General features: G+C 70.0%; 48 protein-coding genes, 3 pseudogenes and 1 riboswitch (2 of these 52 running past the window's edge). Of the genes and pseudogenes, 19 read left to right on the forward strand and 32 right to left on the reverse strand.

Annotated elements, in window-relative coordinates:
* Positions 1-196, forward strand: the end of a protein-coding gene (locus ABZZ20_RS15835; protein ID WP_356869976.1) for a globin domain-containing protein. It extends 1,010 nt beyond the left edge of the window; only the last 196 of its 1,206 coding nucleotides appear in the window; its start codon lies beyond the left edge, outside the window; its stop codon occupies positions 194-196.
* Positions 197-222: 26 nt separating this feature from the next.
* Here the strand turns inward: ABZZ20_RS15835 and ABZZ20_RS15840 are convergent, their stop codons facing one another.
* The 5 genes and pseudogenes from ABZZ20_RS15840 to ABZZ20_RS15860 form a co-directional block, all read right to left on the reverse strand.
* Positions 223-702: an NUDIX hydrolase gene (locus ABZZ20_RS15840; RefSeq protein WP_356869977.1), complete on the reverse strand. Its 480-nt coding sequence runs from the start codon at positions 700-702 to the stop codon at positions 223-225.
* Between the two features lie 73 nt (positions 703-775).
* The gene (locus tag ABZZ20_RS15845) at positions 776-1,681 is read right to left on the reverse strand and encodes a LysR family transcriptional regulator (RefSeq protein ID WP_356869978.1); all 906 of its coding nucleotides are present in this window, start codon (positions 1,679-1,681) and stop codon (positions 776-778) included.
* 207 nt (positions 1,682-1,888) lie between these two features.
* Positions 1,889-3,013: a cystathionine gamma-lyase gene (locus tag ABZZ20_RS15850; protein ID WP_356870140.1), complete on the reverse strand. Its 1,125-nt coding sequence runs from the start codon at positions 3,011-3,013 to the stop codon at positions 1,889-1,891.
* Positions 3,014-3,090: 77 nt separating this feature from the next.
* A pseudogene (locus tag ABZZ20_RS15855) lies at positions 3,091-3,365 on the reverse strand (hypothetical protein).
* A 59-nt stretch (positions 3,366-3,424) separates the two neighbouring features.
* Complete coding sequence (locus tag ABZZ20_RS15860) at positions 3,425-3,805, reverse strand: phage holin family protein (protein WP_356869979.1); 381 nt, start codon at positions 3,803-3,805, stop codon at positions 3,425-3,427.
* A gap of 89 nt (positions 3,806-3,894) precedes the next feature.
* Here ABZZ20_RS15860 and ABZZ20_RS15865 point away from each other — a divergent pair, with 89 nt between their 5' ends.
* From ABZZ20_RS15865 to ABZZ20_RS15880, 4 genes are all read left to right on the forward strand, one after another.
* Complete coding sequence (locus tag ABZZ20_RS15865) at positions 3,895-4,212, forward strand: cupin domain-containing protein (protein WP_356869980.1); 318 nt, start codon at positions 3,895-3,897, stop codon at positions 4,210-4,212.
* A 146-nt stretch (positions 4,213-4,358) separates the two neighbouring features.
* The gene (locus ABZZ20_RS15870; protein WP_356869981.1) at positions 4,359-4,586 is read left to right on the forward strand and encodes a DUF5326 family protein; all 228 of its coding nucleotides are present in this window, start codon (positions 4,359-4,361) and stop codon (positions 4,584-4,586) included.
* A gap of 290 nt (positions 4,587-4,876) precedes the next feature.
* Positions 4,877-5,623: a helix-turn-helix domain-containing protein gene (locus ABZZ20_RS15875; RefSeq protein WP_356869982.1), complete on the forward strand. Its 747-nt coding sequence runs from the start codon at positions 4,877-4,879 to the stop codon at positions 5,621-5,623.
* Between the two features lie 97 nt (positions 5,624-5,720).
* Positions 5,721-6,170: an SsgA family sporulation/cell division regulator gene (locus tag ABZZ20_RS15880; protein ID WP_356869983.1), complete on the forward strand. Its 450-nt coding sequence runs from the start codon at positions 5,721-5,723 to the stop codon at positions 6,168-6,170.
* Between the two features lie 156 nt (positions 6,171-6,326).
* On the opposite strand, the gene ABZZ20_RS15885 is transcribed toward ABZZ20_RS15880, so the two are convergent.
* The gene (locus ABZZ20_RS15885; RefSeq protein ID WP_356869984.1) at positions 6,327-7,772 is read right to left on the reverse strand and encodes a YibE/F family protein; all 1,446 of its coding nucleotides are present in this window, start codon (positions 7,770-7,772) and stop codon (positions 6,327-6,329) included.
* Positions 7,773-7,811: 39 nt separating this feature from the next.
* Positions 7,812-7,957: riboswitch (TPP riboswitch) on the forward strand.
* Between ABZZ20_RS15885 and thiC the strand changes: the two genes are divergently transcribed.
* Positions 7,952-9,739 (forward strand): phosphomethylpyrimidine synthase ThiC, encoded by a 1,788-nt coding sequence (gene thiC, locus ABZZ20_RS15890; protein ID WP_356869985.1) that lies wholly within the window; start codon positions 7,952-7,954, stop codon positions 9,737-9,739. It overlaps the preceding riboswitch by 6 nt.
* Before the next feature lie 99 nt (positions 9,740-9,838).
* On the opposite strand, the gene ABZZ20_RS15895 is transcribed toward thiC, so the two are convergent.
* The gene (locus tag ABZZ20_RS15895; RefSeq protein WP_356869986.1) at positions 9,839-11,017 is read right to left on the reverse strand and encodes a glycosyltransferase; all 1,179 of its coding nucleotides are present in this window, start codon (positions 11,015-11,017) and stop codon (positions 9,839-9,841) included.
* Positions 11,018-11,248: 231 nt separating this feature from the next.
* Between ABZZ20_RS15895 and ABZZ20_RS15900 the strand changes: the two genes are divergently transcribed.
* Positions 11,249-12,067, forward strand: a complete 819-nt coding sequence (locus ABZZ20_RS15900) for a hypothetical protein (protein WP_356869987.1) — start codon at positions 11,249-11,251, stop codon at positions 12,065-12,067.
* 28 nt (positions 12,068-12,095) lie between these two features.
* Here ABZZ20_RS15900 and ABZZ20_RS15905 read toward each other — a convergent pair whose 3' ends face one another.
* The 3 genes from ABZZ20_RS15905 to ABZZ20_RS15915 all read right to left on the reverse strand — a co-directional run bounded on the left by ABZZ20_RS15905 (position 12,096) and on the right by ABZZ20_RS15915 (position 15,638).
* A complete protein-coding gene (locus ABZZ20_RS15905; protein WP_356869988.1) occupies positions 12,096-12,920 on the reverse strand; it encodes a hypothetical protein in 825 nt (274 codons plus the stop codon).
* Positions 12,921-13,070: 150 nt separating this feature from the next.
* Positions 13,071-14,291 carry a metallophosphoesterase gene (locus ABZZ20_RS15910; protein WP_356869989.1) on the reverse strand — a complete coding sequence of 407 codons (1,221 nt, stop codon included), beginning with the start codon at positions 14,289-14,291 and terminating at the stop codon, positions 13,071-13,073.
* A 231-nt stretch (positions 14,292-14,522) separates the two neighbouring features.
* Positions 14,523-15,638 (reverse strand): LacI family DNA-binding transcriptional regulator, encoded by a 1,116-nt coding sequence (locus tag ABZZ20_RS15915; protein WP_356869990.1) that lies wholly within the window; start codon positions 15,636-15,638, stop codon positions 14,523-14,525.
* 361 nt (positions 15,639-15,999) lie between these two features.
* Here ABZZ20_RS15915 and hisC point away from each other — a divergent pair, with 361 nt between their 5' ends.
* Positions 16,000-17,082: a histidinol-phosphate transaminase gene (gene hisC, locus ABZZ20_RS15920; RefSeq protein WP_356869991.1), complete on the forward strand. Its 1,083-nt coding sequence runs from the start codon at positions 16,000-16,002 to the stop codon at positions 17,080-17,082.
* A 10-nt stretch (positions 17,083-17,092) separates the two neighbouring features.
* Here hisC and ABZZ20_RS15925 read toward each other — a convergent pair.
* Positions 17,093-17,456: pseudogene (locus ABZZ20_RS15925) on the reverse strand (cyclophilin-like family protein).
* 189 nt (positions 17,457-17,645) lie between these two features.
* On the opposite strand from ABZZ20_RS15925, the gene ABZZ20_RS15930 reads away from it, so the two are divergent.
* The 4 genes from ABZZ20_RS15930 to ABZZ20_RS15945 all read left to right on the forward strand — a co-directional run bounded on the left by ABZZ20_RS15930 (position 17,646) and on the right by ABZZ20_RS15945 (position 25,603).
* A complete protein-coding gene (locus tag ABZZ20_RS15930) occupies positions 17,646-19,151 on the forward strand; it encodes a cytochrome ubiquinol oxidase subunit I (protein WP_356869992.1) in 1,506 nt (501 codons plus the stop codon).
* 18 nt (positions 19,152-19,169) lie between these two features.
* Entirely contained in the window at positions 19,170-20,171 is a 1,002-nt protein-coding gene (gene cydB, locus ABZZ20_RS15935) for a cytochrome d ubiquinol oxidase subunit II (RefSeq protein ID WP_356869993.1), read from the forward strand.
* A 74-nt stretch (positions 20,172-20,245) separates the two neighbouring features.
* Positions 20,246-23,842 (forward strand): thiol reductant ABC exporter subunit CydD, encoded by a 3,597-nt coding sequence (gene cydD / locus ABZZ20_RS15940; protein WP_356869994.1) that lies wholly within the window; start codon positions 20,246-20,248, stop codon positions 23,840-23,842.
* A 24-nt stretch (positions 23,843-23,866) separates the two neighbouring features.
* On the forward strand, positions 23,867-25,603 hold the full coding sequence (locus ABZZ20_RS15945) for a GAF domain-containing protein (protein WP_356869995.1): 1,737 nt from the start codon (positions 23,867-23,869) through the stop codon (positions 25,601-25,603).
* Positions 25,604-25,642: 39 nt separating this feature from the next.
* Here ABZZ20_RS15945 and ABZZ20_RS15950 read toward each other — a convergent pair whose 3' ends face one another.
* The 4 genes from ABZZ20_RS15950 to ABZZ20_RS15965 all read right to left on the reverse strand — a co-directional run bounded on the left by ABZZ20_RS15950 (position 25,643) and on the right by ABZZ20_RS15965 (position 28,942).
* Positions 25,643-26,527, reverse strand: coding sequence for a Cof-type HAD-IIB family hydrolase (locus ABZZ20_RS15950; RefSeq protein ID WP_356869996.1), 885 nt, complete (start codon positions 26,525-26,527; stop codon positions 25,643-25,645).
* Positions 26,528-26,982: 455 nt separating this feature from the next.
* Complete coding sequence (locus ABZZ20_RS15955; protein WP_356870141.1) at positions 26,983-27,387, reverse strand: hypothetical protein; 405 nt, start codon at positions 27,385-27,387, stop codon at positions 26,983-26,985.
* A 134-nt stretch (positions 27,388-27,521) separates the two neighbouring features.
* Positions 27,522-27,920, reverse strand: a complete 399-nt coding sequence (locus tag ABZZ20_RS15960; RefSeq protein ID WP_356869997.1) for a roadblock/LC7 domain-containing protein — start codon at positions 27,918-27,920, stop codon at positions 27,522-27,524.
* Between the two features lie 95 nt (positions 27,921-28,015).
* A complete protein-coding gene (locus ABZZ20_RS15965) occupies positions 28,016-28,942 on the reverse strand; it encodes a MarR family transcriptional regulator (protein ID WP_356869998.1) in 927 nt (308 codons plus the stop codon).
* Positions 28,943-29,343: 401 nt separating this feature from the next.
* Between ABZZ20_RS15965 and ABZZ20_RS15970 the strand changes: the two genes are divergently transcribed.
* Positions 29,344-30,249, forward strand: a complete 906-nt coding sequence (locus ABZZ20_RS15970; protein ID WP_356869999.1) for an LLM class flavin-dependent oxidoreductase — start codon at positions 29,344-29,346, stop codon at positions 30,247-30,249.
* 88 nt (positions 30,250-30,337) lie between these two features.
* Here ABZZ20_RS15970 and ABZZ20_RS15975 read toward each other — a convergent pair whose 3' ends face one another.
* From ABZZ20_RS15975 to ABZZ20_RS16005, 7 genes and pseudogenes are all read right to left on the reverse strand, one after another.
* Positions 30,338-33,373, reverse strand: coding sequence for a tetratricopeptide repeat protein (locus ABZZ20_RS15975; protein WP_356870000.1), 3,036 nt, complete (start codon positions 33,371-33,373; stop codon positions 30,338-30,340).
* Entirely contained in the window at positions 33,370-35,250 is a 1,881-nt protein-coding gene (locus tag ABZZ20_RS15980; protein WP_356870001.1) for an HSP90 family protein, read from the reverse strand. The genes ABZZ20_RS15975 and ABZZ20_RS15980 overlap by 4 nt, the downstream gene beginning before the upstream one ends.
* Before the next feature lie 163 nt (positions 35,251-35,413).
* A complete protein-coding gene (locus ABZZ20_RS15985) occupies positions 35,414-35,953 on the reverse strand; it encodes an RNA 2'-phosphotransferase (RefSeq protein WP_356870002.1) in 540 nt (179 codons plus the stop codon).
* Positions 35,954-36,323: 370 nt separating this feature from the next.
* Positions 36,324-37,238, reverse strand: a complete 915-nt coding sequence (locus ABZZ20_RS15990) for a MerR family transcriptional regulator (RefSeq protein ID WP_356870003.1) — start codon at positions 37,236-37,238, stop codon at positions 36,324-36,326.
* Positions 37,239-37,248: 10 nt separating this feature from the next.
* Positions 37,249-37,410 (reverse strand): annotated as a pseudogene (locus ABZZ20_RS15995) (metal-dependent hydrolase); the annotation flags it as partial.
* A 170-nt stretch (positions 37,411-37,580) separates the two neighbouring features.
* Positions 37,581-39,407 (reverse strand): SDR family oxidoreductase, encoded by a 1,827-nt coding sequence (locus ABZZ20_RS16000; RefSeq protein WP_356870004.1) that lies wholly within the window; start codon positions 39,405-39,407, stop codon positions 37,581-37,583.
* Positions 39,404-40,261, reverse strand: coding sequence for a M24 family metallopeptidase (locus ABZZ20_RS16005; RefSeq protein ID WP_356870005.1), 858 nt, complete (start codon positions 40,259-40,261; stop codon positions 39,404-39,406). Before ABZZ20_RS16005 ends, ABZZ20_RS16000 begins: the two co-directional genes overlap by 4 nt.
* A 180-nt stretch (positions 40,262-40,441) precedes the next feature.
* Here ABZZ20_RS16005 and ABZZ20_RS16010 point away from each other — a divergent pair, with 180 nt between their 5' ends.
* The 5 genes from ABZZ20_RS16010 to ABZZ20_RS16030 all read left to right on the forward strand — a co-directional run bounded on the left by ABZZ20_RS16010 (position 40,442) and on the right by ABZZ20_RS16030 (position 44,774).
* Positions 40,442-41,461, forward strand: a complete 1,020-nt coding sequence (locus ABZZ20_RS16010) for an ABC transporter ATP-binding protein (RefSeq protein WP_356870006.1) — start codon at positions 40,442-40,444, stop codon at positions 41,459-41,461.
* Positions 41,451-42,338, forward strand: coding sequence for an ABC transporter permease subunit (locus tag ABZZ20_RS16015; protein ID WP_356870007.1), 888 nt, complete (start codon positions 41,451-41,453; stop codon positions 42,336-42,338). Before ABZZ20_RS16010 ends, ABZZ20_RS16015 begins: the two co-directional genes overlap by 11 nt.
* A 49-nt stretch (positions 42,339-42,387) precedes the next feature.
* Positions 42,388-43,299, forward strand: a complete 912-nt coding sequence (locus ABZZ20_RS16020; protein WP_356870008.1) for an ABC transporter ATP-binding protein — start codon at positions 42,388-42,390, stop codon at positions 43,297-43,299.
* Positions 43,300-43,313: 14 nt separating this feature from the next.
* A complete protein-coding gene (locus ABZZ20_RS16025) occupies positions 43,314-44,033 on the forward strand; it encodes an ABC transporter permease subunit (RefSeq protein ID WP_356870009.1) in 720 nt (239 codons plus the stop codon).
* A gap of 84 nt (positions 44,034-44,117) precedes the next feature.
* Entirely contained in the window at positions 44,118-44,774 is a 657-nt protein-coding gene (locus tag ABZZ20_RS16030) for a rhomboid-like protein (protein WP_356870010.1), read from the forward strand.
* 163 nt (positions 44,775-44,937) lie between these two features.
* Here ABZZ20_RS16030 and ABZZ20_RS16035 read toward each other — a convergent pair whose 3' ends face one another.
* From ABZZ20_RS16035 to ABZZ20_RS16075, 9 genes are all read right to left on the reverse strand, one after another.
* Positions 44,938-45,750, reverse strand: a complete 813-nt coding sequence (locus tag ABZZ20_RS16035; RefSeq protein ID WP_356870011.1) for an HAD family hydrolase — start codon at positions 45,748-45,750, stop codon at positions 44,938-44,940.
* Complete coding sequence (serS, locus tag ABZZ20_RS16040; RefSeq protein ID WP_356870012.1) at positions 45,747-47,024, reverse strand: serine--tRNA ligase; 1,278 nt, start codon at positions 47,022-47,024, stop codon at positions 45,747-45,749. Before serS ends, ABZZ20_RS16035 begins: the two co-directional genes overlap by 4 nt.
* Positions 47,025-47,551: 527 nt before the next feature.
* On the reverse strand, positions 47,552-48,487 hold the full coding sequence (pheA, locus tag ABZZ20_RS16045; RefSeq protein ID WP_356870013.1) for a prephenate dehydratase: 936 nt from the start codon (positions 48,485-48,487) through the stop codon (positions 47,552-47,554).
* A 42-nt stretch (positions 48,488-48,529) separates the two neighbouring features.
* Positions 48,530-49,804 (reverse strand): iron uptake transporter deferrochelatase/peroxidase subunit, encoded by a 1,275-nt coding sequence (gene efeB / locus ABZZ20_RS16050; protein WP_356870014.1) that lies wholly within the window; start codon positions 49,802-49,804, stop codon positions 48,530-48,532.
* A gap of 5 nt (positions 49,805-49,809) precedes the next feature.
* Positions 49,810-51,768: a copper resistance protein CopC gene (locus tag ABZZ20_RS16055; RefSeq protein ID WP_356870015.1), complete on the reverse strand. Its 1,959-nt coding sequence runs from the start codon at positions 51,766-51,768 to the stop codon at positions 49,810-49,812.
* 22 nt (positions 51,769-51,790) lie between these two features.
* On the reverse strand, positions 51,791-52,282 hold the full coding sequence (locus tag ABZZ20_RS16060; RefSeq protein ID WP_356870016.1) for a copper chaperone PCu(A)C: 492 nt from the start codon (positions 52,280-52,282) through the stop codon (positions 51,791-51,793).
* Complete coding sequence (locus ABZZ20_RS16065) at positions 52,279-52,929, reverse strand: SCO family protein (RefSeq protein WP_356870017.1); 651 nt, start codon at positions 52,927-52,929, stop codon at positions 52,279-52,281. Before ABZZ20_RS16065 ends, ABZZ20_RS16060 begins: the two co-directional genes overlap by 4 nt.
* Before the next feature lie 109 nt (positions 52,930-53,038).
* Positions 53,039-53,764: a YcnI family protein gene (locus ABZZ20_RS16070; protein WP_356870018.1), complete on the reverse strand. Its 726-nt coding sequence runs from the start codon at positions 53,762-53,764 to the stop codon at positions 53,039-53,041.
* 109 nt (positions 53,765-53,873) lie between these two features.
* Positions 53,874-54,686 (reverse strand): hypothetical protein, encoded by an 813-nt coding sequence (locus ABZZ20_RS16075; RefSeq protein WP_356870019.1) that lies wholly within the window; start codon positions 54,684-54,686, stop codon positions 53,874-53,876.
* A 270-nt stretch (positions 54,687-54,956) separates the two neighbouring features.
* Between ABZZ20_RS16075 and ABZZ20_RS16080 the strand changes: the two genes are divergently transcribed.
* Positions 54,957-55,448 (forward strand): ATP-binding protein, encoded by a 492-nt coding sequence (locus tag ABZZ20_RS16080; RefSeq protein ID WP_356870020.1) that lies wholly within the window; start codon positions 54,957-54,959, stop codon positions 55,446-55,448.
* A gap of 163 nt (positions 55,449-55,611) precedes the next feature.
* On the opposite strand, the gene ABZZ20_RS16085 is transcribed toward ABZZ20_RS16080, so the two are convergent.
* Positions 55,612-56,680 carry the 3' portion of an aminopeptidase P family protein gene (locus tag ABZZ20_RS16085; RefSeq protein ID WP_356870021.1) on the reverse strand. The gene runs 398 nt beyond the window's last position, so the window shows 1,069 of its 1,467 coding nt (coding positions 399-1,467); its start codon lies beyond the right edge, outside the window; its stop codon occupies positions 55,612-55,614.

Here is a 56,680-nt window from a genome sequence, read left to right on the forward strand (position 1 = left end):
GGTGGTGGGCGAGGGCCTGGCCGGTCAGCTGCCGCAGGCGGTCGGTGAGTACGGACCGTGGAGCTCCTACGACGCGTTCATATCGGGGCCGCCCGGGATGATCCGCAGTGGTGTGGACGAGCTCAAGCGGATCGGGATTCCCAGAGAGCGGATCCGTTTCGACGCGTGGGAGGAACTGGCGGGCGCGGCCGGCTGAGACCGGGGGGCGCCCGCCGCTGTGGATCAGCCCAGGTCAGGTGCGTGCATCGCGCGCAAGCCCTCGATATTGCCGTCGAGGTAGTGGCGCAGGGACAGCGGTACGAGATGGACCGTGGCGATACCGACCCGACTGAAGGGCACGCGCACGATCTCGTACTCGCCCTCGGGGTGATCGACTTCGGGGCCGTGCCGTTGACTGGGGTCCATGGATTCGAGGTGGCAGACGAAGAAGTGCTGCACCTTCACTCCGGTCACACCCCCGTCGGCGATGTGCTCGACGGTGTCGACGAAGCAGGGCACCACATCGGTGATCTTCGCGCCAAGTTCCTCGTGGATCTCTCGGTGGAGGGCGTCGACGACGGTGGCGTCCGAGGGCTCCACTCCCCCGCCGGGGGTGAGCCAGTACGGATCGAGGCCGGGCTTGGTGCGTTTGATGAGGATCAGGTCGTCACCGTCGAGCAGGATCGCGCGGGCGGTGCGTTTGACCACGGGACGTTCGGTCATGGGAGAAGAGTGGCCCAGACTTCCGCTTCTGAAACGCGCGCCTGCGAAACGCGCCGCACACGGAAGCGGAGGCTCACCAGTGGGTGGCGGCGCGCAGCAGCCGCTCGTGAGCCCGGGCGACGTGAGCGAGGGCGAGGCTGCCGGTCCGCACCACGAGGAACCAGGTGCGCAGGGGCGGTACGGGTGGTTCGAGGAGGGCAACGACCTGCCCGCGGTCGAGGGCGTCCTGGCAGAGGTACCGAGGCAGGACGGCCAGTCCTGCACCGGCCCGGACGCATTCCAGTACCGCCCTGAGGTCGGGAGCGACGACGGTGGCCGCGTCGGGCCGGGTGCCGGGCCGGGTCTCGAAGACGGCGGCCCAGTACCGGGTGACGAGCGGCAGGGTCTCGTGGACCTCGACGAGCGGAATGCCGTCGAGGGCGGTGGGGCCGGTCTCGCGCAGTCGGGCCGGGTCCACGAGGGCCGCCCAGTACGGCGCGGCGACCAGGACGTGCTCCTCGTCGCACAGCGCCGTGGTGCTGAACAGTCCGCCCCGAGGGCGGGCGGTCGTAACGACGAGGTCGTGGTGGCCGGCGGCGAGCCCGTCGAGGGTCTCCTCGGTACCCGTCTGCAAGACGGAGCGCAGGGTGTGGCCCTGGCCGACGAGGGGCGCGAGCGCGGGCAGGACGCGCAGGCACAGGAATTCCGGGGGGCCGGCGAGGTGCAGGGTGCGTAACCCGCCGGCGGCTTCGCGTTCCGCCTCGGTGATCCGTAGCAGGGCGTCGAGGTGCGGAGCGGCCTTGTGGGCGAGTTCGTCGCCGACGGTGGTGGGGGTGACCCCACGGGCCCTGCGATGGAACAGCGGGCGACCGAGCTGCCGTTCGAGGGTGCGGATCTGCGAGGTGACGGCGGGCTGGGACAGCCCGAGGAGCGCGGCGGCCCGGGTGAACGAGCCGGCCCGGTGCACGGCGACGAAGGTGCGCAGCAGGGCCAGGTCCATGAAGGCCCCTCTCCGTGGGGGCCTTCAACTATAAATATGCCGATAGGCACCTGTCTTTACCGTGATTGGACTCTGACGCTAGGTCAACTAGCCTTGTCAGCGTGGTTCTTCGCACGCGGAACCCGGGGCGGTCCGAGCCACTAGGGGGGAGGCTCGGACCGCTCGTGCTACTCGGCTACTCGGCTACTCGTGGCGACGCCTGGTCGCTCAGGCGCCGGTGCCCGCGACGTCGAGGGCGCGCAGCACGTCCGTGACCAGGTCCGTGGTGTCCTCGACCCCGGCGGAGAAACGGATGAAGCCTTCCGGGACGGGGTCGCCGCCCCACCGGCCGCGCCGCTCCGCGGTGGACCGTACGCCGCCGAAGCTGGTGGCGTCCTCGACCAGGTGCAGGGTGGCCATGAAGCGTTCGGCGTGCGCGCGGTCCGGCAGCGTGAAGGAGACCACGGAGCCGAAGCCGCGCATCTGCCGGGAGGCAGTTTTGTGCGAAGGGTCCGCGGGCAGTCCCGGGTAGCGCAGCCCGGTCACCTCGGTCCGGTCGGCCAGCGCCTCGGCCACGGCCAGCGCGTTGGCCCACTGGCGCTGCGCGCGCAGCTGGATCGTGGCCAGGGAGCGGTGCGCGAGCCAGGCCTCCATGGGACCCGGGATCGCGCCGATGATCTTGCGCCAACGCCGGACTGCGGCGGCGAGCTCCGGGTCACGGCAGACGACGTAGCCGAGCAGGAGGTCGCCGTGGCCGGTGAGTCCCTTGGTGCCGCTGGCGACGGAGAAGTCCGCTCCGAGTTCCAGGGGCCGCTGACCGAGAGGGGTGGCGAGGGTGTTGTCGACGGCGACCAGCGTGCCGCCCGCGTGAGCGGCCTCGACCAGGCGCCGTACGTCACACACGTCGAGCCCGGGGTTGGACGGGGTCTCGATCCACAGCAGCCGTGCCCCGTCGAGGACGGAGAGCTGGGTGTCGTCCCGGGTGGGGGCGGTGCGGACGTCGACCCCGTAGGCCTCCAGCTGATCACGGACCAGCGGCAGCGCCTGGTATCCGTCGTCGGGCAGGACGACGGTGTCCCCGGTGCGGGCCTGGGAGAGGATCACGGCGGAGACCGCGGCCATGCCGGAGGCGAAGACGATGGTGTCCACGCCGTCCTGGCCGGGGGCTTCGAGTTCCCCGATGGCCCGCTCCAGCAGGGTCCACGTGGGGTTGGTGTCCCGGCCGTAGGTGTACGGGCCCTCGACGTCACCCGGGAGGTGGAAGTGGGCGGCGAAGACGGGTCCGGGCAGGGGCGGCTCGTTCTTGACGGGCTCGGGCAGGCCGGCGCGGACGGCCCGGGTGCCGTCGCCCAGTCGTTCCGCCCCCTTCCCGGTGAGTGCCTTCCCGGCGGAGGCCGCCGCCCCCGCCGGTGCCTCGTCTGCGTGGTTGTTCACGTGCTGGTCTCCTTCACTGCCGCGTGTACGGCGTCCAACAGACCCGTGCTCGCCGCCTCGACGAGCTCCAGGCACTCCTCGAACCCGTCGAGGGAGCTGTAGTAGGGATCCGGTACGTCGGCCTCCGCAGCAGTGGCCGCCGAGCCGAACGACCGCAGCAGCCGCTCGGCGCCGTCCCCCTCGTGCCAGCCTCCGGTACCGGCGCTGTCCACCTCGACCAGCCCGTCAACCCGGCCTCGGCGACGCGCGCGCGGAAGACGGACTCGGCCATGGGCGAGCGGCAGATGTTGCCCGTGCAGACGAAACACACGCGGTACGTGGACCGTCCGTTCAGTCGTTGTCGGGCAGGGCCAAGTTCACGGCCCAGGAGACGACGGAGATGATCAGGGCGCCGACGAGCGCCGTCCAGAAGTCGTCGACGTGGAAGCTGAGGTCGAGCTGCTCCGCCAGCCAGGAGGTCAGCATCAGCATCAGGGCGTTCACGACGAGGGTGAACAGCCCGAGGGTGAGGATGAACAGGGGCAACGAGAGCAGCTTCACCACGGGCTTGACGATCAAGTTGACCAGGCCGAAAACCAGCGCGACGAGGATCAGCGTGATGGTCCGACGGCCCAGAGGACTGCCGTCGTCGAGGGTGATGCCGGCGAGCAGCCAGATGGCGACGGCCAGAGCCGCCGCGTTCGCGAGCGTCTTGACTACGAAATTTGTCATGTGTCTGATCGTGGCAGAGAAGATCCCGGTGGGACATCAGCAGATCAGCGGATGCCAGGGAACGTGAGAACACAAGGGGCACAACGACGATGAAGGCCTTCCGGCTGGATGAGCTCGAGGCGGAGCGGCTCGCGAACGACGGCGCCTATCTGCAGTTCCTGCGCGAGCGGAACATGTCGGTCGGGCTGTACGCGCTCGACGCAGGCCAGAGCGACCCGCAGCAACCGCACCGCCAGGACGAGGTGTATTTCGTGGTGAGCGGGCGCGCCTCGATCACGGTCGGGGAGGAGACGACGACGGTGGCGCGCGGCAGCGTCGTCTACGTCCCGGCCGGGGTGGTGCACAAGTTCCACCACATCACCGAGGACCTGCGGGTACTGGTGGTGTTTTCTCCGCCGGAGTCGTAGCCGGCGGACACCTCTCTGAGGGTCGGACTCCCCGGTCCCCCTAGGGGGCGGATCAGGGGAGTCCGGGGGCTTGCGGGCCCCCGCCGGGATGCGCTGCCTCCTAGCATCGGGAGCAGGCAGCAACGGATCAGGAAGAGGTTGAGGACATGGACGGCATCCGAGAGACATTCGCAGGCATGCCCTGGTGGGTTAAGTGGGTCGCCATCCCGCTTCTGGTGCTCTTCGTCTTCGGCGGTGTCATCACCAGCATCCTCGGCATCCTGATCGGCTTCGCGTTCAAGCTCCTGGTGTTCGTCGCCCTCGTCGGCGGACTGGTCTTCCTCGTGAAGAAGTTCAGCCGCGGCGGTACGAAGTCCTCGTCCGGCGAGTGGTAGGCCGAGCAGCAGGAAGGCCCGGGCACGGTGGGCCGGGGATTAACCCAGGCGGGGGAACGTGAGCCGCTCGACCGCTCACGCCGCAGGAATCGGCGGATAGAGTGGCAATCTGTGTGATCCCTGGGCACCGAACGCCGGTAGAGCCGCCCTGACCAGCGGTTATCTGAGTGCCAGCTGAACAAGATCCCCAGGAACCACGGCAGGTGCGGGGGCGGCCCCCGCAGGGCGGGCCCCCCGAAGCCCGCCGCCACGGCTGGGGGTGAGCTTTGTCTTCGGTTCACAATGCCGGTGTGCCGACACTGATCGGTTCGGTGCAGAGGGCATTGAGGCTGCTCGAAGCAGTGGGCTCCCACAGCGAGGGAGCCCCGGCGAAGCAACTGGCGCGCGAGGCGGGGCTCCCACTTCCCACCGCGTACCACCTGTTGCGCACCCTCACGCACGAGGGCTATCTGCGCCGCGAGGGCGGGGTGTTCGTTCTCGGCGATGCCGCCGGGCGGCTGGCGGGTGGTGGACTGCAGCAGAAACGTCGCAGCATGATCCTTGACTCGCTTGCGCACTTCCGCGACGTGGTCGGGGCCCCCGTCTACTTCGCGGTGTTCCGTGAGGGTGAGATCGAGGTCGTCGGCGTCTCGGACACGCCGGCCAGTCCGGCCGTGGATGAATGGGCCGAATTCCGTGCGACCGGCCATGCGCACGCGATTGGGCAGTGCTTGCTGGCCCAACTCGACGAGAAGACGCGCAAGGACTACTTCGACCGCCACCCGGTGGTGGCCGTCACCCCCTACACCGTGCGCGATCAGCGCACGTTCGAGGGCCGAATCAGATCCTTGGGGCGGATGCAGCCGGTTACGGAGCGTCAGGAATATGCTTTGGGCACGGTGTGCGCGGCCATCCCCATCACTGTCGGCGATGTTGCGGCAACTATGGCGATTTCCCTCCCTTTGTGCCAGCAGGAACGATTGCTGTATGTGGTCGATCGACTACGGAGTGAAGTAGGCGCGCTGTTGAGCACCCTCTCGTTCTCTATCAGTATCTGAAAACTCACTCCTTGTGATCTGCGTGGGCTTCCACCACCCTTGTCAAGAGGGCCCTGGGGGATCATTCCTGGCCACTTCCACTACAGCGGGGTTGTCAATGCGCGAGTCGGTACAGGCAGAGGTCATGATGAGCTTCCTCGTTTCCGAGGAGCTCTCGTTCCGGATCCCGGTGGAACTCCGGTACGACAGCCGTGATCCCTACGCAGTGCGACTGACCTTCCACCTTCCCGGAGATGCGCCCGTGACCTGGGCGTTCGGCCGGGAACTGCTCCTCGACGGCATCAACAAGCCGTGTGGTGACGGCGATGTGCACATCGCCCCCACCCGTCCCGAGGAACTGTCCGATGTCCACATCCGGCTTCAGGTCGGCTGTGACCGGGCCCTGTTCCGGGCCGGCGCGGCGCCGCTCGTCGCGTTCCTCGACCGCACCGACCGGCTTGTTCCGCTCGGTCAGGAGCGCAGCCTCGGTGACTTCGAGGGCGACCTCGAAGAGGCGCTCAACAAGATCCTGGCGGATTCCCGACAGAACGAGCAGAACGCGGGCTGAGCCGGCCGCAGAAGCCGAGCCGGCCGGAGAGGTCGAGCCGCCCCGGGCCCCCGAGCCACCCGGGTCAGCCAGCCGCTCCGGCCCCGCGCGGACGCCGCACCGCGTACGAACCGATCAGCCGTTCCCGCCGGCCGCACCGTCGGAGCCGCCGCTCCGTCACCGCTTGCGCCGCCGCCCCCGGCCCCCGCGGACCGGCCCCGAGGCCGCTGCGCCGGCCGGGGTTCCCGGCCGGTCGGCGGAAACGACCAGCGCAGCCAGTGCCGTCGTCACCGGGACCGAGGCCACCAGACCGATCGACCCGACGAGGGTCCGTACGATCTCCTCCGCGACCAGTTCACTGTTGGCCACTGAACCCATGCTGCTGTTGGCGATCGAGAACAGCAGCAGGAGCGGCAGCGCCGCACCCGCGTAGGCCAGCACGAGGGTGTTGACCACCGATGCGATGTGGTCGCGGCCGATCCGGATGGCCGCACGGTAAAGGGCGCGCGAGCCCATTGAAGGGTCGGCCTGGTGGAGTTCCCAGACCGCCGAGGTCTGCGTGACCGTCACGTCGTCGAGCACCCCCAGCGATCCGATGATCACGCCGGCGAGCAGCAAACCGCTCATGTCGATGTTCGGGTAGAGCCCGTGGATCAGCCCGGTGTTGTCATCGGTGTTGCCGCTGAGGAACGCCCAGTCGATGAACAGCGAGCCCAGCAGGCCGATCAGCAGCAGTGAGACCAGCGTCCCGAGGACGGCGACGGAGGTACGGGCGGTCAGGCCGTGGCACATGTAGAGCGCGATGAGCATGATGGCGCTGGCGCCGACGACCGCGACGACCAGCGGGTTCGATCCCTGCAGGATGGCCGGGAGGATGAAGAGCGTCAGTACGCCGAAGCTGACGACCAGCGCGATCAGCGCGAACACACCGCGCATGCGGCCGACGACGACCACCGCCACCGCGAAGACGGCTGCGAGGAGCGCCAGGGGCAGTTTGCGGTTCACGTCGATCACGGAGTACTGGAGGTCCCGGGGCGCGTCCGGTGCGTACGCGACGACCACCTCCTGGCCGTCGGCCAACTGCCGAGGTGCGCCCGGCTGGACGATCTCGAAGAAGGTGCGGCCCTTGTCTGACCCGGTGCTGACCTCGATGGTGGCCTTCTTGCACTCACCGGTCTGCGCAGCCTGGGCCTCGCGGCCCTCCGGGGTCGACGTGTTGCCGGTGGGCGGCACCTGCGAGGCGTTCACGGATTTGCAGTCGACCCGTTCGACCGCGACGACGCGGCCCTGCTGCGTCTGGCGGTCGAAGCCCACTCCGGAGCGCTCGTGGGCGGGCGCGCCGCCCGGCCAGAGCAGCGCCATGCCGACGAAGACGGCGACGGCGAAGGGGATCAGCACGGCCGCGATGACCTTGCGCAGGTGCTTCGAGACGGGTGCCGCCGGCCCGTGGCCGTGGCCGTGGCCGTGCGAATGACCGCCGTGGGAGTGGCCGTGGGATGGGCCGTGGTCGTGCCCGGGGTCCGTCTGCGCGTGGTCAGAGCGACCCGTGGGCTCGATGGGCTCGGTGGTGGGCTGCGGCGAAGACGTCACCGGCAGATCATCGCAAGAGATGAGGGGGCCCACTGTTCAGCACGCCACAGATGACGCTAGCGTGGGGTCACCTTTGCACAACGCGGGAGCTCGGAGCACCGGGCTGAGAGGGCGCTGATCACCGTACGCGCGGCACGCATGCGTACGGGACGAGGCTGCGTCGACCGCCGAACCTGTTACCGGGTAATGCCGGCGTAGGGAGATCAGGTCTCATGACCATTCAGGACGCACGCACGCCTGCCGTCAGCCAGGACGCCGACGGCCAGACCGAGCGCCAGCCGGGCTGGCACAAGGGCTACGTGGCGGGCTCGCGCCCCGACATCCGGGTGCCGGTCCGCCAGGTCCACCTCACCAACGGCAAGGACGTGACGCTGTACGACACGTCCGGCCCGTACACCGACCCACAGATCGAGACCGACGTGCGCCGCGGCCTGCCGCCGCTGCGCGAGAACTGGATCATCGGCCGAGGTGACACCGAGGAGTACGCGGGCCGTCCCGTGCGCCCCGAGGACGACGGCATCAAGCACACCTCGCCGCGCGGTGGCCTCAAGAACCTCGACGCGGTCTTCCCGGGCCGTCCCCGCCAGCCCCGCCGCGGGCGTGGCGGTGCCGCCGTCACGCAGCTCGCGTACGCCCGCCGTGGGGAGATCACCCCGGAGATGGAGTACGTCGCGATCCGCGAGAACGTCTCCCCCGAGGTCGTACGCGAAGAGATCGCCGCAGGTCGTGCGGTGCTCCCGGCGAACGTGAACCACCCGGAGATCGAGCCGATGATCATCGGCAAGCGGTTCCTGGTGAAGGTCAACGCCAACATCGGCAACTCTGCCGTCACCTCCTCCATCGAGGAGGAGGTCGAGAAGATGACGTGGGCGACCAAGTGGGGCGCCGACACGGTCATGGACCTCTCGACCGGCCGCAACATCCACACCACCCGCGAATGGGTGCTGCGCAACTCCCCGGTGCCGATCGGCACCGTGCCGCTGTACCAGGCACTCGAGAAGGTCGACGGCCGCGCCGAGGACCTGACGTGGGAGATCTACAAGGACACGGTCATCGAGCAGGCCGAGCAGGGCGTCGACTACATGACGGTCCACGCCGGCGTGCTGCTGCCGTACGTGCCGCTGACCGCCCGCCGTAAGACCGGCATCGTCTCGCGTGGCGGCTCGATCATGGCGGCGTGGTGCCTGGCGCACCACAAGGAGAACTTCCTCTACACGAACTTCGAGGAGCTCTGCGAGATCCTCGCGGCGTACGACGTCACGTACTCGCTCGGGGACGGCCTGCGCCCCGGCTCGATCGCGGACGCTAACGACGCGGCCCAGTTCGCGGAGCTGAAGACGCTGGGCGAGCTGAATACGATCGCCAAGCGGCACAACGTGCAGACCATGATCGAGGGCCCGGGACACGTCCCGATGCACAAGATCAAGGAGAACATCGACCTCCAGCAGGAGATCTGCGAGGAGGCGCCGTTCTACACGCTCGGCCCGCTGACCACGGACGTCGCCCCGGCGTACGACCACATCACCTCCGGCATCGGCGCCGCGATGATCGCCTGGTGGGGCACTGCGATGCTCTGCTACGTCACGCCGAAGGAGCACCTGGGCCTGCCCAACCGTGACGACGTGAAGACCGGCGTCATCACGTACAAGATCGCCGCGCACGCGGCGGACCTGGCCAAGGGCCACCCGGGCGCCCAGGAATGGGACGACGCCCTGTCCGACGCGCGGTTCGAGTTCCGCTGGGAGGACCAGTTCAACCTGGCCCTCGACCCGGTCACGGCCCGCGAGTTCCACGACGAGACGCTCCCGGCGGAGCCGGCCAAGACCGCGCACTTCTGCTCCATGTGCGGTCCGAAGTTCTGCTCGATGAAGATCTCCCAGGACATCCGCCGTGAGCACGGCGGCGACTTGAAGGCCGAGGAGATCGAGGCGGGTATGGCGGAGAAGTCTGCCGAGTTCGCGGCGAGTGGCAACCGGGTGTACCTCCCGCTGGCCGACTGACCGGCCCGACCTCGCCGTTTCGCTGCTCTGGGGAGGCAAGAGGGGCTCCTCAGAGCGGCGCGCGGCACGGCTTGCCGAGATCGTCGGCAAGCCCTCGCGTCAGACCTTCGCGCGGCCTTTTGCACCACCCTTGGCGTTGCCTTTCGCGCGGCCCTTCGTGCGGCGCGATGTTTCACGTGAAACAGGGACGGAGAGCCCACTACGGGCTGCGGCGAAACCGCGGTTGACCTCCGTCTGTCGGCGGTAGGCATCGGGCAGGTCGGGCAGGGCGAGCAGCCGGTTGCAGGCGCGCAGTGACGCCTTCGCGTCGCCCACCCAGTACGCGGCGACGGAGTGCTCGAAGAGCAGCCCCCACCGGTACACCCACGGCTGGACGAACAGCAGGTCTGCGGGAGCCGGCTGGTCCAGGACGGCCGTGGTGATCGCGTGCGCCGCATGGTGGCGGCCCATCATCCGTAGGCGCGAGGCGAGTTCGTAGCAGGCCTCCAGCCGGGTGGGCCGGGATTCCCATGCGAGTGAAAGGGCGTCCATGGCGGTTGGCCAGTTCTCGGCCTCGGCGTTCAGGACTCCGACCTGGAGCAGGGCGTAGTAGACCTCCTCGGCCCAGCCGCCCATGGCCGCGCGGCGCTCGTAGAGCCGGATCGCTTCCGCCGTGTCGCCCATGTCGCGCATCGTCTGTGCGAGGTAGAAGATCGTGCGGGTGTTGGAGGGGTCACGCTCCAGCTCGGCGCGGAGCAGCCGGGCGTCCCGCTCGAACTTGTCGTGCCGGGAGCCCCCGTCCGCATGGTCCTCGATGAAGAGCGCGTCGAGGTTCTCCTGGGCACCGGCGCGCTCGTCGTGCTCGCCGGAGCGGTCGCACGTGAGGTACTCGTGGGTGACGCCCTCGTACCGCCACGGGAGGTCGCCGCGTACCAGGCGCTTGATGCGGTACTCCGTCGCGCCCTCGTGGCGCAGCATGTACGACTGCGCCGTGAGTCGGGGAAGCGGACCGGTGCGGCGCAGAACAAGGTCGGCGTCGAGGAGGAGTAGGTAGTCGGCTTTGCCGCGGGCGCGAGCGATGTTGAGGCTGCGGTTGTGCCCGAAGTCGATCCAGGGCTCCTCGTGGAGCTCGCCGGGGATGCCGCGCAGGGCGTGCCGGATCATTTCCTGGGTGCCGTCCGTGGACCCGGTGTCCGAGATGACCCAGGTGTCGATGAGGTCCCGTACGGAGTCCAGGCAGCGCTCGATGACGGCGGACTCGTTCTTCACGATCATGCAGAGGCAGATGGTCGGCTTCACGGCCGCTGACCCTAGGGACGGGTCCGGGCCGGCAGGGGGCGGCACGCCGCGGTGCGACCCCGGGTGGCCCCGAACACACCGCCATGTGGTGGGAGGCGCTGGTCCGATCCGCTGACGAGCGGGCGAGCCGGAGCGATCTGCGGGGCAGGGGACTTCAAGATGACCCGCGGAGTCCGGTCCTATTTCCGGACTTTGGAGACCATTCGATCCGGTGTTCGCGAGGAGCGGTACATGAGTTCTGAGGACAGGGCCCGATCCATCCTGGGGCCTTTGCCCCGACGGGCCGGCTGGCTGGCCGGAGGCACCTTCGCCTCCGTGGCGCTGGTGCTGGCGAGTATCGCGGCCCCGGCTGCGGTCGGTGCTCCGCAGCCGTCGGGGACGGTGGTGGCGCAGGGCGCGGACCGCTGCGACGTGGCGAAGAGCAAGAACAAGGCGATGCGCCCGGCAAAGACGGCCGGCCAGCCTTCGGCTGACAGGTGCCGGACCGGACCGGCCGGGCCGCGCGGCCAACGAGGCCCTACGGGTCCGACCGGTCCGACCGGTCCGACCGGTGCGCAGGGTGTAACAGGTCCGACGGGTCCGACCGGGCCGCAGGGACACAGGGGCGAGCAGGGGCGCAGGGGTCCCGCTGGCCCGTGCCAGGACGTTGACTCCGTCACCTTCGAGGGGGCCGAGTACAGGGCCGTCCTCACCAACGGAAAGGCCTACGCGGGTATCCGCCCCATCAACGCCGCTCCCCCCATCAACGCCGCTCCCCCCATCGTCGCCGGCCCCTTCATCTGGTACGACCTGACCAATGGCTTCGCGCCGCCGCACACCTTCCCGACCAGGGCCTGTGCCATCTCCGTCGCCAACAACGGCGACAACCGTGTGTCGATCGGAGTCCTGACTACAACGAACCTGCTGTTCGAGACCCTCTGTACCCGGAGCGGACCGCCCACTGCGCCGACCCTCGTCTGCGACAAGGTATGGGTGCCGGTCAACTCCGTCAGTAGCGCCACCCTCCGCGGCAAGTTCGCCCACGCTCTCGGGCGTGAAGACCGCAACTGACCTCCGTGAAACGGACGTCGGGCAGTTCTCACTGCGGCTTGTGCTCCGGGCCGCCGAAGTCGGGGCTGGTGAAGTCCGGAGGCGTGTAGCCGGGCCTGGGACCCTGTGACGGGGATCCCGGGCTGGTGAAGTCGGGCCGGGTGTATCCCAGGTTGGGGATGCGCCCGGCCTTCGGCGTACGGGGGGCCGGACGGGTCGGCCCGGCGCTCGGGTCGGCCAGTGCGTCCCGCAGGAACGGCAGGATGCCCCGCTCCAGCAGGGCGTGCCGCCAGGCCTCGCGGGCCCGTGCGACCTCGTCGGGTACCGCCTCCGTATCGTCCTGTGCCACCACCTCGGTCGCGCGGTTGCGGACGGCCGTCACCAGCAGCCCGATCACCGCGAACAGCAGGGACACCACAGTCAGCGCGCCGAAGAGCCAACCTGCCGTCAGCATCGTTTCGGCGAAGGCCGGTTCCGGCTCGACCGCCTTCAGGATGTAGCCCACCAGCAGGAAGATCAGCATGGCGGTGCCCGCCAGGACCGGTGCGAGCACCGCGACCACCGCGCTGACGCCCACGCCGTCCTCGCCGCCGCCCTGCCCGGTGCCGTGGTCCCCCGTCGATCCACGGGTGGACAGGGCCTCGTCGCGCCGTTCCCCGCGGAGTTTCACGTAGTGGTCGTACTCGGCCGCAGCCGCGGCCGACAGCAGTGCACTGGCCGCGATGGCCATCGTGCGCAGCTGTTCGGCGTTCAGACGTTCGCCGAGGGTGGCGAGCTCGGGCCGTTCGTGCGCAGTGCGCAGCGCCTCGTCGAGGAGCCGATCGAACTCCGGTCGGTCTTCGGTCAGCAGGTGCGGAGCGCTGTTCATGTGCATCCCCCGATGCTCCGTGGGGACCGGTTTGCCCGCGTAGACCCGGGCGCCGGCACAAACGGAGGAGAGCCTGCTACGGATAGGGCGATGGTAGAGCGCCCATGCCACGCGGTGACAGGGGCTTTCCTTAAATTACCCCGCTTCTGATAACCGTCAGTCGTTCAGCGGGAGTTGTACGACCAGCAGTTTGCCCGCCATCGTCACCCCGCCGTCCATGGCGATGGCGAGGCCCTCCGCGTACACGTGCGGGCCGTCCACGGCCTCCGGGCCGCGCGATTCGTCGCCGTCCTCGGTGCCCACTTCGCCGAGCAGGTAGGGGATGGGGCTGTGCCCGTGCACGACCCGGCCGCCGCCGTAAGTGTCGAGGAGTTCGCGCACCGCCTGGGGTCCGGACTCCTCGTCGCGGAAGGCGAACCGCTTGGTGAACTTGCGGAACAGGTCCCAGGTGATGTCGGCGTCGTTGCGGTTGAGTAGCTCGTGGATGGTGTCGTTGACGTCCTCGATGGAGTCGCCGTAGTCGCGGTACGCGGTGGTGTCGGAGTGCAGGAGCAGGTGCCCGTCTTCCAGGACGGCCGCGTCCAGCCGCGACATCCACTGCAGGTGTACGTCCTCCAGGCGCTCCATGTCGGTGCGCTGACCACCGTTGAGGAGCCAGGCGGCCTGGAAGGTGGCGGTGCCGGCGCCCGAGGCGACCGGGGTGTCGCCGAACCGCTTGGCGCCGATGAGCAGCAGTTCGTGGTTGCCCATGAGGGCCTTGCAGTAGCCGCCGGCAGCGGCGGCCTCGGCGGACAGGCGCATGACGAGGTCGATGACGCCGATGCCGTCGGGGCCGCGGTCAGTGAAGTCGCCGAGGAACCAGAGGCGGGCGTTGCCGGCCGACCAACGCCGGTCGGCGTCGATCAGGCCCTGGGCCTGGAGTTCGGCGACGAGCTCGTCCAGGTAACCGTGGACGTCGCCGACCACATAGAGCGGGCCGGGGCCGGAGGCCGCCGGGGTCTCCGGGGGGACGTACTGGACCTGGACGGTGTCGCCGGGTCCGCCGCGGCTGATGATCGGCAGATCGCGATGCGTGGGGGTGTAGCCCTCGAGGTCGTCCTCTTCGGCCGGCCCGCCCGCAGCGGGCGGCGGGGGCACGGGGGTCGGCGGCGGGGGCACGGTCGGTGCCGGGGGCGCGGTCGGCGGCGGGGGCACGGGTGCGGCGGGAGGCGGCACGGGCGCGCCCTCCCCGTAGTACGCGGGGTATTCGCCGTACACGGGGGCCTCGTCGGGAATCCCGGCGGGCACGCCGTACGGGGCGGGCTCGGTGACCGGAACCCGGAAGTCCCGCAGCGTCTCCGTCCGCATCGCGGGTCCCTGACCGGCCCCCTGAGTCATCGACCCCTCCACCACCGTCGCGCTGCCGTACACCTGCGGACCTTCCTGACCTCCGGGGCGGAGGGTCCGTGATGTCGTGCGCCCATCATAGGAATGCAGCTCGCGCTCTGTGACGCACCAGGGGTGGTGAATCCTGGGCGGAACCAGTCGTTCCTGTCGCTTTATCCCGAAATGGATGTTTCTGAAATCCGAGGCGCAGCCGTTGGCCTCGCCGGTATCGCGGTGGAACGGTCAGTCTTGTGCCGGTGATCGGGGTGGGCTGACGGTCGTACGGGGCTGCCTGCGCTGCGAGGAGGTGCGGACGATCAGCTCGGTCGGGACGACCTGTTCGACCGGTCGCCCGGTGTCGACCCCCTCGATGGCGTCGATGAGCAGCTGCACGACGGCGGTGCCGATGCGGCGCGGTTTGAGGGAGAGCGTGGTGATGGGCGGTTCGGTGTTGGCGTACACGGTGGACTCGCTGCAGCACACGAGCAGCAGGTCCTCCGGGACCCGCAGGCCGTAGCGCCGTGCGGCGGCGAGCAGATCCGTCCCGTTGGGGTCGAAGAGGCCGTAGACGGCATCGGGTCGGTCGGGACGGGCGAGCAGCCGGTCCGCGGCGACCGCACCCGCGCACGGGTCGTGGGCGGGATAGGACTCGTAGACGGGGTCCTGACCGACGCGCTCGCACCAGCTGAGGTAGGCCGTGGTCGAGAGCCGGGTGTAGGTGTCGGTGGTGGTGCCGGTCAGCAACCCGATACGGCGGGCGCCGGCGGCGGCGAGGTGGTCGAGCAGGTTGAGCACGGCGGCCTCGTGGTCGTTGTCGACCCACGCGGTGACGGGGAGGGAGCCGGCCGGACGGCCGTCGGAGACGACCGGCAGACCTTGGCGGACCAGTTCAGTGACGACGGGGTCGTGATCGGAGGGATCGATGACGACGGTGCCGTCGAGGGCCACGTTGGACCACACGTCGTGTCGAGAGGTGGCGGGGAGGATGACGAGGGCGTAGCCGCGGGCGAGCGCGGCGGAGGTGGCGGCCCTGGCCATCTCGGCGAAGTACGCGAATTCGGTGAAGGTGAAAGGTTCATCCCCGTACGTCGTCACGGTCAGGCCGATGAGGCCCGACTTGCCGGTACGGAGGGTGCGGGCGGCGGCGGATGGGCGGTAGCCCAGCCGGTCTGCGACCTCGCGAACGTGGCGGCGGGTGGCGTCCGGCAGCCGCCCCTTGCCATTGAGGGCGTCGGAGACGGTCGTGATCGAGACGCCCGCTGCGGCGGCCACGTCCCTGATGCCGGCCCGGCCCTGTCGGCCGGCGGCCCGCCGGGTGGTCTCGGTCCGGCTCACGTGATGCTTCCCTGCTGCTGTCATGGCGTGCCGATAGTAGGGCTCGGTGGGGCGGGTGGTCCGGATGCATATGCACGCGTTGACAGGCACGATTCTGCATGGTTCGCCACCCCCAATGACCTTGGAAATGAAGGAAATTGAGAGCGAGGGGTGAGTGGGGCGTTTGTCGGCGGGTACGAGCATGCCAAAGCGGTGCGGTCTCGGGACGGTCTCAACTCACCTGTACGAGGGATGCGCGCCACGGCGCGGGCCACCGGCGTGCGCATATATGCGTGCGCTCCCCCGCAATCCAGGCGCGGCCATTTTCGGAAGGGTGGAATCCTCATAAGGTGAGCAGTATTGAGTCGACGGCGACGTCGGACGGGACGGTCTAGGAGGACCTGCGGTGAGCGAGAAGAGCCCGAAGCTGCGCGCCGAGCTGGACGGCATCCCCGTCTACAAGCCGGGAAAGCCCGCCGCCGCGGGCGGCGCCGTCGCGTACAAGCTGTCATCTAACGAGAACCCTTACCCCCCGCTGCCCGGCGTGCTGGAAAGCACGGTCGCCGCGGCCGGCCGGTTCAACCGCTACCCGGACCTGGCCTGCACCGCTCTGGTGAACGAGCTCGCGGAGCGGTTCGGGGTCCCGGCCGAGCACATCGCCACCGGCACGGGCTCGGTGGGCGTGGCCCAGCAGCTGGTCCAGTCGACGGCCGGCCCGGGCGACGAGGTCATCTACGCCTGGCGGTCCTTCGAGGCCTACCCGATCATCACGCAGATCTCGGGTGCGACGCCCGTGCAGGTCCCGCTGACCGACGGGGACGTTCACGACCTCGACGCGATGTTCGACGCGATCACCGAGCGGACCCGGCTGATTTTCGTCTGCAACCCCAACAACCCCACCAGCACCGCAGTGCACCGTGCCGAGCTGGAGCGGTTCCTCGACCGGGTGCCCTCGGACATCCTGGTGGTGTTGGACGAGGCGTACCACGAGTTCGTACGCGACGTAGAGGTGCCGGACGGCATCGAGCTCTACCGCAATCGCCCGAACGTCTGCGTGCTGCGCACCTTCTCCAAGGCGTACGGACTGGCAGGCCTGCGCGTCGGCTTCGCGGTGGCGCACGAGCCGGTGGCCGCAGCGCTGCGCAAGACGGCGGTGCCCTTCGGGGTCAGTCAGCTCGCCCAGGACGCGGCGGTCGCCTCGCTGCGCGCCGAGGACGAGTTGATGGGTCGTGTCGGAGCGCTGGTCAGTGAGCGCACGCGCGTCTACGAGGGGCTGCTCGGCCAAGGCTGGACCGTGGTGCCGCCGACGCAGGCGAACTTCGTGTGGATGCGGCTGGGCGAGCGGACCGCCGAGTTCGCGGCGGTCTGCGAGAAGGCCGGTGTGGTGGTCCGGCCCTTCGCGGGCGAGGGACTGCGGGTCACGATCGGTGAGACCGAGGCGAACGACCTCTTCCTGCACACGGCGGAGGCGTTCTTCAAGGAGATGTAGCTCTGGGGAGCTACGCCTCGCGGATCGGGTCGCCGTCGCGGACGGTGGACGGCAGGCGGGGGTCGCCCTCGAACGAGCCGAGCATGTTGCACCGGCTCACCAGGCGGCTCTCGCCTCCGCGCGAGATGGGTGTCGGGCCGTAGGGGAGCGCGAGTGCGGCGCCCTCGGTCCAGAACGCGACCGTGCCCGGCGCGACGACCTGCCGGGGCGTCGTGTTCGAGCGCCACGGAGCCGCCGGTGTCGAAGTAGACCTACTCGCCCCAGGTGTGGGCGGAGGCGGATATCGGGAGGACCTCGGCCAGCGCGTTGCTGGTCGGGGTCTCGTCAAGGGGTGCGGTGAGCTGGCACGCGGGCCAGGAGATGCGAATCCCCATGGGCGACATTCAACAATTTGTTGAACGTGTTGGCTAGAGGGGCCCCGGCTGAAAGTCGCTGGAGGTGGTGCGACATAATGCTTGTGAATGTGAACGCGTTCACAAGCGTGTCCTGCTTCCTCCCGGATTGAGTGGGACATCGCAGGCAAACTTCCGCAGTGACCACGGCGAGCTGAAGGAGACGACGACGTGGACGTAGCTTTGGCACCAGAGACGTTGGCACGCTGGCAATTCGGCATCACCACCGTCTACCACTTCCTCTTCGTCCCCCTGACGATCTCGCTGGCAGCGCTCACGGCAGGTCTCCAGACCGCCTGGGTGCGGACGGAGAAGGAGAAGTACCTCAGGGCCACCAAGTTCTGGGGCAAGCTGTTCTTGATCAATATCGCCATGGGCGTCGTCACGGGCATCGTGCAGGAATTCCAGTTCGGCATGAACTGGTCCGACTACTCGCGCTTCGTCGGTGACATCTTCGGCGCTCCGCTGGCCTTCGAAGCGCTCATCGCGTTCTTCTTCGAATCGACCTTCATCGGCCTGTGGATCTTCGGCTGGGACAAGCTGCCGAAGAGGGTCCACCTGGGCTGCATCTGGATGGTCTCGATCGGTACTGTCCTGTCCGCGTACTTCATCCTCGCGGCGAATTCCTGGATGCAGCACCCGGTCGGCTACCGGATGAACGCGGAGCGGGGCCGGGCCGAGCTCACCGACTTCTGGATGGTCCTCACCCAGAACACGGCGCTAACCCAGTTCTTCCACACCATCACGGCGGCCTTCCTCGTGGGCGGCGCTTTCATGGTCGGCATCGCCGCCTTCCACCTGGCCCGCAAAAAGCACATCCCCGTCATGCGGACCTCGCTCCGACTCGGCCTGGTCACCCTGATCATCGCCGGCCTGGGCACCGCCATCAGCGGTGACCTGCTCGGCAAGGTGATGTTCAAGCAGCAGCCGATGAAGATGGCCGCGGCCGAGGCGCTCTGGGACGGCGAAGCGCCCGCACCCTTCTCCGTCTTCGCCTACGGCGACGTCGAAAAGGGCCACAACAAGGTCGCCATAGAGATCCCGGGCCTGCTGTCCTTCCTGGCCAATGACGACTTCACTTCCTTCGTCCCCGGCATCAACGACGTCAACAGGGCCGAGCAGGAGAAGTTCGGGCCCGGCGACTACCGGCCCAACATTCCCGTCGCCTACTGGGGCTTCCGCTGGATGATCGGATTCGGGATGGCCTCCCTCGGCGTCGGAGTGCTGGGGCTCTGGCTCACCCGCAAGAAGTTCATGCTGCCGCCCGGCCTGCGGACCGGTGAGAACGAGGTCCCGCACCTGGTCCTCTTCAAGAAGGCGCTGAGCCCCCGGTTCGCCACGTGGTACTGGATCGTCGCGCTCTGGACCATGGGCTTCCCGCTCATCGCCAACTCCTGGGGCTGGATCTTCACCGAGATGGGACGCCAGCCCTGGGTGGTCTACGGGGTCCTGCGCACCCGTGATGCGGTCTCGCCCCACGTGACCCAGGGCGAGGTGCTCACCTCGATGATCGGCTTCACGCTCCTGTACGCCGTGCTCGCGGTGATCGAGGTCAAGCTGCTGGTGAAGTACGTCAAGCTCGGGCCGCCCGAGCTCACCGAGGCCGACCTGAATCCGCCCACCAAGATCGGCGGGGACGACAAGCACCCCGACCGGCCGATGGCCTTCTCGTACTGAGGCTGAGGGGACCGCACCATGCAACTCCACGACGTCTGGTTCGTGCTCATCGCCGTCCTGTGGACCGGCTACTTCTTCCTGGAGGGCTTCGACTTCGGAGTCGGCGTACTGACCAAGCTGCTCGCCCGCGACCGAGCGGAAAGGCGGGTCCTGATCAACACGATCGGGCCCGTGTGGGACGGCAACGAGGTCTGGCTGCTCACGGCGGGCGGCGCGACGTTCGCCGCCTTCCCCGAGTGGTACGCGACCCTCTTCTCCGGTTTCTACCTGCCGCTGCTGATCATCCTGGTCTGCCTGATCGTCCGAGGCGTTGCCTTCGAGTACCGGCACAAGCGGGACGAGGAGAGCTGGCAGAACAACTGGGAACACGCTCTCTTCTGGACCTCGCTCATCCCCGCATTCCTGTGGGGTGTGGCGTTCGCCAACATCGTGCGCGGCGTGAAGATCAACGATCAGATGGAGTACGTCGGTAGTCTCTTCGACCTGCTGAACGTCTACTCCCTGCTCGGCGGACTGGTCACCCTCACGCTCTTCACCTTCCACGGCGCGGTGTTCACCTCGCTCAAGACGGTCGGGGACATCCGGGACCGCTCGCGCGCACTGGCCACGCGGCTGGGTGTGGTGACCGCCGTGCTGGCGCTCGCCTTCCTGATCTGGACCCAAGCCTCGCGCGGTGACGGCTGGAGCCTGATCGCGATGGTCATCGCCGTCCTGGCGCTGGTAGGGGCCCTGGGCTTCAACCTGGCGGGCCGTGAGGGCTGGTCGTTCGCCCTGTCCGGGGTCACCATCGCGGCCGCCGTCGCGATGCTGTTCCTCACGCTGTTCCCGAACGTGATGCCGTCCTCGCTGGACGAGGCCTGGAATCTCACGGTCACCAACGCCTCGTCGAGCCCCTACACCCTGAAGATCATGACCTGGTGCGCGGGAGTGGCCACACCGCTCGTGCTGCTCTACCAGGGGTGGACCTACTGGGTGTTCCGCAAGCGGATCGGTACGCAGCACATCGCCGATGCGCACTGATTCCTGAGGGCCTGAGGGCCCGAGTGCTGAACGAATGATCCTTCGGCCCGACCCTGTTCTGGGGGATGTTTCACGTGAAACCGATCGACCCGCGCCTGCTTCGGTACGCCCGTTCCACCCGTCTCTTCCTGGTGGCCGTGGTAGCTCTCGGACTTGCCGGGGCGGGGCTGGTCGTCGGTCAGGCGATGCTGATCGCCGAGATCGTGGTCGGTGCCTTCGAGCAGGGTCTGGACGGCGAGGCGCTGAGGACGCCGCTGCTGCTGCTCGCGGCGGTGGCGTTGGGTCGCGGTCTGCTCGCCTGGCTCACGGAGCTGGCCGCACACCGGGCCAGCGCGGCCGTCAAGTCGCAGCTACGGGGTCGACTGTTGGAGCGGGCCGCGGATCTGGGTCCAGGCTGGTTGAGCGGGCAGCGGACCGGTTCGTTGGTGGCTCTGGCCATCCGGGGCGTGGACGCCCTCGACGACTACTTCTCGCGCTACCTGCCCCAGTTGGGGCTCGCGGTGGTCGTCCCGGTGGCGGTCCTTGCACGGATCGTCACCGAGGACTGGGTGTCGGCGGCGATCATCGTGGTCACGCTGCCACTGATCCCGCTTTTCATGGTGCTGATCGGCATGGCCACCCAGTCCCGGATGGACCGCCAGTGGCGGCTGCTGTCCCGGCTGTCGGGGCACTTCCTGGACGTGGTGGCGGGGCTGCCGACATTGAAGGTGTTCGGCCGGGCCAAGGCCCAGGCCGAGTCGATCCGCAAGATCACCGACGAATACCGGCAGGCAACGATGCGGACCCTGCGCATCGCCTTCCTGTCATCCTTCGCCCTGGAGCTCCTGGCGACGCTGTCGGTGGCTCTGGTGGCCGTGAGCATCGGCATGCGCCTGGTCCACGGGGACCTCGATCTGTACACCGGGCTCGTCATCCTGATCCTGGCGCCCGAGGCGTACCTGCCGCTCAGACAGGTGGGAGCGCAGTACCACGCCGCTGCTGAGGGGCTGGCTGCCGCGGAGGAGATCTTCGAAGTGCTCCAGACACCGGCCGCCGCATCCGACGGCACGGCTCCGGTGCCGGCCGAGAGCCTGCGGATCGAGTTCGAAGGGGTCACGGTCCGCTACGAGGGTCGGGGCGAGGACTCGCCGGGACCGGTCTCACTGGCGGTCGGGCCCGGAGAGTGCGTCGCCCTCACCGGGCCGAGCGGCGTGGGCAAGTCCACACTGTTCCAGGTGCTGCTGGGCTTCGTGGCACCGAACGCGGGCCGGGTGCGGATCGGTGGCAGGGACCTCGCCTCGTTGTCGCTACAGGAGTGGCGGGAGCGCATCGCATGGGTGCCGCAGCGGCCGTACCTGTTCGCCGGCACGATCGCGGAGAACGTCAGGCTGGCCCTGCCCGAAGCCACGACGGACGCAGTGGTCCAGGCCCTGGAGGATGCCGGAGCGTGGCAGTTCGTGTCCGCACTGCCGCGCGGCCTTGACACGGTGCTGGGCGAGGGCGGGGTCGGACTGTCCGCCGGACAACGCCAACGGCTGGCACTGGCCCGGGCGTTCCTCGCGGACCGGCCGGTGCTGCTGCTTGACGAGCCGACCGCGGCCCTGGACGGGGAGACCGAAGCAGCCCTGGTCGACGTGGTACGACGCCTCTCGGTGGGGCGTACCGTCCTACTGGTCGTCCACCGGCCGGCGCTGCTCGCGGTGGCGGACCGGGTGGTGCGGGTGGGATCTGCGGGGTTCCTGCCCCCTCGTACGCCTTCCAGCCTCGAAACGGCGCCCCGAACCGCCGGTGGCCCCGGTGCGCAGACCGACGGGGCATCGGACCCGGGTGAGTGGATTCTCGGCAGCGCCCGCCAGAGCGCGGCGACGGGTGCCGGAGCCGACTCGGGTGAAGCCGACTCGGCTGGAGTCGGATCGGGCGGGGGCGTCCCGAGCGGGGGCGATCCGCTCAGTCGTGTACGCGCCGTGGCCAAGGCGTGGCAAGGGCGGTTCCGGCTCGGGCTGCTGCTCGGAGCGCTGGCCGTGGGGTGCAGCGTCGGGCTGATGGCCGTCTCCGGCTGGCTCATCTCACGTGCCTCCCAACAGCCGCCGGTGCTGTACCTCATGGTGGCCGTCACGGCCACCCGGACGTTCGGGATCGGGCGGGCCGTCTTCCGGTACGCGGAGCGGCTCGTCTCCCACGACGCCGTGCTTCGGATGCTCGCCGATCTGCGGGTGTCCGTGTTCCGGCAGCTGGAGCGCATCGCCCCGGCGGGGCTGCGAGAGCAGCGGCGAGGCGACCTGCTGGCCCGTCTGGTGGCCGATGCCGACGCCCTCCAGGACTATTGGCTCCGCTGGTTGCTGCCGGTCGGCACCGCGGTGCTCGTCGGTACGGGCTCGGTGGTGTTCACCGCGTGGCTGCTGCCCGAGGCCGGAGCCGCGCTCGCCGTCGGGCTCCTCGCCGCCGGTGTAGGGGTGCCGCTGGTCAGCGGGGCCTGCGCCCGGCGTGCGGAGCGGCGGTTGGCCCCGGCCCGGGGAGAGCTCGCCACCCGGGTGGCCGATCTGCTGACCGGGACCGCCGAGCTGACCGTCGCCGGCGCACTGACCCGGCGCAAGGACGCGGCGAAGGAGAGCGACCGGACCCTCACCGCCATTGCCGCGCGGGGCGCCGCAGCCACCGGGCTCGGCAGCGGACTGTCCGCTCTCGTGTGCGGGCTGACCGTGATGGTCGCCGCTGCCGTGGCCGCGGGTGCGGTGCACGACGGCCGGCTGTCCGGGGTGGCCATGGCCGTTGCCGTGCTGACGCCGCTCGCCGCCTTCGAGGCGGTCAACGGACTCGTGCAGGCCGTCCAGTACCGGCAGCGGGTGCGCCGCAGCGCCGAGCGGGTCTACGAGGTCATCGACGCTCCGGTCCCGGTCGCCGAGCCTGACCGGCCGGCCGATGTACCCGACTCGCCGTTCCCGCTCCGGCTCACGGGGCTCGCCGCCCGGCATCCCGGGCAGGAGTGCGATGCCCTGCGTGGGCTGGACCTGACTCTGGAGGCCGGGCGGCGCATCGCCGTCGTCGGCTCCTCGGGTGCGGGCAAGACCTCGCTGGCCCAGGTCCTGCTGCGGTTTCTGGACCCGCGGGAAGGCTCGTACACCCTGGGCGGGACCGACGTACGCACGCTCGACAGCGACGGGGTGCGCCGGATCGTGGGCCTGTGCGCCCAGGACGCCCACCTCTTCGACAGCTCGGTACGGGAGAACTTGCGGCTGGCCCGTACCGGGGCGAGCGAGGAGCAGCTGCGGGAGGCGCTGGCGGCGGCTCGGCTGCTGGAGTGGGCGGACGGCCTCCCGGACGGGTTGGACACCCTCGTCGGTGAGCACGGCGAGCGGATCTCCGGCGGCCAGCGCCAGCGCCTGGCACTGGCCAGGGCGCTGCTCGCCGACTTCCCCGTCCTCGTCCTCGACGAGCCGACCGAGCACCTGGACCTGGCGACCGCGGACGCCCTGACGGCGGATCTGCTCGCCGCGACCGAGGGCCGCACCACCGTGCTGATCACGCACCGTTTGGCCGGCCTGGAGGCGGTGGACGAGGTTCTCGTACTGGATCGCGGTGCGGTCGTGCAGCGCGGCGCCTATGCGGAGCTGGCCGCCTCAGAGGGCCCGCTGCGGAATCTGTTGGAGAGGGAGAGGGCGGCCGACGGAATCCTGGCCGACTTTCCCCGATAAATAAGACTAACTAGGGTCAAAGGTATGCCAGTGGAGGAGTCGCAGGAACCGCCGGAGTCATCACTCGGAACACCGGCTGTGTTGGGAGCCGCGACCCAAGCCACCCGGAGTCTGCAGGGATTGTCCACGGAGCTCACCGCCCGGGTGCCGCAACTACTGGAGGCCATGCGCTCGGTCGGCACCGGTCTCGAACTGCACTCCACGCTCGACCGCATCTGCGAGACGGCGGCCGAGCTCGCGGACGCCCGCTATGCGGCGATCGGCGTCGTGGACACCGAGGGCCGGGGACTGTCGGACTTCGTCACCTTCGGCATCGAAGCCGAGGTGGCCAGGAAGATCGGGCGCCGTCCGGACGGCAAGCGGGGCCTGCTCGGTGCACTGATCTCCCATCCCGACACGGTACGGCTTGCCGATCTGACGAAGGATCCGCGCTCGGCCGGCTTCCCGCCGCACCATCCGGCCATGAAGACCTTCCTCGGCGTCCCGATCCGGGTCCAGGGAGAGATCTTCGGCAATCTCTACCTCGCCGAGAAGAACGGTGGCGGCGAGTTCAACGACTACGACGTGCACATGGTCCGGGTCCTGGCCACCGAGGCGGGCATCGCCATCGGCAACGCCCGGCTGTACGAGGCCGCCACCCAGCGGGAGCGTTGGATCGACGGCTCGGTGGCCGTCACGACCGCCCTGCTGTCGGGCGGGGACGCGGACGACGCCCTGGTGGTGGTGGCTGAGCAGGCCCGCCGGCTGGCCGACTCCTCCGCCGGGATCGTGATGCTGCCGGCCCAGGAGGGCGGGATGGAGATCGTCGCCGTCTCCGCCGAGAACCCGGCCACCTCGCTCGGCGTGGTCATCCCGGCCGTGAGCCCGGTGGTGGCGAAGCTGCTCCAGGGCGAGCCCGTCTTCGTGGACGACGCCGCCTCCGACCCCCGCATGATCAGTCCGCTGACCAGCCAGTACGGGCCGTGCATGATGGTGCCGCTGCACAGCGGCGGGCGGGTGCTCGGTGCGCTGGTCACCCCGCGGGCCCGTGGCGAGCGGCCGTTCAGCGAGGCCGAGCGGACCTTGGCCACGCAGTTCGCCTCTCAGGCGGCACTCGCGCTGATGATGGCCGAGGCGCAGCGCGACCGGGAGCGGCTCGCGGTGTTCGAGGACCGCGACCGGATCGCCCGGGACCTACACGACCTGGTCATCCAACGGCTGTTCGCCACCGGGATGATGCTGGAGGGCGCCCAGCGGCGGTCCATCGTCCCCGAGGTGCGCGAGGGGGTCGGCAAGGCTGTGGAGGAGCTGGACGTGACGATCCAGGAGATCCGCACGGCGATCTTCGCGCTCCAGCAAGGACCGACGGAGGCCCCGTCGGGACTGCGCACCCGGGTCCTGCGAGAGATCAACATGGCCGCGGTACCGCTGGGCTTCAAGCCCGCACACCGCTTCCTCGGCCCGATCGACACGATGGTCGACGAACTGGTGGGGAAGAACCTGATCGCCGCGTTGCGCGAGGCACTGTCGAACGCCTTCCGACACGCGGACGCGTCCCGGATCGAGGTGGCCGTGGACTGCACCGTCACGCTGGCCGACGGGCAGCCCGGGGTGCGCCTGACGGTCGCCGACGACGGGGTGGGCATTCCCGAGGGAGGCCGACGCAGTGGGCTGCGGAACCTGCGCCGCAGGGCCGAGTCCCTGGGCGGGGCGAGTACGTACGGCCCAGGAATCGGTGAGGACGGGGGCGGGACCACCCTGGTGTGGGAGGCTCCGCTCTGACTCTAGTGCTGTGGCCGGTGAACCTTTCCGGTCACAGCACTAGCGTTGGGCGGCGGTCCGTCCCGTAAGGATGCGCTCGATGACGACCGCGACGCCGTCCTCGTTATTGGCGACGGTCCGGCCGGACGCGGCCGCGATGACGTCCGGGTGGGCGTTGCCCATCGCGTACGAGATGCCCGCCCAGCTGAGCATCTCCACGTCGTTCGGCATGTCCCCGAAGGCGACGACTTCGGCGGGAGAGATGCCGCGCTCGGCGCAGCACAGGGCCAGGGTGCTGGCCTTGGAGACCCCCAGCCCGCTGACCTCAAGGAGAGAGGTCGGGCTGGAGCGGGTGATCGACGCGTGCCTGCCGGCCGCCGAGCGGGCGAGTGCCAGGAACGCGTCCGGGGCCAGTTCGGTGTGGTGCGCGAGCAGCTTCAGTACAGGAGCGGCGGAATCGTCTACGTCCTCCTCCAGCAGCTTTTCGGCGTCGGCCACGTGAGCGGCCGGGTCCAGGAAGAAGGGTGGGTAGAGCGGCTCGTAGTTGATGCCGGTGGTCATCTCGACCGCGAAGGACGTACCCGGGGCGGCAACGCGCAGGGCGTCCACGACGGTGAGCGCCGTCGCCCGGGCCAGCGCCCGGATCTGTACGAACTCCCGGCCCGCATGGAGATCGACCACCGCGGCTCCGTTCGCACAGATCGCCAGGCCGTGGCCGTGGACGTGATCGCTGACCACGTCCATCCAGCGAGCCGGGCGTCCGGTGACGAAGAAGACCTCGATTCCGGCCTCCTCGGCGGCGGCGAGCGCGGCGACGGTGCGGGGCGAGACGGATTTGTCGTCGCGCAGCAGGGTGCCGTCGAGGTCGGTGGCGATGAGTCGGGGTGCGGGGGTTGGCCCGTCCGGGCGCTGGGGAGCCGAGGTCACGCATCCATCTTCACTCATGGGACTGCGGCACCGGACCAGACGTGCGTGGTCCCTGCCCAGGATGGCGATGTTTCACGTGAAACAGAGACGTCCCATGTTTCACGTGAAACATGGGCTGGGGCGTGGCCTCGAAATCAGGAGTCTGCGTCTGAGTGCGGTGATCTTCCCGGTACGCCCGTGGCGTGGGGGCGGCCGTGACCAGTGGGTGCGAGCCGAGCCGCTCGGGGTCCACACCGGCGGGACCCACGATCAGCTGACCTGGCGGTCGCTACGTGACGTCCCGTGGTTTGGCGCGATCCCGACTCTCACCGCTGCTGCGGCTGCCGACACCGAGGAGATGGGGCTGGGCACGCTCGCCACCGCACCTGTGGACACGACCCGCCCGCACCGTCCCCACCCGAGTGCCCGAGAGCCGGCGCCACCTGCCGTGCCTTCCGCTGTGCCGCCGGGGCACGGCCATCACCACATGCCCGTCACAGCGGTCCGTTGTCCCTCAAGACCCTTCGGGCCTGGGCGAAGAGCATCCCCACGTTCGCCGTCTTGCGGCACACGACCACCGCGACGACCTCGTCGGCACTGTCGACACGTAGAAAGAGGTGTGCCAAGTTGTCGCTGTTGACAAGGATCTCCTGGAAGTAGTGCCGGTCGGACACTACTCCGCGGCGCTCCTTGAAGATGTTCTCGATCATCACGACATTGCGGCCCTGGAAGAGGTCGAGTGTGGCCGCCGACAGCATGTCGAGTACCTCCGGCGGGTGCGAGTCGCTGGTCTCCACCGACAACAACATGCCGGTGGACATGTCGATGACCCCGGCGGCCACGCACTCCGGTACCTCCGCGCGGAGGCTCTTGACGATGTTGACCACCCGGCCGGACATGCTGTGGGGGCCTGGGTTTCCCGCTGCGCTCATTGTGTTCCTTCTGATGTGTTCGTGTCGGGCATGGACCGAATTCGGTCCATGCCCAGGGCGATCGTGTAGTCCTGGGCCCTATGGCGAAGGGGCCGACCGGCTCAGCCGACCGAAGTGGTTCCGGTCGCGGACGTCAGCAGCAGGCCGATCCGGTCGGCGCTCGCCTGCGACTCGGCGTGAAACCGCTTCACGTCCATGCCCGAGTCGCCGAGCACAGCCATCAACGCCATGTCGCCGATCGCCTGCGCGACCAGATATCCGTCGCTGAACCGTGCGACGGTGTGGTGGACGAGTCCCTTGCCCGTGGCGGTGCCTGCGCGGCGCGCGATGCTGAGTGCTGCTGCGGTGAGAGCGGCCAGGCACTCTCCGTCGACGGTGTCGTCCGCTTCAGCAGTGATGAGGAGGCCGTCGGCCGAGGCCACGACCACATCCGTGACACCGACGACCCGATCGCGGAGTGCACGCATCTCAGCGGTCAGCTCGTCACTCTTGATAGTCACAACTCTCCTGAATGTTCACGCCGGGATCGCTCCCAGTCGGCTGTGCAAGGTGTTTGTCGCGTGGTGTGCCTGATCGCCCGCTCGGAGCACGTCAGTCACCGGCAATCCGTCACCGGCCGCAGGGGCAGGACCTCGTGGATTCCGCTCATACCGCGCTGGCGCCGGGGCAGCCCGCCTACGCCGGCCGGGCGGTACGGGAGGCGGGTGACGTTCGGCATCCGATCGGCGTCCTCGGCGGGCCTGGCGACGGGAACGGCCGTGTAGGACGGCACCACCTCGACCAGCCCTTCGCTCAGCATGCGCATGAGCTCGACCGTGACCGCGTAGAGACCCCGCCCCAGCAGGAAGGAGATGTCCCGTGCGCTGCGGCGGCCGTTGACGCGCAGCAGGATCTCCCGTCGGGTACCGGCCGTAGAACCGCTCAGCAGCGCGGCACCGGCGGAGCTCGCAGTCATCCGGTCCCTGAAGGGGCAGAGTGAGACTCGGAGCGAAGCGAGCGCCTTGATACGACGACTCGCCTCTTGGAACAGCCAATCCGGTTCGATGCCCTGTGGTGCCATCAGGTGGCATCCGCCCCTGCCGGGTTCGACGAGGCACTCGTCGATGCGGCCCATGCCGACGGAGAGGGCGCCGTCCAGGGCCGCCATGAGACACATCAACTGAAACTCGGCCGCACCGACCAGCATCCGCTCGATCAGTTCCGTTCCCATGCGGCCGTCGGCCGCACCGGCCTGGTAGGCAGCCGCCCACTCGGCCTTCCCGACGCGCCCGGAAGACAGCAGCAGGGTCTCCACGGTCGGGGCTCCTGGCGACTCGACCGCGACGATGGCACCGTTCGCAAGATAGAAGGTGCCACCCGGGGCACCCAGCACCACCAGAGTGCCGGAGAAGCGTTCGTGACGAGCGCGGATCAGATTCTGGGCCAGCTCCTGGGTCGTCCGGTCCGACGGTACGACCGACGGCAGCGGTAGCACTCGTGCCGCCGATGCCGCAAACGCTCCGGAGAGGTCGGGATAGGTCACCTGTTGGCTCCCGGTCGGGAAACAGCCACGTCCATGGCGGGCCGGTGGGTCTCCGGGGCGGCGGAGACCGAAGCCGTCCGGTGTCCCGGCGTGGTTATTTCGAGCACGGCCCACCCCTCGTCAGCGGCTGAATTCCGACAGAGCATCCACGGAGGGTGCCGTGGGTCATCCAGCCCTCGGAATCGCACAGTAGTCAGCTCCGCCGAATCCGTGATCGAGGAAGCCGGAAGTTTTTGGTTTCTTTCGACAGGGGTTGTCTTGTGACTCTTTACTTCTGGATTCACCCCCTCCGTGGAGGGGTTTTGCCGGAAGCTCACCCGACGGAGTGACCGCGACTTCGGCACCATGCGTCAGCCGTCGGCATGTACTTCCTGTCCGCCCGAGCGCATAGGCTCGAACACATGAGTCTGCGTCTGAGCACTGTGATCCTCCCGGTTCGCCCGTGGCGTGAGGGCGGCCGTGACCAGTGGGTGCGAGCCGAGCGGCTCGGGTTCCACACCGCCTATACCTACGACCACCTGACCTGGCGGTCCTTCCGCGACCGTCCCTGGTTCGGCGCGATCCCGACCCTCACCGCGGCGGCCGCCGCCACCGAGACGATGCGACTGGGCACGCTCGTCACCTCGCCGAACTTCCGGCACCCGGTGACCCTGGCCAAGGAGCTCATGTCCCTGGACGACATCTCCGGGGGCCGCTTCACCCTCGGTATCGGCGCCGGCGGCAACGGATTCGACGCGACCGCGCTGGGCCAGGACCCCTGGAGCCCGAGGGAGCGTGCCGACCGCTTCGCCGAGTTCGTGCCCTTGCTGGACCGGCTGCTGACCGAGACCGCGGTCAGTGAACGCGGCACCTTCTACTCCGCCGACGAGGCCCGCAACCTCCCCGGCTGCGTACAGCGGCCCAGAGTGCCCTTCGCCGTCGCCGCGAACGGACCGCGGGGCCTCAAGCTCGCCGCCGCACACGGCCAGGCCTGGGTGACCACCGGCGATCCCAAGCTCTTCGAGGAGGGCACCCCCGAGCAGTCGCTGGAGGCGATCCGTGGCCAGCTGGCCCGGCTCGACAAGGCCTTCGCCGACATCGGGCGCGCACCCCAGCCGATGGAGAAGATCCTGCTGACCGGCTTCACCCCGGAACGCAACACGATGCTTGAGTCCTTGGACGCGTTCGTCGACTTCGCAGGCCGCCATCAGGAACTCGGCATCACCGAGATCGTGATCCACGCGCCGATCCCGGACTCCGAGTACGCGGCCGACGAGAGCGTCTTCGAGCAGATCGCCACCGAGGCACTGGCCCAGCTGGCTGCCTGAACGGCTGCCGCAGCGGTCGTCTCAACGGCCGCCCGGCCACCCCGTACCTGCCGCTGCCCCCGCCACCGAAGCGACGGGGGCAGCGCGGTCAGGCCGCGAGGCCTTCGAGGACGCGTTCGGCGCGCGGCAACAGCCACTCCGGCACGGTGCCCTCGGGCAGCGCCCGGACTTCCTCGACCAGCGCCGAAATCCGGGCCACACCCGCCTCGGCACGGCCCAGCTCCTGCTCGGTCCAGGCGGCATTGTTCAGGCACTGGAACCGGTCCGGCAGGTAGTCCGGGCCCAGGTCCGTGTAGATGCCGGCCGCGCGTTCCCAGAGCAGGACCTCCTCCAGCCGCAGCGCCTCCACCTCCGCGTCGCCGAGCGACTCGGCGGGCTCCGCGGAGCCGTCCTGGCCGTCCTCGTGCCCGTCCTCGTCCTCGTCATCCTGTGCGTGGACGTTGACCCACCGGTCGAGGACCTGCGCCAGCTGGTGCCAGGTCTGGGCGAGTTCGGACCGCAGCTCCAGTGCCTCCGGGTCGGCGGCCAATGCCGTCTCCAACACCTGGGCCGCCTCGTCCATCCGGGCCCGCGCCTGCGCCACCAGCGCGCGGGTGACCTGCTCCCGCAGCTCCAGCCAGGCCAGGGAACGCAGGATCCGTACCTCGGAGACCGGTGCATCCCCCGTCACCCGGTGCAGCTCCAGGGATCTTTCGTACGCCGCGATCGCCTCCTCCGGCAGCCGGGCCTCGGAGAGCTGGTCCGCGGCCGACTGTGCGAGGCTCGCCTGTGGACGCGGGTCCTCCCACCCCTTGGCCACCTCCGCCGCCAGCAGGTACTGCTCCGCCGCAGCCCGTGGCTCGTTCAGCTGCCGCAGCAGATCACCGAGGAACTCCCGCACGGACACGGCCTGTCCCTCGCCGTGTTCCAGCAGATCGGGCAGCGTCGACTGCAACACCTCCGCCGCGTCCGCGGTCCGGCCCTCCCGCGCGTACGCCCGGGCCAGTACCAGCCGGGCCTGCGCACCTCCGTCGGCGGTCAGCCCGGCCTGGTCGAACCAGTGCGCCGCGGTGAGCGCGTGCCCGGCCGCCTCCGCCGCCGCGTCCGCCCGACGCAGCAGGATGTCCGCGAGGGTGAGGCGTACGACGCCCTGGGTCTCGGCCTCGGTCACCTCCGAGGCGTGCTCCAGTGCGGCGCGCGCGGCCTCCTCCGCTCCTTCGGGCCGGCCCAGCGACATCAGCACACCGGCCTGCAGCACCAGCGGATCCACCGCCTGCCACGGCAGGCCCGCCGATATCCCGCGAGCCGCGGCAGCGGCCAACAGCGGCAGGGCCCGCTCGGGGTCGCCCTGTCCCAGGGCGACGCGGCCCAGCATCTCCTCGGCCTCCGCCACCAGGTCGGGCAGGTCCTCCGCATGGGCGGCGACGAACGCACCGAGCTCGGCCGCCAGTTCGTCGTGCCCGTGCCCGTGCCCGTGGTCGTGGTCGTGCCCGTCTTCGTGCTGCGAACCGGCCTCCAGCGAGCGCAGGTACGACTCCACGCGGATCGAGGACAGCTCCACCAGCGCGATCCGGCGTCCGCGCAGGGGCTCGTCCGCATCCAGTGCCCGGGCGGCCCGCTCGGCAACCGCCAGCAGCTCGCGGATCCGCTCCGGGGCCTCCCCGGACTGCGCGGCCACGCTCGCCAGCCGTAGTTCCGCGAGTGCGGCGCGCTCCGCCTGCCCGAGTGCGCGGTAGCCGTCGCGGACCGCCTCCAGCAGCTCCGCCGCGTCCCCGGCCCCGCTGCGTGCGGCCACCAGGGCCCGGTGGTCCGCGACATCCGCGGCGACCAACGGGTCCACCTCGTCGGCCGGGCGGGCGTCCACCCGTCCGCCCACCTCGGCCCAGAGCGCGTTCGCACCCGGATGCCCCTGGTCGCGGGCCTGCCGGGCCCGTTCCACCAGTGCGCCGAAGTCGGCTGCGGGCGCCTCGGTCACGGAAATGGCCATGGCCATGGCCGTGGCTGTGGCCGTGGCCGTGGCGGTTTGCGGCAGGGCCGTGCTGCGGACCCCCAGGGGCAGCACGTCGACCAGCGGTTCCCGCTCGATCCGGGCCAGGAACCGGTCGGAGACCCGGGTGGTGCCATTGCGGGCGTCGAACCTCCGGGCGATGTCGAGCGAGCTCGTGCGCAGCACCTCGTACAGCTCGGAGACCGTGCGCGGGACGCCCTCGTACGGCACGGCCGGACTCTGGCCGTGGCCCAGCTCCCTCAGCCGGCGCAGCAGGACGATGACGCCTCCGTGGAAGGCCATCTGGTCGTCGACGTTGGCGAGCGGGCCCAGGTGCACGGCGTGCTCGGCGAGGATCTCCAGACCGCGCGACTCGTTGCCGCTCAGGGCGCAGAATTCGATGTGCTTGCCGACCGAGGGCAGCAGGCTCTCGTTGCCGCGGGCCATGCGGTAGCCGCGCAGGTGGTGCGAGCGGGCTTCGTCGAGGCGGCCGAGGCGCAGCAGGGGCAGCAGCGAGGTGGCGAGCAGCCGGTGGGGCTCCTCGGCGCAGGTCAGCTCGCCCGCCAGTACCGGCTTCCAGACCTCCAGGGCCCGGGCGTCATCCCCGCGCAGCGCGGCGTAGGCGCCCTGACCGTTCAGTTCGCACGCGTGGCAGTCGCTCATGTCGTCGCGTTCGGCGGCCAACCAGGCGCTGAACGCCCGCTCGGCCCGGTCGTCCGCGCCGATCGCGTCCGCATGCCACAGCTCGGCTTCGCGTACGGGCCGTTCGCTGTAGCCCGCGAGCCGGTAGCGACGTTCCATCTCGTCCAACCAGCCCGCGGCGGACTCCAGCGGGACCTCGGGGGAATCGCTGATGGCCGTGGCCACCCACTTGAACTGCCAGAACAGTGAGTGGGCGTCCCACCGGGAGAAGGCGCCGGGGTCCTTGTCGTACTCCTGGAGCAGCCGGGCGAAGGGCACCAGCATCTTCGAGGATTCGGCACTGTAGAGATAGGAGTTGATCAGGTTGTCCAGCGCCTCGCGGAACAGCGCCCCGTCCCCGCTCGCCTCCGCCGCTCCTGCCAGCGCCTCGGCGTGTGCGTTGCGTGCGGCCCCGTTGGGGGACTGGCGGTTCTCCACCAGGCCCCGCTCGATCTCCTCGCGCGTCGGCATCGTCACTTCTGTCCCTCCTGGGAGTCGCTCGAGTGGGTCGCCCATTCCAGGAGTCCGAGGAAGGCCCGGTTGAGCAGGGTGGAGTCGGCGGGGCGCAGCGGGCGCTGCGACATCAGCAGCGCCTGCCCGTACAGCGATTCGACGGCCGTACCGGTCAGTGCCTCGTCGGGCAGGGCCGCTATCCGGCGGATCAGCGGGTTGTTGTGGTTGAGCACCAGACGGGCGCGCGGCGCGGAACCGCGCAGTGCGCCGAGGATGCCGCTCCAGAGGGAGTCGGCGTTGCCCAGTGCGGCGGTCCGGTCGCGCTCCTGACGTGCCTGGCGGTCGTCGAGGTAGAGCGCGGGGACGGAGACGGGCTGGAAGGCCCGCAGCACCACGTCGCAGCCCTGCGGCTCCAGCCGGGTGCGCGCCGTGGACAGGAAGGGGGCGAGGGCCAGTTCGGCGGGGGTCGGGACCGGATCGAGCCGCTCCGTGACGGCTCCGGCATCCAGCTCCGTGACCTTGAGGTCCGGCCGTACCGCGGGCAGCAAGGCGAGCAGATCGGCGTCGTAGGTGTAGCCGGCGTTGATGACGCCGAGGCCGTGGGCCGCTGCGATCGGGGCGATCTGGCGGAACTCCTCGACGGTGCGGGTGAAGTGGATCTCGGTGTGGGCTGCGGTGAATTCCTGGAGGCTCATCGAACCGTCGCTGGTTTCGAACGGCAACCACGGCAGCATCAGGCCGAGCAGCTCGGCGTCGTGCCGGGCCAAGGACTTCACACCGAGGTGGTGGACGCTCAAGAAGGCGGCCAGGCGCTCCGGTTCGCTCGCGGCGAGCTCGGCGAGCCAGGCCCGGACCCGGGCGCCGAGGGCTTCCCGTACGGCGGACAGGGTTTCGTCGTCGTACAGGTTCTCGCGGGAGGCGGTGGGGCGCAGCGTGTCCGTGTCGATGACGGCCCGGACGAAGAAGGCCCAGTCCGGCAGCAGGTTGTCGGCCTGGTCGGTGAGCAGCATGCCCTTGAGGTGGACGCGGTGGCCGGCGCGGTGAGCGGGACTCGTCGGTTCGGGGAGGACGTACGCCACGCCGCGGACCCCGGCGACCGGCAGGTCCAGGTCGATGCTGTCGAGCGGGGTGAAGCCGAAGAGCTGTGCGCAGTGGCCGGCGAGGGCGACGCGGCGTGCGGCCGGGGTGGGGAAGGGGCGGTCCCATACGGCGGGCCGGTCGGTGACGTCCCGCGGCTCGCCGCCTTCACCGTCGTCGAAGGTGATGTCGTACGGGAGCAGGGAGCCGTAGTCGCGGGCCAACTGCTCGACCTTGGCCGGGACGGTCCACTCCTCGGCCCCCGGGCGGGCCTGCAGGACGACGGTGGTGCCCGGCTCCCGGCGTGCGTCGTCGGGCAGCTCGCGGACGGTGTACGAACCGTCGTCCGTGGCCAGCCATTCGACGGGCGCGGCCTCGGGGTCGCGGGCCGAGCGGGTGATGACGCGGATCTGGCGGGCCACCACGAAGCAGGCGAGCAGGCCGATGCCGAACTGGCCGAGGAACTCCCGGCGGGTGGTCTCGAGGCCGTGCTCACCGCCGCGCTTGGAGCTGCGGCCGATGGTGGCGAGGAGGGAGTGGGCTTCTGCGGCGGTCAGGCCGATGCCGCTGTCCTCGATGGTCACCCGGCCCGCGGACGCCGACAGGCGGATGCGGATGTCCGCCTCCGGGTCGAGTGCGTGGCGGGCGGTGACGGCGTCCACCGCGTTCTGCAGGAGCTCGCGGACGTAGACGCGCGGGCTGGAGTAGAGGTGGTGGGAGAGCAGGTCGACCAGGCCGCGCAGATCCACCTGGAAGCTGTTGGCGGCGGGGTCGGCGCCGGAGTGGGAAGCGGAAGGGGATGTGGAAGGGGATGCGGACGTCATGGGGCGTCACCTCGCTGGCTCGCATGGATGATTCGGCGATCGCGAGGTACCCCCCCTCACGGATCCCGGAACGAGCACCAGAGTAGGGGGATGATCTGACAATCTCTTGGTGAATTCCGCGGCGGCGACCAGTGGCGGCAACCAGTGGCGGCGCCGGGCGGCGCTACTGGAAGCGCAGGAACCGTGGGGGTACGGCGTCCACCAGCCACACCCCGTTGGCGCTGATCCGGAAGACGTGCCCGGCCGCGTGCATCGCCCCCGCGTCCACGCTGAGCACGACCGGCCGTCCGCGCCGTGCGCCGACGCGGGTAGCGGTCTCCCGGTCGGGGGACAGATGCACGTGGTGGCGGGCCATGGGGCGCAGGCCCTCGGCGCGGATCGCGTCCAGGGCGGCGGCGACGGTGCCGTGGTAGAGGTACGCGGGCGGCTCGGCCGGCGGCAGATCCAGCTCCACGGGAACGGTGTGGCCCTGGTTGGCACGGATGCGGGTGCCGTCCACGGCGAACCGTTGCTTGTCGTTGGCGGCGACGACGTGGTCGAGCTCGGCCCGGCTGATGTGGAAGCCGTGCGCGGCGGCCGCGCGGAGAAGGTCGTCGATCTCCACCCAACCCTGGGGGTCGAGCACCAGTTCGATCCGTTCCGGTTGGTGCCGCAGGTGTTTCGAGAGGTATTTGGACACCTTCACGGTGCGTCTGTTGTCCATGGACCCAGCTTGCCGGGTCGGGAAGGGGGCGAGCAGCGATTTTTCACGGCGCGGTCCTCGCCACCGCCGGGCCGCGGTCGCTGCCCGGATTCGTAGCGGCCCAGCTGATCGGCGGGGGCGTGGGCGTGGCCCTGGCAGCCCTCCGCTACGGGGATACCCGGCGTGGCACCCGGGACCACGGCGCCGCGTCTCACGACCTGGCCGGTTCCATTTGACGTGCTGACCCGCGAAACCCGCTCAGGAGGCCGTCGGTTGAGTTGTCCACCGAGTTGCCCACAGGAAAACCCGACTTGTCCACAGCCGGTTGGGTCGGTTTTGACGGCAAACGAGTGATTCGCCCTGTGGACTACTGAGCGGTTGCCACCGGCCGTTACACGCCGCCCCGGCGCGCCAGTTCGTTCATGGTCCGGGCCTGTAGCTCCCGCTCCGTCGCGGCCCGGACGAACTCCCCCACGTACTCGGAGCCGACCAGCTCCTGCACCGCCCGTACCGTCTCGGCCGGCAGCGCCACCGACGCGGGCCCCGAGGGCTGCGGGGCGCCGGCCGTCCCCAGGTGGCGCTGCAGGTGCCGGGTCGCGAACAGCCGCATCGCCCGTGCCAGCTCGGCGTCCACCGTCTGCTGGGCCAGCGGCCGCAGCCTCCGTACCATCGTCGCGGCCTCCGCCGCGTCCGCGTCGGTTGGCGGCACCTGCCCGAGGTAGCGGGCGAAGACGTGCTCGGTGGTGAACTCCAAGAACCGCGAGGCGATGTGCTCCACCTGTCCGCGCAGCTCCCGCAGGTGCCCGGTGATCGCCGACAGCGGCACCCCGGCCGCGTACAGCTCGGCGGCCACGGCCAGCTCCTGCGGCGAGGGCACCAGGAATTCGTCCGGGCGCCCCGGGATCCGCTCCAGCACCCCCAGCTCGCAGGCCTCGCTCACCGCGTCGTCGTCGGGCCGGCCGCCGAACCGCTCGTTCAGGTCGGTCCGGCTGATCCTGGCCGCCTCTTCGTCGGTCCACGGTCCGTGCACCTCGGCGACGAGCCCCAGCACACCGCCGAGCCCGCGCCCCGCATCCCAGGCCTCCAGCAACTCCTTGATGGAGGCCAGGGTGTAGCCGCGGTCCAGCAGGTCGGCGATCTGGCGCAGCCGCGCCAGATGCGTGTCCCGGTAGACGTTGGAGCGTCCTCGTCGTTCCGGCTTCGGCAGCAGCCCACGGTCCTGGTACGCACGGATCGTGCGTACCGTCGCCCCGCTGTGGTGCGCGAGATCCTCGATCCGGTACTCGGCCACCGCCTGGTCTGACAATCCCGGCTCCCTACGACGTGGCGGCCCGGCCGACCGCGGGCACCGAGGCCCGGGCGGCAGGTGAAGCCGCAAGGTACTCGACCGCCCTGCGCAGCGAGCCCTCCTGCGAGGGATGGTACGACCGCCGGAAGGAGCAGGGTATGGCCGTGCGGTGCTCTCTCCGCGTCGGCAGCGGCCCCGTGGCCGTCCGCCTAGATCGGCAGCCGCCGTGCGGCCGGGTGGTCCCGTCGGAGGCCACCCGGAGCGGACTGATCGCGCACGGCGCCCCGCGCGCGCCCGGCGCGGAGCCGCGGCCCGGCTCTGCGCCCGGCCCGGTGTCGCGGCCCTGCGCCGCCGCCCCGCTCACAGCCTGGGTTCCAGCTTCGCGAGCCGCCGCAGGGCGCCCGGCGCGAACCGGGACATCCACAGGGCGCCCTTGGATTCCGGCGTCACCGGTACCACGGCCTCGTTGCGCACCACGGCCCGCAGGATCGCGTCGGCGACCTTCTCCGGCGGGAAGTTGCGCAGCCCGTACAGCCGGGAGGAGCGCTCCTGGCGGCGCTTCTCCTCCGCCGCGTCCACCCCGGCGAAGCGCGAGGTGGCCGTGATGTTCGTGTTGACGATGCCCGGACAGATCGCCGAGACGCCGATCGACCGCGAAGCGAGCTCGGCGCGCAGGCACTCGCTCAGCATCAGTACGGCGGCCTTCGAAGTGCTGTACGCGGGCAGGGTCTTGGACGGCAAGTACGCGGCGGCAGAGGCGGTGTTGACGATGTGCCCGCCCTGGCCGCGCTCGGCCATCTGCTTGCCGAAGATCCGACAGCCGTGGATGACGCCCCACAGGTTGACGTCGAGGACCTTCTTCCAGTCCTCGGAGGTGGTCTCCAGGAAGGGCCCCGACAGGCCGATCCCCGCGTTGTTGACCAGGACGTCCACGATTCCGTACTCCGCGGCGGTCTTCGCCGCGAGCTTCTCCATCGCCTGCTCGTCGCTCACGTCGACGCACTCGCCCCACGCCTCGGGCGCACCGATGAGCCGCGCCATGTCGGCCGTGCGCGCCGCGCCCTCGGCGTCCCGATCCACGCACACCACCCGGGCTCCGGCCTCGGCGAACGCGAAGGCGGTGGCCCGCCCGATGCCGCTGGCGGCGCCTGTGACCAGCACCAACTGGCCGCCGAACCGGTCGGCGTACCTGCCCGGGGCCTTCTGCTCCGGCGCCCGGGCGGCGGGCTCCTCACAGGAGGTGACGAACTCGGTGATCCAGGCGGCCAGCTGGTCGGGCCGGGTCCGCGGTACCCAGTGCTTGGCGGGCAGCGTGCGCCGCACCAGGTCGGGGGCCCACAGCTCCAGCTCGTCGTAGAGCCGCTCGGAGAGGAAGGCGTCCTCGGTCGGGGTGATCAGCTGGACCGGTGCGTGGGCGTACGCGTCGGGGCGCGGCCGGCGCAGCCGGGGCCGGACGTTGTCGCGGTAGAGCCAGGCTCCGTGGGCGGCGTCCGAGGGCAGCGAGGCCGTCGGGTAGGAGCCGGCCGGGACCTTCTCGACGCGCTCCAGGATCCGCGGCCACCGCTTGCCGAGTGGACCGCGCCAGGCGAGCTCCGGCAGCACCGGGGTGTGCAGCAGGTACACGTACCAGGACTTGGCGCCCTGGCCCAGAAGTTGCGCGACCCGGCGCGGAGTGGGCCGAGCCATCCGCTTGTTGATCCAGTGGCCGAAGTGGTCCAGGGAGGGTCCGGACATGGAGGTGAAGGAGGCGATCCTGCCCTCGGTACGGCCGACCGTAGCGAACTCCCAGCCCTGTACGGATCCCCAGTCGTGCCCGACCAGGTGCACCGGGCGGTCCGGGCTGACCGCGTCCGCCACCGCCAGGAAGTCGTCGGTCAGCTTCTCCAGGGTGAAGCCGCCGCGCAGAGGCACCGGCGCCGTGGAGCGACCGTGGCCACGTACGTCGTAGAGCACCACGTGGAAGCGCGCCGCCAGCCGCTCGGCGACCTCCGACCAGACTTCCTTGCTGTCCGGGTACCCGTGCACCAGCACCACCGTCGGCCGGTCCGCCTCGCCGAGTTCGACGACGCACAGCTCGATCCCGCCGCTGTGCACCCGGCGTTCGCGCGCTCCTGCGAGACCCGCCCCGGCAGGTCGTCCCGTTTCCTCGGCACCGTGCACGCCGTCCCCACCGTCCTTGCCGCTCATGCTGCCTTCTCCTCGGCCCAGCGCCGCACGTGCGGCAGATCGTCGTCCAGCCAGAACGCACTCTCCTCGGCATCCCGGGAGTCGGTGACGACCAGGATCTCCTCGAACTTCGCGCCGGTGCCACGGAAGCCCAGGTGGGGTTCCACCGCCCACAGGCCCGGCTGCGGCGGGTGGTCGGAGAAGCGGTAAGGGCTCCACAGCGGGGACCAGCCCTCGCGGTGCCCGTGCAGGGCGTCGGAGGCCAGCCCCTTGAGGGACTGCGCTCCGAAGCCGAAGGCCGTCGGGGACCAGCGGCGCTCCTTGACCCGGTCCAGCTTGTGGGCGATCACTCCGAACGGGTAGGCGCGGTGCCGGTTGGCATAGCCCTGGCGGATCATCAGCCGCTCGACGTTCTCGTAGATCTCGCGCAGCGGACGGCGCTCGCGGACCTGCTCCAGGATCAGCCGGCGGTGCACCTGTAGATCGGACATCAGCTGGTCCTGTACGGGGTTCAACCCGAGGCTGCCCGAGTAGCCGATGTCGGCCACGTACCCCCGGTGGACGGGCGCCATGTCGAGGATGAACGGCATCCCCGGCTCCAGCTTCCGGTTGGTCGGGAAGAACTGCAGGGGGATCTTGAAGTTCGCGAAGGCGGTGCGGTCCCCGAACCACGCGAACGGCAGGTGGAACCAGTCCCGTACCCCGCGCTCGCGCAGCCACTCGCGCTGCATCCGTGCGGCCTCGCGCTCGGTCACGCCCGGCCGCAGCTGCGCTGCGACGGTCTCCGCGCATGCGTACGCGAGGCGCTGTACCTCCCTGAAACCACGCAGGTCCGCGGAGGGGTGCGCGGTGCGTTGCTTGGTGTGCCCAGCCATGCCAGCCGTCCGTCCGTAGAACCGTACGCGCCCTTAACTTGACACTGATGAATGTGACAATGGCCGGAGAGCACGTCAAGGCCCGTGCACGGACCTGTGGACAAACTTGTCCGGTCCTCGTCAGCCTTTCGTCAGGGTCCGTAGTCCTGAAGGCGGAGACGGGATGGCGCTCCAGGTCTGATGATCTGCGGGCCGTGCGCCACTAACGTCGAAGCCGTGACTGTCATCGCGACCGAAAGCCTGAGCAAGCGGTACCCCCGAGTGACCGCCATCGACCGGCTCTCCCTGGACATCGGGCCCGGAGTGACCGGCCTCGTGGGCGCCAATGGAGCCGGCAAGTCCACGCTGATCAAGATCCTGCTTGGACTGTCCCCCGCCACCGAGGGCAGCGCCGCCGTGCTCGGACTGGACGTCGCCACCCATGGCAGCGCCATCCGTGAACGCGTCGGCTACATGCCCGAGCACGACTGCCTGCCGCCCGACGTCTCGGCCACCGAGTTCGTCGTGCACATGGCCCGCATGTCCGGGCTCCCCCCGACCGCCGCCCGCGAGCGGACCGCCGACACCCTGCGCCACGTGGGGCTGTACGAGGAGCGCTACCGCCCCATCGGCGGCTACTCCACCGGCATGAAGCAGCGGGTCAAATTGGCCCAGGCGCTCGTCCACGACCCCCAGCTCGTCCTCCTCGACGAACCCACCAACGGCCTGGACCCGGTCGGCCGCGACGAGATGCTCGGCCTGATCCGTCGCGTCTACACCGACTTCGGCATCTCCGTCCTGGTCACCTCCCACCTCCTCGGCGAGTTGGAGCGGACCTGCGACCACGTGGTCGTCGTAGACGGCGGCAAACTGCTGCGTTCCAGCTCCACCAGCGACTTCACGCAGATCACCACGACCCTCGCCGTCGAGGTCACCGACTCCGACGCGCATCCGGACGGCACCGCCGCCCTGCGCGCGGCGCTCGCCGACGCGGGCATCACCCTGCACGAGGGCGAGGAGCAGGGACTGCCCGGAGCGGGCCACATCCTCCTCGTGGAGGCCACCGGCGAGGACACCTACGACACCGTGCGCGACACCGTCGCCGACCTCGGCCTCGGCCTGGTCCGCATGGAACAGCGCCGCCACCACATCGCGGAGGTCTTCCGCGACAACGACCAGCAGCAGCTCGTCCGGAAGGGAGCCGGTTCCCATGGCGCCTGACACCTCGACCCAGATCCACAACATCGGCTACCGGTCCTACGACGGCGCTCGGCTCGGCCGCTCCTACGCCCGCACCTCGCTGTTCTCGCAGTCCCTGCGCGGTGCCTACGGACTCGGCCGCTCCGCCAAGTCCAAGGTCCTCCCGATGATCCTCTTCGCGGTGATGTGCGTCCCCGCGCTGATCATCGTCGCGATCGCCATCGCGGTGCCGGGCTCCACCAGCCTGCCGATCAAGTACACGACGTACGCCCTGACCACCCAGGTGGTCATCGGCCTCTACCTCGCCTCGCAGGCACCCCAGTCGGTCTCCCGGGACCTGCGGTTCAAGACCGTGCCGCTCTACTTCTCGCGGCCCATCGAGCGCGTCGACTACGTCCTCGCGAAGTTCGCGGCGATGGCCTCGGCCCTGTTCATCCTCACCGCCACACCACTGCTGATCATGTGGATCGGCTCGCTGCTGGCCAAATTCGACTTCGCGGACCAGACCAAGGGGTTCGCCCAGGGACTGGTCTCCGTGCTGCTGCTCTCGGTGTTGTTCGCCGGCCTCGGCCTGATCATGGCCGCGCTCACTCCGCGCCGTGGCTTCGGCGTGGCCGCCATCATCGCCCTTCTCCTGATCCCCTACGGTGCGGTGACCGCCGTTCAGGGCATTGCGTACAACACCGGCTCGACCGGCGCCATCGAGTGGATGGGCCTGCTCTCCCCCATCAGCCTGATCGACGGAATCCAGTCCGCCTTCCTCGGCGGCACATCCGCCTTCCCCGGCGGTGACGGCCCCACGGCCGGCGTCGGCTTCGTCTACCTGCTCGTCGTCCTCGCCCTCATCGCCGGCTCCTACGTTGCCCTGATGGCCCGCTACCGGAAGGCCGGGCTGTGACCGCCCTCCCGTCGCCCGCCACCACCCCTCAAAGGAATGGGCTGCGCCCATGAGCATTCTGGACATCGACCACACCTCCCGCTGGTTCGGGAACGTCGTCGCCGTCAACGACGTGACCATGCGCATCGGCCCCGGCGTCACCGGACTCCTGGGACCCAACGGCGCCGGGAAGTCCACCCTCATCAACATGATGGGCGGCTTCCTCGCCCCCTCCACGGGCACGGTCACCCTCGACGGCATACCGATCTGGCGCAACGAACAGGTCTACAAGCAGATCGGCGTCGTGCCCGAGCGCGAGGCCATGTACGACTTCCTCACCGGCCGGGAGTTCGTCGTCGCCAACGCGGAACTCCACGGCCTCGACGATGCGGCCGCCCGGCGGGCGCTCGCCACCGTCGAGATGGAGTACGCCCAGGACCGCAAGATCTCGACGTACTCCAAGGGCATGCGGCAGCGCGTGAAGATGGCCTCCGCCCTCGTCCACGACCCGTCCGTGCTGCTCCTCGACGAGCCGTTCAACGGTATGGACCCCCGCCAGCGCATGCAGCTCATGGATCTGCTGCGGCGCATGGGTGACGACGGCCGCACCGTGCTGTTCTCCTCCCACATCCTGGAGGAGGTCGAACAGCTCGCCTCCCACATCGAGGTGGTCGTCGCAGGCCGGCACGCCGCCTCCGGGGACTTCCGCAAGATCCGCCGCCTGATGACGGACCGCCCGCACCGCTATGTCGTCCGCTCCTCCGACGACCGGGCCCTCGCCGCGGCCCTGATCGCCGACCCCTCCACCGCCGGCATCGAGGTGGACGTCAAGGAAGGCGCCCTGCGCATCCAGGCCGTCGACTTCGGCCGCTTCACAGAGCTGCTGCCGCGGGTCGCCCGTGCGCACGGCATCCGGCTGCTGACGGTCTCGCCCTCCGACGAGTCCCTCGAGTCGGTCTTCTCCTACCTCGTCGCGGCCTGAAGGAGCTGGCACCCATGTACAACCCCACCGTCGCCCGGCTCACCTACCGCGCGCTGCTCGGCCGCCGCCGTGCGCTGATCCTCTTCGCACTCCCGGCCCTGCTGATTGTCATCTCCCTGGCCGTCCGCGCCTTCACCGGCCTGGACGACAAGGTCGCCGCCGACCTGCTGGGTGGCTTCGCGCTCGCCACCATGGTTCCGCTCATCGGCGTCATCGCCGGCACCGGCGCCATCGGCCCCGAGATCGACGACGGCTCGATCGTCTACCTGCTGTCCAAGCCGGTGAAGCGCCCGACGATCATCATGACGAAGCTGATCGTCGCGATCGCCGTCACCATGGCCTTTTCCGCGATCCCCACCCTGATCGCCGGCTTCATCCTCAACGGCAACGGTCAGCAGATCGCCGTCGCCTACACGGTGGCGGCCCTCGTCGCCTCGATCGCCTACAGCGCCCTGTTCCTGCTGCTGGGCACCGTCAGCCGGCACGCAGTCGTCTTCGGCCTGGTCTACGCCCTGATCTGGGAGTCGCTCTTCGGCAGCCTGGTCTCGGGGGCGAAGACCCTGAGCGTCCAGCAGTGGGCGCTGGCCCTCGCTGAAAAGGTCGCCGGCGAGGGCTACGTCGACGCCACCGTCGGCCTGCCCACCGCGGTGATCCTGCTGTTGGTGGTCACCGTCGGCGCCACCGTCTACGCGGGCCAGAAACTGCGCCGCCTCACCCTGGCGGGCGAGGAGTAAGCCCCGCCGCATCGGCCCCGTGGCCGCTGCCCCGCCCGGCCCACCGGCCGGGCGGGGCACCGCCGTACGGGGCATCATCAGTGCATGGTGGAGCACCTCGAGCCCGAGCCGTCCAGGCCCGTGCGGTCTTGGATACGCTCCTCGCCCGGCACGCACATATGGCTGCTGATCATCGCCATCACGAGCGTCATCGTGGTCACCGCGCCGGACCAACTCGAACACGTCCTGCTCCACCGGCACAGCAGCAACATCTACGAGCTCACCCGGCACCCCGTGCGGGCCCTGCTCTCCAGCGCCTTCTGGATCGAGAACCCGGCCTCGCTCGCGACGTACGCCGTCCTCTTCGAGCTCTTCCACGCTTCCGTGGAACGCTGGCTCGGCACCCTGCGCTGGCTCGTCATCGTCGCCACCGCCCACATCACGGCCACCCTGGTCAGCCAGAAGGTGGTACTGATGGCGATCCAGGACCACCGGGCTCCGCACAGCATGGTCCATGTCATCGACGTGGGTGTCAGCTACGGACTCGCGGCCTCGATTGGGGTCCTCACCTACCGGCTGCCGAACCCCTTGCGCTGGTTCTACCTTGCCGGAGTCGTCGCCTTCTTCGGGATTCCGCTCCTCACCGGAGGCACCTTCGCCGACCTCGGGCACGCCATCTCGCTCGCCGTCGGTCTCCTGGCCTGGCCGCTGACCCGCCACCCGCAGCCCACGCATGTTTCACGTGAAACATGGCCGGGGTGAGACCCAACCGGGCACCGGCCCGGGTGCATGGAAAATCGCTGGTACGGGATGTCTGCCAGGGGCAGAGTGGGACGTGCGGGGAGCAACAAAGAGGTCCGGGGCAGCCACTTCGAGCGCGCCGTGCGGCGCGGGCTGTCCCGGACCTTCTCGTACGTCCTGCGTGCTACGCGGCACCCAACAGGCGCTCCAACACCACCGCGATGCCGTCCTCCTCGTTGGAGGTCGTCACCTCGTCGGCCACGGCTTTCAGTTCGGCATGGGCGTTGGCCATGGCCACCCCGTGCGCCGCCCAGCCGAACATCGGGATGTCGTTCGGCATGTCGCCGAAGGCGATCGTCTCCGCAGCCTTCACACCCAGCCGGCGCGCCGCCAACGAGAGGCCGGTGGCCTTCGTCAGTCCGAGCGGAAGGATCTCCACTATGCCGGGACCGGCCATGACGATGTCCACCAAGGAGCCCACCGTGTTCCGGGCCACCTTGACCAGCGCATCGTCGTCCAGCTCCGGGTGCTGGATGTAGAGCTTGTTCAGCGGAGCCGACCACACCGCCGCCGTGTCCTCCAGGTAGACCGCGGGCAGGCCCTCCTGCACCCGGTAGCCGGGCCCGAACAGCACCTCGCCGTCCACCCCGTCCCGGCTGGCCGCGAGCGCCAGCGGACCCACCTCGGCCTCGATCTTCGACAGCGCCAGGCCGGCCAGCTGACGGTCCAGCGTCACCGAGGTGAGCAGCCGGTGCGCCCCCGCGTCGTAGACCTGGGCCCCCTGCCCGCACACCGCGATCCCCTTGTAGCCGAGATCGTCCAGTACGCCCCGGGTCCAGGGCACGGCCCGACCGGTGACGATGATGTGTGCCGCGCCCGCCGCGGTGGCCGCGACGAGCGCTTCACGCGTGCGTTCCGAGACGGTGTCGTCGCCACGCAGGAGGGTGCCGTCGAGATCGGTCGCGACGAGCTTGTACGGAAACGGGGCCGGACTCACTTGGTGATCGGCTCCAGGACCTCGCGCCCGCCCAGGTACGGACGCAGCATCGCGGGCACCCGCACCGAGCCGTCGGCCTGCTGGTGGTTCTCCAGGATCGCGACGATCGTGCGCGGTACGGCGCACAGCGTGCCGTTCAGCGTCGAGAGCGGCGCGGTCTTCTTGCCGTCGCGGTAACGGATCGACAGGCGGCGGGCCTGGAAGCCGTCGCAGTTCGAGGCGGAGGTCAGCTCGCGGTACTTGCCCTGCGTCGGGATCCACGCCTCGCAGTCGAACTTGCGGGAGGCGGAGGAGCCCAGGTCGCCGGTGGCGACGTCGATCACCTGGAAGGGCAGTTCCAGGCCGGTCAGCCACTGCTTCTCCCACGCGAGGAGACGGGCGTGCTCGGCCTCGGCGTCCTCCGGCGTGACGTACGAGAACATCTCGACCTTGTCGAACTGGTGCACGCGGAAGATGCCGCGGGTGTCCTTGCCGTACGTACCGGCCTCGCGGCGGAAGCACGGCGAGAAGCCGGCGTACCGCAGCGGCAGCTTGTCGGCGTCGATGATCTCGTCCATGTGGTAGCCGGCGAGCGCGACCTCGGAGGTGCCGACCAGGTAGTAGTCGTCCTTCTCCAGGTGGTACACGTTCTCCGCGGCCTGGCCGAGGAAGCCGGTGCCCTCCATGGCGCGCGGGCGGACCAGCGCCGGAGTCAGCATGGGGATGAAGCCGGCCTCGGTCGCCTGCGCGATCGCCGCGTTGACCAGCGCCAGTTCCAGCAGGGCCCCGATTCCGGTCAGGTAGTAGAAGCGCGAGCCCGACACCTTGGCGCCGCGCTCGACGTCGATGGCGCCCAGCGCCTCGCCGAGCTCCAGGTGGTCCTTGGGCTCGAAGCCCTCGGCGGCGAAGTCGCGGATCGTGCCGTGCGTTTCGAGGACGGTGAAGTCCTCCTCGCCGCCGACCGGAACGTCCTCGTGGACGATGTTGCCGAGCTGGAGCAGCAGTCGCTTGGCGGCCTCGTCGGCCTCGTTCTGCTCGGCCTCGGCGGCCTTGACGTCCGTCTTGAGCTGTTCGGCCTTCTTCAGCAGCTCTGCCCGCTCCTCCGGAGAGGCCTTGGGGATGAGCTTGCCGAGGGACTTCTGCTCATTGCGCAGTTCGTCGAAGCGCATGCCGGAGGACCTGCGGCGCTCGTCGGCGGAGAGCAGTGCGTCGACGAGCTCGACGTCCTCTCCACGGGCGCGCTGCGAGGCGCGGACACGGTCAGGGTCTTCACGGAGCAGCCGAAGGTCAATCACCCCTCCAGGCTACCGGGCTGGGCTTCCTGGACTCGCATCGATATCACGCTGCGTGTCACTATGTCCCAATTGTGGAGAATGGAAAAGTGTCCGCCGACTGGCCGGATGCGATCGTTCTCGCGCGGTCAATAAAAGCGGCCCATTCCCTGAAAAGGGACACAACCCGGGTATCCGGGACCTCTCTGAGCAGGGCTGGGAAGCCTTGTCTGTCCACAGGAATTGCCCACGGGATGGACTTGTCCACAGGCTGTGTGCCGGATCTGTGGACACGGGATGAGGTCCAAGCCGATCGGCAGGTGGTCGGGAGGAATCGGAGTTCAAACCGCCATCACACACTCATTCGGGTGGGAATTACTCGCCCCAAAGAGTTGATCCATGATGCGGAGGTGACGTCGTTCACCTCCCGCTCTCCAGCGCGAAACCTGAACCCGCCGACCGATTTGTCGACCTTGTCGCGCCATAGTGTCGACTAGTCCACAGGTCTGCACGCGAACCTGTGGATAACTTTGTGGACAGTGGACGAAGAGCTACGGCCGGCCGTCGAGGCAACGCGTCAGCCAGTCGGAAGCGGCTGTGAAGTCACTGTCCGACGTACCGGGCCGCGGAGCGCGGACGTCACTCTGAGCGACGCCGGCACGCGGGTACGAACCGAGGAAGCGGACCTGGGGGCAGGTGCGCTTCAGGCCCATGAGCGCTTCGCTGACCCGGCGGTCGGAGATGTGCCCCTCGGCGTCGACGGCGAAGCAGTAGTTGCCGATGCCCTGACCCGTCGGCCGGGACTGGATCAGCATCAGGTTGACCCCCCGGACGGCGAACTCCTGGAGGAGCTCCAGCAGGGCGCCGGGATGGTCGTCGCCGAGCCACAGCACGACGGAGGTCTTGTCCGCGCCGGTCGGGGCGGCGGGCCGGGCCGGGCGGCCGACGAGCACGAAGCGGGTCTCGGCGTTCTCCGCGTCGTGGATCTCGGTGACCAGCGGCACGAGCCCGTACGTGGCGGCCGCGAACTCGCCTGCGAAGGCGGCGTCGAAACGGCCCTCCTGGACCAGCCGGGCACCGTCGGCGTTGGAGGCGGCCGACTCCCACACCGCGTCGGGCAGGTTCGCCCGCAGCCAGTTGCGCACCTGCGGCTGGGCGACCGGGTGCCCGGTGACGGTCTTGACGTCCGACAGCTTGGTACCGGGCCGCACGAGCAGCGCGAACGCGATGGGCAGCAGCACCTCGCGGTAGATCATCAGCGGTTCGCCGGAAGCCAGCTCGTCCAGGGTGGCCGTCACCCCGCCCTCCACCGAGTTCTCGATCGGCACCAGGGCGGCTGCGGCCTCCCCGTTGCGTACGGCGTCCAGGGCGGCCGGGACCGACACCATCGGGACGAGCTCCCGGGTCGCGGCTTCCGGCAGGGTACGGAGGGCTGCTTCGGTGAAGGTGCCCTCGGGACCGAGATAGGTGAAGCGGGTGGCCGACATGTGATCAGCCTAATGCCGGCGCCCCGACCACCGGGGCGCTGTTCACCCTTCGAGCAGCCGCTGTCCCACGTACTCCCCGTCGCGGGGGCCGGGCGGGACCGCGTACAGCCCACTGGACTCGTGGCGGATGAACTCCGACAGGGCGTCCCCCCGGTCGAGCTTGCGCTGGACGGGCACGAAACCGCGCAGCGGATCGGCCTGCCAGCAGATGAAGAGGAGCCCCGCGTCGGGGGCGCCGTCGGCGCCGATCCCGTCGTGGAAGGAGAAGGGGCGCCGGAGCATGGCGGCCCCGCCGTTCTGCTCGGGGGCGGAGATCCGGGCGTGCGCGTTGGAGGGGATGACGGGCTTGCCGTCGGGGCCGATCTTGTCGAGCGCCATCCTGGTGGTCTCGGTGCCGCCGCTGAGGGGCGCGCCGGTGGCCTTCGTACGGCCGATGACCTGCTCCTGCTGGGCCAGGGACTGCTTGTCCCAGTCGTCGAGGAGCATCCGGATGCGCCGTACGACGGCGTACGAACCCCCGCCCATCCAGGCGTGTTCGGCGGGCCCGGGGCCGGCGGCCGGGACGAAGATCCGCTTGTCGAAGTCGGGCTGTGCAGGCTTCGGGTTGTTGGTGCCGTCGACCTGACCCATGAGGTTGCGGGCGGTCATCGCAGTGCCCGTGGCGCCGGGAGAGCGGTTGAATCCGTTCATCTGCCAGCGCACCCGGGCCGCTTCCCCCGCGTCCTTCTGCAGAGCGCGCAGGGCGTGGAAGGCGATGAGTCCGTCGTTGGCGCCGATCTGGATCCACAGGTCGCCGTTGCTGCGTTGGGCATCGAGGCGGTCGGCGGAGAAGTCGGGCAGTGGGTCGAGGGCGGTGGGGCGACGGGAGCCCAGCCCGGTGCGCTCGAAGAAGGAGTGGCCGAAGCCGAAGGTGACGGTCAGGGAGGACGGCCCCGCGTCGAGGGCGATGCCGGTGTCCGCCGTCGGGGCGGTCTCGCCTGCCATGAGCCGGCGGGCGGTGTCGGACCAACGGCGCATCAGGGCGGCGGCCTCCTTGCGGCCGGCGCCGGGGGCCAGGTCGAAGGCGAGCACGTGGCCCTTGGCCTGCAAGGGGGTGGTGATGCCGGCCTGGTGGTCGCCCTGGAAGGCGACCCGGGTGGCACCGAGGGAGGCGAGGCTTCCCGCGGCGCCGGGAGCATCGGTCGGGGAGCCGGCGAGCGCGGAGTGCGCGAGGGCGCCGCCGGTGGCGCCGAGCGCGAGCCCCACGGCGCCGGCCGCGCCGACGGTGCCCAGCAGTCGGCGCCGGGAGATCTCGATGTCGGTATTGCTCTCGGTCACGCTGGTCAGCCGATCTTCACGTTCTTCTGCACGGTCGTCTGGTCGATGTCGGAGGTACGGACGGTCACGTCGATCCGCCATTCCCCGGCGAGCGGTAGCTGGACGCCGGATGCGCTCCAGTGTCCGGGGGCCGCGCGCTCGGGGACGACCGGCAGCGGGCCGATGTCCTTGGCGGGGAGCGTGAAGGCGACCTTGAGCTCGGGGACGTCGAGGGGGTTGCCGTCGGGGTCGTCGACCCAGACGTGGAGCGAGTTGGCGCCGACCCGCCCCGGGTCGAGCTCGACCCGGACCGCCCCCTTGCCCTTCTCGCTGCCGGTGTCGAACGGCAAGGTGATCTTGATGGGACGGTTGGGGACCGCCGTGGCAGCGGTCTCGCGCCCACCCGCCCGCTCGGCGGTCCGGCCGGGCTCGGTACTGGTGAGGACCGTGGTCGCGGCGAGCAGGGCGACGGCGACCCCGGCCTCGGCGAGGACGGAGCGCCGCAACCCCGCCCGGGCCGGGTCGGCGTCGCGGACCTGCTTCTCGCGGGCGCTCTCACGCGCGGCACGCTGCCGTGCGAGCTGGGCGGCCCGCTGGGGGTCCGCCGGGACGGTGACGGCGGCGGGCTGTGTTTCACGTGAAACATCGCGCTGCCGGGCGACCTTGGTCGGCTTGCCGACGGGAGCCTCGGTGAGCCGCGCCGTCCACGACCGGGAGACGTAGGCGATACCGATAAGGACGGCGACCAGGCCCACTTTGACGAGCAGCAGCTGTCCGTAGCTGGTGCCGGTGAGGGCGGACCAGCTGCCGACCTGCCGCCAGGACTGGTAGACGCCGGTGACGGCGAGGACCAGGACGCTGACGAAGGCGACCCGGGAGAACCGCTGGACCGCCTCGCGCTCGATGTCGGGGACCTTGTGCAGGGCGATGAGGAGTGCGGTGAGTCCGCCGAGCCAGGCCGCGACGGCCAGCAGGTGAAGGATGTCTGCGGGCATGGCGATGCCGGGCTGGATTCCGGTGGAGGCGTGCTCGGACAGCGCCCAGGTGGCCGCGATCCCCCCGGCGACGACGGTCCCGCCGATGCCGAGACCGAAGAGCAGGTCGTCCGCTTCCTTTTCCTTGTCCTTGCCCTTGTTCGTCGCCTGCCCTTTGGACCCGGACGCCCCGCTCCTGCGTGCGTAGGCACCGAAGAGCACGGCGACGAAGAGCGCGGCGGCACCGAGCAACAGCAGCCGGGAGACGAGGGAGGCGCCGGTCTTGGTCTCCAGGACGGCCTTGAGGCCGTCGAGGTTGAACGCATCGGCGAACTTCCCAGAGCCCGTGTACGGGTTGCGGAGCACCAGCATCGCGAGGGTGGCGGCGGTGAGCGTGACCCAGGCACGCAGGACGAGCTTCTGCAGCGGCTGCTGCGCGGCGCCCCGGCGCCAGCACAACAGGATGAAGGCGGCGCCCCCGACGAGGACGGTGAAGCCGGCGTAGGCGGCGTAGCGCGCGATGTCGTACGCGATTCCGACCGGTCCGCCGCCGACCTGCTGGGTGGGCAGGGCGACGCTGGTGGCCGAGGGGGCGCCGATGGAGAAGGTGAAGGCGCCCGAGACGGGGTGGCTGTCGGCGGACACGGCCTGCCAGGCGACGGTGTACGTGCCGTCCGGTAGCCCGGAGTGCAGCGCGGTGCCGTAGCGGATGGTGGATCCGCTGCACATGTCGCGCAGCTCGCCGGTGTCGACCCGCTTGCCCTGCGGGTCCATGACGCGGATGGAATCGTCGCCCATGGCGACCTGCTCCGAGAAGGAGAGGGTGACCTGGGCGGGAGCCGTGGCGACCACCGCCCCGTCCTGGGGGTCGCTCGCGGTGAGTGCGGCGTGCGCCGTGGCCGGGGCGGCAGCGGCGAACAGGGTTGCCAGCAGGGCTGCGAGGACCAGCGCGAGCCGCGGCACGAGTGCCGTGGTCCGGTCGCGGGCCGTGGAGGGGGCGATGGCCGTCATGGCGTGTCAGTACCTCGGTCCGTCAGTGGGCGCTGGTGTTCTGGGCGTTGTACGTCCGTTCCTTGACGTCCAGCTCGACCTTGACGGGGTCGGCCTTCTCGAAGCGCAGCTCGACGGTGACCTTGTCGCCCACCTTCGGCTGGTTCTTGAGCCCCATGAACATGACGTGGTTGCCGCCGCGTTCGAGCTTGAGCTCGCCGCCCGCAGGCACGTCCATGGACGCGACCTGCTGCATCTTCTGGTCCTTGGTCTCGTGGATCTGTAGATCGTCGGAGAGCGGACTGGTGACGGCCGTGAGCTTGTCGGCCGTCTTGGAGTCGTTCTTGATGACCATGAACGCGCCGGCCATCTTGTCGTTGACGGGCTCGGGCATGAAGGCACCCGTGACCGTCATCTTCGGCTTGTCCGCGTCCGCCGCGGCACCGGAGCCGGAATCCGAGGAACAGCCGGATATGGCGAGGGCAGCCGTCAGGGAGAGGGTGGCTGCGAGGGTGCGGATGGTGCGGGCGGTCACGGGTTCTCTCCCTTGATGATCTTCGGCAGGTCCTTGGTGTAGTCGTCGACGGTCGTGCCTTCGCCGTAGAGGAGGTACCCCTCGTCGGACTTGGGCGAGAACGCGATCACCTGGGCGCCGTGCATGGAGACGACGCTGCCGTCGGTCTCCTTCTTGGCGGCCTCGATGCCGATGCCGAGTTTGCGTGCAGCGGTCTGGATCGTGGCGAAGTCACCGGTCAGTCCGATGAAGGACGGGTCCTGCGCCCGCAGCCACGCGGCGAGCGAGTCGGGGGTGTCCCGTTCGGGGTCGGTGGTCACGAACACGACCTGGAGCTTGTCCTGCTCGGCCTTGGGCAGCGCCTTCTTCGCGACGGCGATGTTGCTCATCGTCAGGGGGCAGACGTCGGGGCAGTTGGTGTAGCCGAAATAGATGAGCGTCGGCTTGCCCTTGGTCTGCTCGCGCAGGTTCCACGGCTTGCCGGTGGTGTCCGTCAGGACCAGCTCCGGCTTGTCGAAGGGGCGGTCGAGGACCGTTGCGGTGCCGGCCTTGGACTGGCCGGTGATCTGGGTGACCGCATCGGTCTTGGCGGGCTCACCGCCGCAGGCGGTCAGGGTGAGCGCGGCTGCCGCCACGAGGGCGGCGATCGTCACACGTGTGGTGCGCATGGAGGGATGTCCCTGGGATCGGGTATCTGGTGCGGGCGTTCCGGCAGCGCAGGCGCGTCGGTGGCGCGCACGTTCTGACTACGGGGATACGGCCTGTGGCCGCGTCGGGTCAGGAGGCGCGGCGGCGTGCGGCGACGCCGAAGGCGACACCGCCGAGCCCGACGACGATGCCGGCGACGCCGAGGACGCGCGCGGTCGTGTCGGAGGCGTCCGGGGCGGCCTCGTCGTGGCCCTCAGCGTGGCCCTTCGCACCCTGGGCGGCGTCGGGGGTGCCGGGCTTCTTGTCGTCGTGGTGGCCGTCGGCGGCCTTGGCCGCGGTCAGCTTCAGGACGGGAGCCGGGTTCTGCGGCTCCGCCGCGCCTTCCTTGGTCTCCTCGATCCAGCGGACGACCTCGTTGTTGTCGTACGTCTGGATCGCCTTGAAGACCATCTGGTCGGTGCTCTCGGGCAGCTTGCCCACCGAGACCGGGAACTGCTGGAACTTGCCCGGCTCGATCTTGCCGCCGCTCCAGGTCACCTTGGTGACCGCCTCGTTGATCTGCTTGCCGTGCACGGTGAGCGGCTTGTCGAGCTTGCTCTTCTCGACCGTCACGGTCCAGCCGGGGACGTCCTGAGGCATGACGGACGTGAGCGGCTGGTCGGTCGGGAAGTTGACCTCCAGCTGCGTGGTCGAGGCGTTGTCGCGCTCGTTCGGAACCTTGAAGTTGATCGTCGCGTAGCCGCCCTTGGCCGCCTCGCCGGGCTGCACGCTGACGTGCGCGAAGGCAGTGCCGGACAGGACGAGGACGGTGCCCGCGGCAAGGGCGGCGGCGAAGGAGACGTGAGAGGTCTTCATGGCAGGAACACTCCGTGGAAGCAGGGGTGAGGTGGCTCCGCGCACGGGCGCGCGCGGAGCTCGCGGCACCGGTGCTTCCGCCGGAGGCTCCGGGGAGGTGGGTGCCGCGTCAGGCTGCGAGGACGAGTGCCGTGCGGGGCGGCCCGCGCCTGATCACCGTGTGCTGGAGTGTTTCCCGACCGGTGTGCGCGGCGGGTGCGACGCCGGTCCGGGATGCCTGCGGGGTAAGGGAAGACGCACTCGCGAGCCCGGCGCCGAGGGCGCGTACGAAGGCCAGCGCGGCGCGCAGCGGGCGCACCGGGTCGGCTGCGGCCGAGCCGCGGGACAGTTCGACGAGCCGGAACAGGGCGGTGTCACCGCGCCCGAGCAGCCAGCCCGCGGCGAGCGCCGCCAGCAGGTGGCCGATCAGCATGCCCGGGCTGAACAGGCCGGTGGCGGGTGCCGCGGCGGCCTGGGCCATGTGGGCGTGACCGGCGTGTGCCTGTGCGGCGGCCTGGGCCGCCATGGTGGTCGGGTCCAGCCCGGCGGTTTCCAGGATCTGTCGGGCGTCGGCCGGGCTGAGCGGGACGGAGTTGCCTCCGCAGACCAGTTGGGCGGCGAGCGCCGCGAGCGACCGGTCGGCGTCGGTGGAGGCTTGGGCGGCTGCGGCGCTGTGCTGGCCGAGGCCGAACACCGTGTGCAGCCCGACCTGCCCGAACCCGAGGGCGGTGGCGATGCCGGGCAGTGAGCGCCGGCGCCCCGCGAGCGGAGCGGCGATCGCGAACACGGAGAGGAATGCCGTGACGAGGGCCCACCAGGGCACGGTGGCGCAGGACGCCAGGGTGTGCCCGGCCGCGGACAGCACGACGCAGACCGCGGTGAACACCGCGGCCCGGATCAGTCGGAGGCCGGCTCCGGCGGGCGTCGCGTGGGGGACAGTCATGGCCGGGCCATCATCGCACTGGGCTCGGGCCGTTCGTACGGCAGGTCCGGAAGGTCGTGAGTGCCCCCCGTACGCAGGCTTCGTCTGCGGTGTCTGCGGTGTCTGCGGTGTCTCGGTGGGTGCCTCCGTGGGCGTCTCCCGGTGTCTGCGCGCGGTGTGGACCCGCGTTCCGCGCATACATCGTTGGCCGGGAGCGTCGCATCGGCCGAATGAGGGTTGTGGCGGCTGCCAGGGGCTTATGGTCCGTCGCGGGAGGCAATAGGTAACCGTATGAGCATCTGGTGGTCTCTCCACTTGAGGCGCGAAGCCGCGAGCGTGCCGCTCGCCAGGCGGTTGCTGCTGGGGACGATGGAGACCGCGGGGGTGGACCCGGACATCTCCTTCGACCTGTCGGTGGCGCTGAGCGAGGCGTGCGCGAACGCGGTGGAGCACGGAGGCCCGGCGTCACACGCCGGGGCCGGCGCGGAACCCGCTGCGGAGGCGTGCGCGGCCTATCGCGTCACCGCCTACCTGGACGGCGACTGTTGCCGCATCGAGGTGACCGATTCGGGTCCGGGTTTCCCGGCGGCCACGGTGGCGGGGCACAGACCCCCGCCGGCCGGCCCCTCCGAGCCTTCGGAGAGCGAGCACGGCCGGGGCCTCTGGTTGATCGCGGAGCTCGCCGACCACGTCAGGCTCCGCAACCGGCCGGGCCGGGGCGCGGTGGTCAGCTTCGACAAGATCCTGAAATGGCGTGATGGGGCGCTGCTGAAGGTGTCGTAGCGTCGGCGGCCTTCGCCCCTCCCGGCATCTCCACCCCGCTTCCCGGCCTCCCGGCCCCCGGGCCCCGCCTCCCGGAACGGCCTCCCCGCGGCCGCTGCCGGATGCACCGATGGACGGGACTCGCGTACGAGGTCCCGCCCATCGGAGGTCTGCGGCGCAGGGGTCAGCCCTTGAGGCGTGCCATCCAGGATTCGACATCGGCCGAGGTGCGGGGCAGCCCGGCGGACAGGTTCCGGTTGCCGTCCTCGGTGACCAGGATGTCGTCCTCGATCCGGACGCCGATGCCCCGGTACTCCTCGGGCACGGTCAGGTCGTCGGCCTGGAAGTACAGGCCGGGCTCGACGGTGAGGCACATGCCCGGCTCCAGCGTGCCGTCGACGTACGCCTCGGTGCGCGCGGCGGCGCAGTCGTGGACGTCCATGCCGAGCATGTGGCCGGTGCCGTGCAGGGTCCAGCGGCGCTGCAGGCCGAGCTCCAGTACGCGCTCGACCGGCCCCTCCAGCAGGCCCCACTCGACGAGCTTCTCGGCCAGGACGTGCTGGGAGGCGTCGTGGAAGTCGCGGAACTTCGCGCCCGGCTTGACGGCGGCGATGCCGGCTTCCTGGGACTCGTACACCGCGTCGTAGACCTTGCGCTGGATGTCGCTGTACGTGCCGTTGATGGGCAGCGTGCGCGTGACGTCGGCGGTGTAGAGGGAGTGGGTCTCCACACCGGCGTCGAGCAGCAGCAGGTCGCCCGAGCGGACGTCGCCGTCGTTGCGGACCCAGTGCAGGGTGCAGGCGTGGGGGCCGGCGGCGCAGATGGAGCCGTAGCCGACGTCGTTGCCCTCGACGCGGGCGCGCAGGAAGAAGGTGCCCTCGATGTAGCGCTCGGACGTGGCCTCGGCCTTGTCCAGGACCTTCACGACGTCCTCGAAACCGCGGACGGTGGAGTCGACGGCCTTTTGGAGCTCACCGATCTCGAAGTCGTCCTTCACGGCACGGGCCTCGGAGAGGTAGACGCGCAGCTCCTCGTCGCGCTCCTTGGTGACCTTGTCGGTCAGGGCCGCCTCGATGACGGAGTCGTGGCCGCGGACGTTGCGGACCGGGCCCTCGGCCTCGGCGAGGGCCTCGGCGAGCTCGCGGACGTCCTTGGCGGGAATGCCCAGGAGCTGCTCGGCCTCGGCGAGGGAGTGGCGGCGGCCGACCCACAGCTCGCCCTGGCCGGAGAGCCAGAACTCGCCGTTCTCGCGA

Origin of the sequence: Streptomyces sp. NPDC006430 (assembly GCF_040612395.1) — a bacterium.
Lineage (GTDB): Bacteria > Actinomycetota > Actinomycetes > Streptomycetales > Streptomycetaceae > Streptomyces.

Coding starts and splice junctions, on each gene's coding strand:
- ABZZ20_RS15955 (WP_356870141.1), bottom strand. CDS start 27,387: ATGTCCGGCCGGGTGGTCAACATCGTCAAGAGCCTCCGCGCGGAGGTA.
- thiC (WP_356869985.1), top strand. CDS start 7,952: ATGACCATTCAGGACGCACGCACGCCTGCCGTCAGCCAGGACGCCGAC.
- ABZZ20_RS15845 (WP_356869978.1), bottom strand. CDS start 1,681: ATGGACCTGGCCCTGCTGCGCACCTTCGTCGCCGTGCACCGGGCCGGC.
- ABZZ20_RS15880 (WP_356869983.1), top strand. CDS start 5,721: ATGCGCGAGTCGGTACAGGCAGAGGTCATGATGAGCTTCCTCGTTTCC.
- ABZZ20_RS16065 (WP_356870017.1), bottom strand. CDS start 52,929: ATGCGCACCACACGTGTGACGATCGCCGCCCTCGTGGCGGCAGCCGCG.
- ABZZ20_RS16070 (WP_356870018.1), bottom strand. CDS start 53,764: ATGAAGACCTCTCACGTCTCCTTCGCCGCCGCCCTTGCCGCGGGCACC.
- ABZZ20_RS16005 (WP_356870005.1), bottom strand. CDS start 40,261: ATGGCTGGGCACACCAAGCAACGCACCGCGCACCCCTCCGCGGACCTG.
- ABZZ20_RS16080 (WP_356870020.1), top strand. CDS start 54,957: ATGAGCATCTGGTGGTCTCTCCACTTGAGGCGCGAAGCCGCGAGCGTG.
- ABZZ20_RS15865 (WP_356869980.1), top strand. CDS start 3,895: ATGAAGGCCTTCCGGCTGGATGAGCTCGAGGCGGAGCGGCTCGCGAAC.
- ABZZ20_RS15840 (WP_356869977.1), bottom strand. CDS start 702: ATGACCGAACGTCCCGTGGTCAAACGCACCGCCCGCGCGATCCTGCTC.
- ABZZ20_RS15860 (WP_356869979.1), bottom strand. CDS start 3,805: ATGACAAATTTCGTAGTCAAGACGCTCGCGAACGCGGCGGCTCTGGCC.
- ABZZ20_RS16000 (WP_356870004.1), bottom strand. CDS start 39,407: ATGAGCGGCAAGGACGGTGGGGACGGCGTGCACGGTGCCGAGGAAACG.
- ABZZ20_RS16055 (WP_356870015.1), bottom strand. CDS start 51,768: ATGACGGCCATCGCCCCCTCCACGGCCCGCGACCGGACCACGGCACTC.
- ABZZ20_RS15950 (WP_356869996.1), bottom strand. CDS start 26,527: ATGAGTGAAGATGGATGCGTGACCTCGGCTCCCCAGCGCCCGGACGGG.
- ABZZ20_RS16015 (WP_356870007.1), top strand. CDS start 41,451: ATGGCGCCTGACACCTCGACCCAGATCCACAACATCGGCTACCGGTCC.
- ABZZ20_RS16030 (WP_356870010.1), top strand. CDS start 44,118: ATGGTGGAGCACCTCGAGCCCGAGCCGTCCAGGCCCGTGCGGTCTTGG.
- ABZZ20_RS16010 (WP_356870006.1), top strand. CDS start 40,442: ATGATCTGCGGGCCGTGCGCCACTAACGTCGAAGCCGTGACTGTCATC.
- cydB (WP_356869993.1), top strand. CDS start 19,170: ATGCAACTCCACGACGTCTGGTTCGTGCTCATCGCCGTCCTGTGGACC.
- ABZZ20_RS15910 (WP_356869989.1), bottom strand. CDS start 14,291: ATGACTCAGGGGGCCGGTCAGGGACCCGCGATGCGGACGGAGACGCTG.
- ABZZ20_RS15905 (WP_356869988.1), bottom strand. CDS start 12,920: ATGCACATGAACAGCGCTCCGCACCTGCTGACCGAAGACCGACCGGAG.
- ABZZ20_RS16020 (WP_356870008.1), top strand. CDS start 42,388: ATGAGCATTCTGGACATCGACCACACCTCCCGCTGGTTCGGGAACGTC.
- ABZZ20_RS15970 (WP_356869999.1), top strand. CDS start 29,344: ATGAGTCTGCGTCTGAGCACTGTGATCCTCCCGGTTCGCCCGTGGCGT.
- ABZZ20_RS15870 (WP_356869981.1), top strand. CDS start 4,359: ATGGACGGCATCCGAGAGACATTCGCAGGCATGCCCTGGTGGGTTAAG.
- pheA (WP_356870013.1), bottom strand. CDS start 48,487: ATGTCGGCCACCCGCTTCACCTATCTCGGTCCCGAGGGCACCTTCACC.
- ABZZ20_RS15900 (WP_356869987.1), top strand. CDS start 11,249: ATGAGTTCTGAGGACAGGGCCCGATCCATCCTGGGGCCTTTGCCCCGA.
- ABZZ20_RS15980 (WP_356870001.1), bottom strand. CDS start 35,250: ATGACGTCCGCATCCCCTTCCACATCCCCTTCCGCTTCCCACTCCGGC.
- ABZZ20_RS16075 (WP_356870019.1), bottom strand. CDS start 54,686: ATGACTGTCCCCCACGCGACGCCCGCCGGAGCCGGCCTCCGACTGATC.
- ABZZ20_RS15945 (WP_356869995.1), top strand. CDS start 23,867: ATGCCAGTGGAGGAGTCGCAGGAACCGCCGGAGTCATCACTCGGAACA.
- ABZZ20_RS15985 (WP_356870002.1), bottom strand. CDS start 35,953: ATGGACAACAGACGCACCGTGAAGGTGTCCAAATACCTCTCGAAACAC.
- ABZZ20_RS15915 (WP_356869990.1), bottom strand. CDS start 15,638: ATGACAGCAGCAGGGAAGCATCACGTGAGCCGGACCGAGACCACCCGG.
- ABZZ20_RS16025 (WP_356870009.1), top strand. CDS start 43,314: ATGTACAACCCCACCGTCGCCCGGCTCACCTACCGCGCGCTGCTCGGC.